At 62.1% G+C, this 55,559-nt stretch carries 48 protein-coding genes; 3 read left to right on the top strand and 45 right to left on the bottom strand.

What is annotated here, in order from left to right:
* Positions 1 to 148: 148 nt before the first annotated feature.
* From secG to yidC, 15 genes are all read right to left on the bottom strand, one after another.
* Entirely contained in the window at positions 149 to 403 is a 255-nt protein-coding gene (gene secG / locus ACMRQN_RS00620) for a preprotein translocase subunit SecG (protein WP_296058731.1), read from the bottom strand.
* Between the two features lie 166 nt (positions 404 to 569).
* Positions 570 to 2,126, bottom strand: coding sequence for a 2,3-bisphosphoglycerate-independent phosphoglycerate mutase (gene gpmI, locus ACMRQN_RS00615; RefSeq protein ID WP_418733372.1), 1,557 nt, complete (start codon positions 2,124 to 2,126; stop codon positions 570 to 572).
* Positions 2,126 to 2,899, bottom strand: a complete 774-nt coding sequence (gene tpiA, locus ACMRQN_RS00610) for a triose-phosphate isomerase (protein ID WP_418733371.1) — start codon at positions 2,897 to 2,899, stop codon at positions 2,126 to 2,128. Before tpiA ends, gpmI begins: the two co-directional genes overlap by 1 nt.
* 86 nt (positions 2,900 to 2,985) lie before the next feature.
* Positions 2,986 to 4,170, bottom strand: a complete 1,185-nt coding sequence (locus ACMRQN_RS00605; protein WP_418733370.1) for a phosphoglycerate kinase — start codon at positions 4,168 to 4,170, stop codon at positions 2,986 to 2,988.
* A 63-nt stretch (positions 4,171 to 4,233) separates the two neighbouring features.
* Entirely contained in the window at positions 4,234 to 5,235 is a 1,002-nt protein-coding gene (gene gap / locus ACMRQN_RS00600) for a type I glyceraldehyde-3-phosphate dehydrogenase (RefSeq protein ID WP_158049275.1), read from the bottom strand.
* 102 nt (positions 5,236 to 5,337) lie between these two features.
* Positions 5,338 to 6,279 carry a DNA-binding protein WhiA gene (whiA, locus tag ACMRQN_RS00595; RefSeq protein ID WP_418733369.1) on the bottom strand — a complete coding sequence of 314 codons (942 nt, stop codon included), beginning with the start codon at positions 6,277 to 6,279 and terminating at the stop codon, positions 5,338 to 5,340.
* Complete coding sequence (locus ACMRQN_RS00590; protein ID WP_418733368.1) at positions 6,258 to 7,352, bottom strand: gluconeogenesis factor YvcK family protein; 1,095 nt, start codon at positions 7,350 to 7,352, stop codon at positions 6,258 to 6,260. Before ACMRQN_RS00590 ends, whiA begins: the two co-directional genes overlap by 22 nt.
* Positions 7,353 to 7,357: 5 nt before the next feature.
* The gene (gene rapZ, locus ACMRQN_RS00585) at positions 7,358 to 8,245 is read right to left on the bottom strand and encodes an RNase adapter RapZ (RefSeq protein WP_170264546.1); all 888 of its coding nucleotides are present in this window, start codon (positions 8,243 to 8,245) and stop codon (positions 7,358 to 7,360) included.
* Between the two features lie 112 nt (positions 8,246 to 8,357).
* Positions 8,358 to 10,301 (bottom strand): excinuclease ABC subunit UvrC, encoded by a 1,944-nt coding sequence (uvrC, locus tag ACMRQN_RS00580; RefSeq protein ID WP_418733367.1) that lies wholly within the window; start codon positions 10,299 to 10,301, stop codon positions 8,358 to 8,360.
* 86 nt (positions 10,302 to 10,387) lie between these two features.
* Complete coding sequence (locus ACMRQN_RS00575; protein ID WP_418733366.1) at positions 10,388 to 12,658, bottom strand: ATP-dependent helicase; 2,271 nt, start codon at positions 12,656 to 12,658, stop codon at positions 10,388 to 10,390.
* 146 nt (positions 12,659 to 12,804) lie between these two features.
* Positions 12,805 to 14,322 (bottom strand): DUF2130 domain-containing protein, encoded by a 1,518-nt coding sequence (locus ACMRQN_RS00570; RefSeq protein WP_418733365.1) that lies wholly within the window; start codon positions 14,320 to 14,322, stop codon positions 12,805 to 12,807.
* Between the two features lie 57 nt (positions 14,323 to 14,379).
* The gene (locus tag ACMRQN_RS00565) at positions 14,380 to 14,565 is read right to left on the bottom strand and encodes an HpaII family restriction endonuclease (RefSeq protein ID WP_418733364.1); all 186 of its coding nucleotides are present in this window, start codon (positions 14,563 to 14,565) and stop codon (positions 14,380 to 14,382) included.
* On the bottom strand, positions 14,549 to 14,932 hold the full coding sequence (locus ACMRQN_RS00560) for an HpaII family restriction endonuclease (protein ID WP_418733363.1): 384 nt from the start codon (positions 14,930 to 14,932) through the stop codon (positions 14,549 to 14,551). The genes ACMRQN_RS00565 and ACMRQN_RS00560 overlap by 17 nt, the downstream gene beginning before the upstream one ends.
* A 263-nt stretch (positions 14,933 to 15,195) precedes the next feature.
* Entirely contained in the window at positions 15,196 to 17,319 is a 2,124-nt protein-coding gene (locus tag ACMRQN_RS00555; RefSeq protein ID WP_418733362.1) for a hypothetical protein, read from the bottom strand.
* Positions 17,309 to 19,366: a membrane protein insertase YidC gene (gene yidC / locus ACMRQN_RS00550; RefSeq protein ID WP_418733361.1), complete on the bottom strand. Its 2,058-nt coding sequence runs from the start codon at positions 19,364 to 19,366 to the stop codon at positions 17,309 to 17,311. Before yidC ends, ACMRQN_RS00555 begins: the two co-directional genes overlap by 11 nt.
* A 376-nt stretch (positions 19,367 to 19,742) precedes the next feature.
* On the opposite strand from yidC, the gene gdhA reads away from it, so the two are divergent.
* Together gdhA and ACMRQN_RS00540 are read left to right on the top strand one after the other, a co-directional pair.
* On the top strand, positions 19,743 to 21,098 hold the full coding sequence (gdhA, locus tag ACMRQN_RS00545) for an NADP-specific glutamate dehydrogenase (protein ID WP_418733360.1): 1,356 nt from the start codon (positions 19,743 to 19,745) through the stop codon (positions 21,096 to 21,098).
* 261 nt (positions 21,099 to 21,359) lie between these two features.
* A complete protein-coding gene (locus ACMRQN_RS00540; RefSeq protein ID WP_418733359.1) occupies positions 21,360 to 21,929 on the top strand; it encodes a hypothetical protein in 570 nt (189 codons plus the stop codon).
* A 177-nt stretch (positions 21,930 to 22,106) separates the two neighbouring features.
* On the opposite strand, the gene ACMRQN_RS00535 is transcribed toward ACMRQN_RS00540, so the two are convergent.
* From ACMRQN_RS00535 to uvrA, 8 genes are all read right to left on the bottom strand, one after another.
* The gene (locus ACMRQN_RS00535) at positions 22,107 to 23,174 is read right to left on the bottom strand and encodes a hypothetical protein (protein ID WP_418733358.1); all 1,068 of its coding nucleotides are present in this window, start codon (positions 23,172 to 23,174) and stop codon (positions 22,107 to 22,109) included.
* 164 nt (positions 23,175 to 23,338) lie between these two features.
* A complete protein-coding gene (locus tag ACMRQN_RS00530; RefSeq protein WP_418733357.1) occupies positions 23,339 to 23,944 on the bottom strand; it encodes an ABC transporter ATP-binding protein in 606 nt (201 codons plus the stop codon).
* Positions 23,938 to 24,945 carry an ATP-binding cassette domain-containing protein gene (locus ACMRQN_RS00525; protein WP_418733356.1) on the bottom strand — a complete coding sequence of 336 codons (1,008 nt, stop codon included), beginning with the start codon at positions 24,943 to 24,945 and terminating at the stop codon, positions 23,938 to 23,940. Before ACMRQN_RS00525 ends, ACMRQN_RS00530 begins: the two co-directional genes overlap by 7 nt.
* A 9-nt stretch (positions 24,946 to 24,954) precedes the next feature.
* Complete coding sequence (locus ACMRQN_RS00520) at positions 24,955 to 25,806, bottom strand: ABC transporter permease (protein ID WP_418733355.1); 852 nt, start codon at positions 25,804 to 25,806, stop codon at positions 24,955 to 24,957.
* A complete protein-coding gene (locus tag ACMRQN_RS00515; RefSeq protein WP_418733354.1) occupies positions 25,806 to 26,789 on the bottom strand; it encodes an ABC transporter permease in 984 nt (327 codons plus the stop codon). The genes ACMRQN_RS00520 and ACMRQN_RS00515 overlap by 1 nt, the downstream gene beginning before the upstream one ends.
* A 12-nt stretch (positions 26,790 to 26,801) precedes the next feature.
* On the bottom strand, positions 26,802 to 28,448 hold the full coding sequence (locus ACMRQN_RS00510) for an ABC transporter substrate-binding protein (protein ID WP_418733353.1): 1,647 nt from the start codon (positions 28,446 to 28,448) through the stop codon (positions 26,802 to 26,804).
* A 220-nt stretch (positions 28,449 to 28,668) separates the two neighbouring features.
* The gene (locus ACMRQN_RS00505; protein WP_418733352.1) at positions 28,669 to 29,724 is read right to left on the bottom strand and encodes a DMT family transporter; all 1,056 of its coding nucleotides are present in this window, start codon (positions 29,722 to 29,724) and stop codon (positions 28,669 to 28,671) included.
* Complete coding sequence (gene uvrA, locus ACMRQN_RS00500; RefSeq protein ID WP_418733351.1) at positions 29,714 to 32,611, bottom strand: excinuclease ABC subunit UvrA; 2,898 nt, start codon at positions 32,609 to 32,611, stop codon at positions 29,714 to 29,716. Before uvrA ends, ACMRQN_RS00505 begins: the two co-directional genes overlap by 11 nt.
* 285 nt (positions 32,612 to 32,896) lie before the next feature.
* On the opposite strand from uvrA, the gene ACMRQN_RS00495 reads away from it, so the two are divergent.
* Complete coding sequence (locus tag ACMRQN_RS00495; protein WP_418733350.1) at positions 32,897 to 33,241, top strand: nitrous oxide-stimulated promoter family protein; 345 nt, start codon at positions 32,897 to 32,899, stop codon at positions 33,239 to 33,241.
* A gap of 4 nt (positions 33,242 to 33,245) precedes the next feature.
* Here the strand turns inward: ACMRQN_RS00495 and ACMRQN_RS00490 are convergent, their stop codons facing one another.
* The 22 genes from ACMRQN_RS00490 to ACMRQN_RS00385 form a co-directional block, all read right to left on the bottom strand.
* The gene (locus tag ACMRQN_RS00490; protein WP_418733349.1) at positions 33,246 to 34,232 is read right to left on the bottom strand and encodes a tyrosine recombinase; all 987 of its coding nucleotides are present in this window, start codon (positions 34,230 to 34,232) and stop codon (positions 33,246 to 33,248) included.
* 3 nt (positions 34,233 to 34,235) lie between these two features.
* Positions 34,236 to 35,624 carry a methylenetetrahydrofolate--tRNA-(uracil(54)-C(5))-methyltransferase (FADH(2)-oxidizing) TrmFO gene (gene trmFO / locus ACMRQN_RS00485; protein ID WP_418733348.1) on the bottom strand — a complete coding sequence of 463 codons (1,389 nt, stop codon included), beginning with the start codon at positions 35,622 to 35,624 and terminating at the stop codon, positions 34,236 to 34,238.
* Between the two features lie 86 nt (positions 35,625 to 35,710).
* Entirely contained in the window at positions 35,711 to 36,667 is a 957-nt protein-coding gene (dprA, locus tag ACMRQN_RS00480; RefSeq protein ID WP_418733347.1) for a DNA-processing protein DprA, read from the bottom strand.
* Positions 36,664 to 38,196 carry a YifB family Mg chelatase-like AAA ATPase gene (locus tag ACMRQN_RS00475; protein WP_418733375.1) on the bottom strand — a complete coding sequence of 511 codons (1,533 nt, stop codon included), beginning with the start codon at positions 38,194 to 38,196 and terminating at the stop codon, positions 36,664 to 36,666. Before ACMRQN_RS00475 ends, dprA begins: the two co-directional genes overlap by 4 nt.
* Positions 38,196 to 38,651: a YraN family protein gene (locus ACMRQN_RS00470; protein ID WP_418733346.1), complete on the bottom strand. Its 456-nt coding sequence runs from the start codon at positions 38,649 to 38,651 to the stop codon at positions 38,196 to 38,198. The genes ACMRQN_RS00475 and ACMRQN_RS00470 overlap by 1 nt, the downstream gene beginning before the upstream one ends.
* 288 nt (positions 38,652 to 38,939) lie before the next feature.
* Positions 38,940 to 39,728 (bottom strand): ribonuclease HII, encoded by a 789-nt coding sequence (locus tag ACMRQN_RS00465; protein WP_418733345.1) that lies wholly within the window; start codon positions 39,726 to 39,728, stop codon positions 38,940 to 38,942.
* 108 nt (positions 39,729 to 39,836) lie between these two features.
* Complete coding sequence (gene rplS, locus ACMRQN_RS00460; protein ID WP_158049251.1) at positions 39,837 to 40,184, bottom strand: 50S ribosomal protein L19; 348 nt, start codon at positions 40,182 to 40,184, stop codon at positions 39,837 to 39,839.
* A 205-nt stretch (positions 40,185 to 40,389) separates the two neighbouring features.
* Positions 40,390 to 40,713 carry an AzlD domain-containing protein gene (locus ACMRQN_RS00455; protein WP_417055812.1) on the bottom strand — a complete coding sequence of 108 codons (324 nt, stop codon included), beginning with the start codon at positions 40,711 to 40,713 and terminating at the stop codon, positions 40,390 to 40,392.
* Positions 40,710 to 41,486 (bottom strand): AzlC family ABC transporter permease, encoded by a 777-nt coding sequence (locus tag ACMRQN_RS00450; protein WP_158049249.1) that lies wholly within the window; start codon positions 41,484 to 41,486, stop codon positions 40,710 to 40,712. The genes ACMRQN_RS00455 and ACMRQN_RS00450 overlap by 4 nt, the downstream gene beginning before the upstream one ends.
* 6 nt (positions 41,487 to 41,492) lie before the next feature.
* Complete coding sequence (locus ACMRQN_RS00445) at positions 41,493 to 42,536, bottom strand: deoxyguanosinetriphosphate triphosphohydrolase (RefSeq protein ID WP_417053081.1); 1,044 nt, start codon at positions 42,534 to 42,536, stop codon at positions 41,493 to 41,495.
* Positions 42,537 to 42,589: 53 nt separating this feature from the next.
* Positions 42,590 to 43,687 carry an S-methyl-5-thioribose-1-phosphate isomerase gene (mtnA, locus tag ACMRQN_RS00440; RefSeq protein ID WP_418733344.1) on the bottom strand — a complete coding sequence of 366 codons (1,098 nt, stop codon included), beginning with the start codon at positions 43,685 to 43,687 and terminating at the stop codon, positions 42,590 to 42,592.
* Between the two features lie 17 nt (positions 43,688 to 43,704).
* Positions 43,705 to 45,144, bottom strand: coding sequence for an asparagine--tRNA ligase (gene asnS, locus ACMRQN_RS00435; RefSeq protein ID WP_418733343.1), 1,440 nt, complete (start codon positions 45,142 to 45,144; stop codon positions 43,705 to 43,707).
* A 79-nt stretch (positions 45,145 to 45,223) separates the two neighbouring features.
* Positions 45,224 to 47,941, bottom strand: coding sequence for a pyruvate, phosphate dikinase (gene ppdK / locus ACMRQN_RS00430; RefSeq protein WP_418733342.1), 2,718 nt, complete (start codon positions 47,939 to 47,941; stop codon positions 45,224 to 45,226).
* 101 nt (positions 47,942 to 48,042) lie between these two features.
* Positions 48,043 to 48,924, bottom strand: a complete 882-nt coding sequence (locus tag ACMRQN_RS00425; RefSeq protein WP_418733341.1) for a pyruvate, water dikinase regulatory protein — start codon at positions 48,922 to 48,924, stop codon at positions 48,043 to 48,045.
* Between the two features lie 30 nt (positions 48,925 to 48,954).
* The gene (glyS, locus tag ACMRQN_RS00420) at positions 48,955 to 51,057 is read right to left on the bottom strand and encodes a glycine--tRNA ligase subunit beta (protein ID WP_418733340.1); all 2,103 of its coding nucleotides are present in this window, start codon (positions 51,055 to 51,057) and stop codon (positions 48,955 to 48,957) included.
* Positions 51,058 to 51,990 (bottom strand): glycine--tRNA ligase subunit alpha, encoded by a 933-nt coding sequence (locus tag ACMRQN_RS00415; RefSeq protein ID WP_158049242.1) that lies wholly within the window; start codon positions 51,988 to 51,990, stop codon positions 51,058 to 51,060.
* A gap of 54 nt (positions 51,991 to 52,044) precedes the next feature.
* Positions 52,045 to 52,614 carry a signal peptidase I gene (gene lepB / locus ACMRQN_RS00410; protein WP_418733339.1) on the bottom strand — a complete coding sequence of 190 codons (570 nt, stop codon included), beginning with the start codon at positions 52,612 to 52,614 and terminating at the stop codon, positions 52,045 to 52,047.
* 85 nt (positions 52,615 to 52,699) lie between these two features.
* On the bottom strand, positions 52,700 to 53,590 hold the full coding sequence (trmD, locus tag ACMRQN_RS00405; RefSeq protein WP_418733338.1) for a tRNA (guanosine(37)-N1)-methyltransferase TrmD: 891 nt from the start codon (positions 53,588 to 53,590) through the stop codon (positions 52,700 to 52,702).
* A 73-nt stretch (positions 53,591 to 53,663) separates the two neighbouring features.
* The gene (locus tag ACMRQN_RS00400; protein WP_418733337.1) at positions 53,664 to 54,194 is read right to left on the bottom strand and encodes a ribosome maturation factor RimM; all 531 of its coding nucleotides are present in this window, start codon (positions 54,192 to 54,194) and stop codon (positions 53,664 to 53,666) included.
* Positions 54,194 to 54,448 carry a KH domain-containing protein gene (locus ACMRQN_RS00395; RefSeq protein WP_158049237.1) on the bottom strand — a complete coding sequence of 85 codons (255 nt, stop codon included), beginning with the start codon at positions 54,446 to 54,448 and terminating at the stop codon, positions 54,194 to 54,196. Before ACMRQN_RS00395 ends, ACMRQN_RS00400 begins: the two co-directional genes overlap by 1 nt.
* Positions 54,449 to 54,453: 5 nt before the next feature.
* Positions 54,454 to 54,699, bottom strand: a complete 246-nt coding sequence (rpsP, locus tag ACMRQN_RS00390) for a 30S ribosomal protein S16 (RefSeq protein WP_158049236.1) — start codon at positions 54,697 to 54,699, stop codon at positions 54,454 to 54,456.
* A 144-nt stretch (positions 54,700 to 54,843) separates the two neighbouring features.
* On the bottom strand, positions 54,844 to 55,386 hold the full coding sequence (locus ACMRQN_RS00385; protein ID WP_418733336.1) for a flavodoxin family protein: 543 nt from the start codon (positions 55,384 to 55,386) through the stop codon (positions 54,844 to 54,846).
* Positions 55,387 to 55,559: the final 173 nt, after the last annotated feature.

Genomic DNA, 55,559 nt, shown 5'->3' with positions numbered 1-55,559 from the left:
CTCAACCGAACGCCCCGATTTGCCGCAGACCGGGCCATATCGACCTGGGAAAACACAGGACGGGCGCTCACGCGCCCGTCCTGCTAACTGCGAAAACTCTATTTATGCCGCAAGTGTCCGGCTAGAGATGAAAATCAACCGACACTCCTTATCGAGCAATCGATCCCTGAGGATAAACGACCATCAGAACGAGAAGAGACACGATGAAAATGATCGCGAAGATGATTGTGATGCGATCAAGGTTCTTCTCAACGATGCTCGTGCCCGTCTGCGTGGAGTACACCGAGCTGGCGATCATGTCGGAGATGCCGGTGCCCTTGCCAGAATGCAGCAAGATGAAGATGATCAAGCCAATGCCGGAGATGACCAGCAGAATCAGCATGAGGATGAGCAATGGATTCAAAACGTTACTCTTTTCGTTACTCGGTTACTACCTGTTGCGCATCGCACGCAACCATACGCAAGTTATAGATTATACGGGAAACGACATAACGAGACAAGGGCTTCCTCCGTCAAATCCTGACCGAGGGAGCCCCCTACACGAATCGTCCGCAAAATCCGTCAACAAATCAGGCAAGCAGGCTCTTTCCCGTCATCTCAGGGGGAACGTCTACACCCATTGCCGCTAGCATCGTCGGGGCGATATCGCAAAGCGCACCCTCCTCGCCCGAAAGGCGAAGCCCGCGCCCCGAGAAGTCAGCCAACGCGAAGGGAACCGGCGCGGTGGTGTGCGCAGTATGGGGAGAACCGTCCTCGGCGAGCATCTTGTCAGCATTGCCGTGGTCGGCGGTGACGAACGCCACACCTCCCGCGCGCTTCACCGCGGAGAGCACCTGCTCAACGCCAGCGTCGACCGCCTCGACGGCAGCAACCGCCGCAGGAATGACGCCCGTGTGCCCCACCATGTCGCAGTTCGCGAAGTTCACGATGTACACATCAGCCTCGCCCTCATCGATCGCCTGCGCCAAGTCGCGCGCGACCTCAGGCTCGCTCATCTCAGGCTGCAGGTCGTAGGTAGCCACCTTCGGGCTCACCACAAGCTGGCGCTCCTCCCCCGACTTGGGTTCCTCGCGGCCGCCGTTCAAAAAGAACGTGACATGCGCGTACTTCTCGGTCTCCGCGATATGGTATTGGCGAAGGCCCCGCGCCGCGAGCACGTCGGCTAAGACGTTGTCAGGGAACTCCTTCGGGAACGCCACTGGAGCAGGGATATCGGGGTCGTATTCGGTCAGGCAAACGAAGTTCACCTGCGGGAACACAGGCCGCTCGAACCCATCGAACGCGGGGTCGACGAACGCTCGCGTCAGCTCTCGCGCACGATCGGGCCTGAAATTGAAGAAGATGACGCCGTCTCCGTCGCGGACTTCACGTGAATCGAGCGCGCGCGGAACCACGAACTCGTCGGTGACGCCTTCCGCATACGAATCCGCCACCACGTCGCACGCCCCGCAGTCGACAGAAGGCGTCGCACGCACGATTGCCTCCCACGCTTTCTGCACGCGGTCCCAGCGCTTGTCGCGGTCCATCGCGTAATAACGCCCGGAAACCGACGCGATACGAACCTTGCTCTCCCAGCCCTTCGAGACGATGAGCTGCTCGAGCTCGGCAACATAGCCCTCGCCGCTCGAAGGCGGCACGTCGCGCCCGTCGAGGAAGCAGTGGACGCGGATATCCTCAAGCCCGTGCGAGACCGCATGTTCGAGAATCGCGAAGAGATGCTCGTTGCTCGAATGCACGCCGCCATCGGAGAGCAGCCCCATGACGTGCAGCGCACGGCCCGGCGCCCGAGACGCATCGAGGCATGCGTTGATGACCTCGTTCTCGTCGATGGATCCCGTTCGGCACGCACGGTTGATGCGCGTAAGCTCCTGATGGACGACGCGGCCGGCGCCGATGTTCAAGTGCCCGACCTCGGAGTTTCCCATCTGGCCTTCGGGCAGGCCGACCGCCTCGCCCGACGCCTGAAGGCGCGTGCACTCGCCCGCAAACAGCTTATCGAGAAACGGCGTATGCGCAAGCGAGATGGCGTTGCCGGGACCTGCGGGCGCAAGCCCGAAGCCGTCCATGATAACGAGGCATACGGGAAGCGCGAGGCCTTCGCGCGCAGACGAATCGAGAACGCTCATTACTGCATGACCGCCTTCACGAGCTGGATGAAGGAGTCGCACTTGAGGCTCGCGCCGCCGATAAGCCCGCCGTCGATGTCGGGCTCGGCAACAAGCGCATCGACGTTGCCGGGGTTCATCGAGCCGCCGTAGAGGATGCGCATAGCCTGTGCCGTTTCCTCGCCAAAGAGAACGGCGAGCTGCGCACGGATTGCCGCACACACCTCTTCTGCCTGCTCGGGAGTCGCGGTACGGCCGGTGCCGATGGCCCAAATGGGCTCGTAGGCGACGACGCACTTCGCGGCGTCTTCGGCATCAACGCCCGCAAACGCAGCCTTCACCTGAGCACAGACGTACTCGTTCGTCGTGCCCTCGTCGCGCACGGCGAGCGACTCGCCCACGCATATGATCGGCTTCAATCGCCCGCCCAAAAGCGCGCGCACCTTCTTGCTCACGTCCTCGTTCGTCTCGCCGAAAAGCCCGCGGCGCTCAGAATGACCGACGATGCAATAGTCGCAGCCGCACTCGCGAATCATGGGAACGGAAACCTCGCCGGTAAACGCGCCGGCTTCCTCCCAGTACACGTTCTGCGCGCCGACGAAGATCTTCGTCTTATCGAACTCGAGCACCGTCTTCACCGGCTTCAAGTCGACAAACGGCGGGCAGATGACGACGTCGACCTTGTCCTCCCAGTCCTTCCACCAGTTGTTGGAAATCTCCTGGGTGAGCACGACCGCCTCACCGATAGCATTGTTCATCTTCCAGTTGCCGGCCATCATGGGTTTTCTTGCCATGGCTTGTCCTTTCCGCGAAAAAGAACGGGGAGACGAAAGCGCGCCGCGCACGCCTTGCCGCCCCCCCCTCTTTGCATACCGCCAGTTTAACGCAGCGCCTCGACACCGGGAAGCGCTTCTCCCTGCACGAGTTCCATACTTGCGCCGCCGCCGGTCGAGATGAAGGTCATCTGGTCGGCGAGGTCGAACTTGTTGACCGCAGCGACCGAGTCGCCGCCACCAATGACCGTGTCGGCCTCCTTGTTCGCGGCCACCGCGAGCGCCACTGCCTTCGTGCCAGCCGCGAACGCGTCCATCTCGAACACGCCCATGGGGCCGTTCCAGAACACCGTCTGCGCGTCAGCGATGGCATCAGCATAGAGCTTGGCTGTCTCGGGTCCGACGTCGAGGCCCATCATATCGGCGGGGATGGCATCGACCGAGCAGGTGAGCGTGTTCGCATCTTCGGCGAACTTGTCGGCGCACACGACGTCGACGGGAAGGAGCAGCTTGCAGCCGCGAGCGGCCGCCTTCTCCATCATCTCGCCGGCGCGGACAACCCACTCGTCTTCCTTAAGAGAGGTGCCGACCTGCTTGCCTTCCGCCAAAAGGAACGTGAAGCACATGCCGCCGCCGATGACGAGCGTCTCACACTTGTCGATGAGCGCGTCGATGACCTTGATCTTATCGGAGACCTTCGAGCCGCCGAGGATGGCGACGAAGGGGCGCTTCGGGTTCTCGAGCATGCCCGTGAGCGTGGACACCTCGCGCTGCATGAGGTAGCCCGCATACGCCGGAAGCAACGCCGCGACGCCGGCTGTGGAAGCATGCGCGCGATGGGCGGTGCCGAACGCGTCGTTGACGTAGGCGTCGCCGAGCTTGGCGAGCTCCTCGCAAAACGCCGGGTCATTCTTCTTCTCGCGCTTGTCGAAGCGCAGGTTCTCGAGCAGGAGCACATCCCCCTCGCGAAGCGCCGCCGCCTTCGTTTGCGCGTCCTCGCCCACCGTGTCGCTCGCGAACGCGACCGGCTTGCCGAGAAGCTCTGCCAGGCGCAGGGCAGCTGGGCGCAGCGAGAACTTCTCCTCGAAGCCCTCGCCCGACGGACGGCCGAGGTGGCTCATGAGGATGACGCGCGCATCGTCGCCGACAAGCTTCTCGATGGTCGGCAGCGCCGCCTTGATGCGCGTGTCGTCGGTCACGACGCCGTCGGACACGGGAACGTTAAAATCGACGCGCACGAGCACGCGCTTGCCGCGCGCATCGAGATCGTCGATTGTCTTGATTGATGCCATTGAATCTCCTATTTCAAGAAAGAAACGGGCGGCAAGAAGCCGCCCGATCATGCGTGATTTCGATTACAGAAGAATCTTCACCAGGTCCTTCACGCGGTTCGAGTAGCCCCACTCGTTGTCGTACCAAGACACGACCTTCACGAGGTTGGACTTGCCGCCCATGACCATGGTAAGCCCGCTGTCGAAGATGGAGGAATGGTCGTTGCCCACGATGTCGATGGAAACGATCGGGTCCTCGGTGTATTCAAGGATGCCGGCAAGCTCGCCCTCGGCGGCCTTCTTCATCGCAGCGTTGATTTCCTCTGCCGTGACCTCGCGATCGAGCTCAACGGTCAGGTCGACCATCGACCCGTCGGGGGTCGGGACGCGCGTGGCGAAGCCGTCGAGCTTGCCCTTGAGCTCGGGAAGCACGAGGGCGACTGCGCGGGCGGCGCCCGTGGTGGTCGGGATCATCGACATGGCTGCGGCGCGAGCGCGGCGCAGGTCCTTGTGCGGAAGGTCGAGGATCTTCTGGTCGTTGGTGTAGGAATGGATGGTGTTCATGTAGCCGCGCTTGATGCCGAAGTTCTCCATGAGAACCTTCGCGACCGGTGCCAGGCAGTTGGTCGTGCAGGAAGCGTTGGAGATGATGTTGTGCTTCTCGGCGTCGTACTCGCCGTCGTTCACGCCCATGACGATGGTGGCGTCCTCGCCCTTCGCCGGGCACGTGATGACGACTTTCTTCGCGCCGGCCTTGATGTGAGCGCTTGCGAGCTCGCCGGTCTTGAAGATACCCGTGGATTCCACGACGACCTCCACGCCCAGCTCGCCCCAGGGAAGGTTGTTGGGGTCGCGCTCGGAAAGGACCTTCACGGCATAGCCGTCGGCAACAAAGCCGTCTTCGGTGACCTCAACCGTGTCGAAGGCACGTCCATGAACGGAATCGTACTTGAGCAGATGCGCCATCGTGGGGATATCGCCCAAGTCGTTCACGGCGACAACCTCGATCGCGGGATCTTTCACCATCGCGCGGAACGCCAGGCGTCCGATGCGACCGAAACCGTTGATGCCTACCTTGATTGCCATGCAAATCTCCTTTCGAAGGATTTCTTTCCTTGACGCACAGAGTCAGTCTAGCCGACCTTGCGCGAATGGATGCCGTCTTTGGGCGAATTGCCTGCGGAGCCGCTACCCTTTTCGGTTTGCGGCTTCGCGCGCAAGCTGCTCGATGCGCCGAATGCGATGATAGACCGCCGATTTGGAAAGTGGCGGGTTCGCGCGCTCGCCGAGCTCCTTGATGCTCGCGTCGGGGAAGCTCACGCGCAGGCGGATGAACTCCTGCAGCGCGGGCGGCAGGTTCTCCATGCCGTGCGCTTCGAGCACCGTGCGGATGGCGAAGAGCTGGTCGACGGCTGCGGAGGACGACTTCGCCTGGTTCGCTATCTCGGCGTTCGTCATGCGGTTCACGTCGTTGCGCACGCTTTTCACGACGCGCTCCTGTTCGAGGCGCAGCGCGCACTGATGGGCGCCGACGAACGCGAGGAACTCGAGGATCGCGTTTCCCGACTTCAGATACACCATATACGAGCTGCGGCGCTGCATGATGCGCGCCTTGATCCCCTTCTCGGCGAGCAGGGCCACAAGCCCCTCGGCGAGGGATTCGGACTCCACTGTGATCTCGAAGTGGAAGTCACCGCGCGGGTTCGCGATGAAGCCGCTGCCAAGAAACGCGCCGCGCACGTAGGCGGCGGCACAGCACTGCTTGGCCACGATGTCAGGGCGAATGCCCACTTCCAAACCGCCCTCCTCGGTGATGACGCCCAAATCGAGCAGCGATTTCGGCAGATGGGGCTGCGCGGGCACCTCAATCAGGTAATTCGGCGTCTTGTGAAGCACGCTGCGGCGCACGGTGAGCTCGGTGCGCAGCTGGTAGATGCCGTGCAAAAGCTTGATCACAAGGCGCGCGACACTCGGCACATCCGTGGCGATTTCAACGCGATAGCGCCCGGGGCCGGAGACGAACAGCGTGCCCTCAATGCGCACGAGCGCGGCGAGCGTTGCCTTCCCGCAATGCGAGCACTCGGGCAGAACGCGCGCGAGCTCGTCTTTTACTTCCGCCGTGAACGACATAGTTTGAGCACCCCCCAAAGCGCTTCTCGGAAAGCCTCCGGATCATGCCAGGTCGGACGCTTGTGGTCGACCAGATCGCGAACGATAACGCGCGGGCCTTGGGCCTGGATGGCCATGACGTCGTCGTAGGTGACCGCGACCGAGTGGATACCCGCGGACTCCTGGGGATCGGCCGCCGAGGGGGCGAAAGCGTTCTGGTCAGGCGAAAGCGGCTGAGACGAATGCACGAGCACGTAATCGAGAAGGCCGCGCATGCCGTGATCGAGCAGCGCCTCGACGTGCTCGCGGGCGCATAGGTTGAGCGTCTCGCCCTGCACGTCGGCCAGACCGCAAACGAACACCGTGGTGCCCTTCGATTCGCGGATGGCCTCGACGACGCCCGGCACGAGCAGGTTCGGGATGATGGACGTGAACAGCGAGCCGGGGCCGAGCACGATCAGATTGGCTTCGCGGATGGCGTCGAGCGCTGGGGCGTAGGGTTCGATCGCGCCTTGGCCTCGAAGAATGACGCGCGAGAGCGCGATATCGGAATGGCACGCGACCGCCTGGCCCTCGAGCAGCTCCCCGCCGCGCGTCTTCGCAGCGAGCGTGACGTGGGTCAGCGTTGAAGGGTACACATGTCCCCGCGCGTCGAGCATGCGCTCGCACACGGAAATGGCCTCGGGGAACGACCCGCACGCGTCCTCGAGCGCGACCAGCATCAAGTTCCCGAGGGAATGGTTGTTCGCAATGGGGAAACGGTACTTGAACGCGCGGGTGAGCGGGTCTTTCGGGTCGGCCGCCATCGCGAGGATGCATTTGCGCACGTCGCCCGGGGGCGTCACGTCCGCCTCCTCTCGCAAAAGGCCGGTCGAGCCGCCGTCATCGGCCATAGCCACCACGGCGCTCGTTTTCACGCCGAGCGAAAGCAGGGTTCGGATGGACACCGGCGCACCCGTACCGCCGCCGATGACGACGGCGCTGAGTTTGTCGCCTCGGGGGGCGTGGGCAGCGCGGGGCAAAGGCAAGTCGCGCAGCGCCGCGAAAGCCGCGGTCGCCGAGGGGTCTTGGATGAAGGGACGCTTCTTCTTCATACAACCTACTCCTGGGCGGCGCGGGGCGCGAGCTTCAGGTCGCGGTGGGCAACTGATACACGGTAGCCGTTCGATTTGAGGTAATCACCCGTCGATTCGGCGATGGCAACGCTTCGATGCTGCCCGCCCGTGCAGCCGATAGCGATGGCGAGCTGCTGCTTGCCTTCGGCGACGTATCCAGGCATGACGCAGTCGAGCAGCGCGCGCCAGCGCTTCACGAACTCGACCGTTTCCTCGCGATACATCACGAAATCGCGAACAGGAGCATCGAGACCTGTGAGGAAGCGCAGGTCGGGATCATAATAAGGGTTCGGAAGGAAGCGCACGTCCATGACGAGGTCGGCGTCGGTGGGGGCGCCGTGCTTGAAGCCGAACGAGTACACTGTGACCGCCAAGCCGCGGCGCTCGTTTCCGCGGGCGAAAATCGAGCGGATGGTCTCGCGCAACTGCTGCGGGAGCATGTCGGTGGTGTCGACGACGTGATGTGCCATCTCGCGCAAGTCGTAGAGCATCTGGCGTTCGCGCTCGATGCCCTGCGCGATGGTGGTGCCGTCCGTGCACAGCGGGTGGCGGCGGCGCGAGGACTTGTAGCGGGCGACGAGCTTGTCGTCCGCAGCGTCGAGGAACAGCACGCACACGTCGATTCCCTCGCGCTCGAGTTTTTCGACCTCGCCCTTCAGATTGGGGAAGAAATCGCGGTTGCGCGCGTCGCACACCACGGCAAGGCGCCGGCTCGCATCGGGCTGGCCGGGCATGCCCTTGAGCGCGAGCAAATTCCCGATGAGGCTCGCCGGCAGGTTGTCGACGCAGAAGAAGCCCAGGTCCTCGAAGACATGCATCGCCTCGGTGCGCCCGGCGCCGCTCATGCCCGTGACGATAACGATCTCGGGCATGTCCTCAAGCGCGATCGTATCCTTTTCGGAAGCCCTCTCGGCGCCGTCCTCGTACTCGTCCTCGGGAATCTCCTCGCGGTTCTCATGCTGTGCATCCATGGTGTGCAACCCCCTACTCGCCGCCGACGACCAGTTCATCTTTTCGCTCGCTATTATACTGCTCGATCACCTTGTGAAGCTCCTCGGCGACCTCGTCGGGCACCACATGGGCCTCCTTGATCTCCGCCAAGCTCGCCGCCTTGAGGTTCTTGAAGGATTTGAAATGCTTGAGCAGGGCCTTCTTGCGAACAGGACCCAAGCCCGCGACCTCGTCTAAAATGCTTGCCGTCATGCCCTTGCCGCGGAGCTCGCGGTGGAAGGTGATGGCAAACCGGTGGGCCTCGTCGCGCACCTGCTTCACGAGGTAGAGCGACGCCGACCCCGAGGGCAAAACGACCGGACCCGTGTCCTGCCAGGGGACGAAGAGCTCCTCGTCGCGCTTCGCTAAGCCGCACAGCGCGATGTCGTCGATCCCCATCTGGTCGAACATCTCCATGACGGCCGACAGCTGCGGCTTGCCGCCGTCGAGGATGATGAGGTCGGGCTTGCTGCCGAAGCGCTCGTCTGCCATGCGCTCGGCGCAGTAGCGGCGGCTCATCACCTCCTGCATCGAAAGGAAGTCGTTCGCCTCGTCGAGCGGCGTCTTGATCTTGAAGCGGCGGTACTGGTTCTTGTCGGGCTTGCCACCCGTGAACACAACCATCGACGCAACCGTATACGACCCGTGGATCGTCGAGATATCGAAGCACTCGATGCGCATAGGCGGCGCGTCGAGCGCGAGCGCGCTCTCGAGCTGCAGCAGCGCATCGTTCACGCGCTTGTCCTCGTAGTTCGTGCGCACCTTGTAGCGCATGAGCGTGTGCTTCGCGTTCGTCTCCGCCATGTCGACAAGCGCCGCCTTCTCCCCCTTCTGCGGAGCCGTGAAGCGCACTTTCGCCCCGTGCGCGCTCGCGAGCTTCTCGGTGAGCCACGCCTCCATCGACTCTTCGTCCTCGGGCAGCTCCCGTACGATGACCTCGTGGGGAATGGAAGTGGTCGTGTCGTAGTAGCGCAGGAGGAAGTTGTGGAGAAGGTCCTGGTCGGGAACGTCGCGCCCGCGGTTCAAGACGAACTCGTTGGAGTTGATGATGCGCCCCTCACGGATGACGAGCACGTGCGCGCCCGCGACCGTCTCCTCGCGGAAAAGGCCCACAACGTCGGCGTTCAGGTTATGGGCGGACACCGCATGCTGCTTGTCGGTGAGCGAGTTGATAGTGGCGATGCGCGCCTTGATCCGGGCGGCGCGCTCGAAGTCGAGCTCGGCTGCCGCGTCGGCCATCTCGGCAGAGAGCTCGTCGAGAAACTCCCGGTGCTGCCCTGCGAGGAAACGCTCGATGCGGCGCACGTTCGCGGCGTACTCCTCGGGAGTGATGCGCCCGCAGCATGCGCCGGGGCCTAAGCCCACATGGCAATCGAAGCAGGGGCGCACGTCGGATTTCATCATCGCAAGCGGGTCGTTCTCAAGGCGGCGCGAGAGATTCCGCCAATCGGCGCACGACGTCGCACACAGGGGCACGACACGCCGCGCAATGTCGACCATGCGGCGGGCCGCGCGTGAATCAGTGTAGGGTCCGAAGTAGCGCGTGTCGGACTTGTGCTTCTCGCGCGTGTACTTGATGGCGGGGAACACATCGCCTTTCGTGAGCGCGATGAACGGGTAGGACTTGTCGTCCTTGAAGTCGGCGTTGAAGAACGGGGCGTATTGGTTGATCAGGTTCTTCTCAAGGACGAGCGACTCATGCTCGTTGCCGACGACGATGTACTCGAACGAGTCGATCTGGTCGACGAGCAGCGGTATCTTCGCGCGGTCATCCTGGAAGTTCACGTACTGGCGCATGCGGGCGCGCAGCTGCTTCGCCTTGCCCACGTAGATGACCTGGCCGTCCTTGTCCTTCCAGAGGTACACGCCGGGCAGGGTCGGCACAGCATCGAGACCGCGCTTTATGCGCGCGATCTTCTCCGCTTGGGTTTCTTTCACGTTGTTCTCTTCCATACCACGAAGTGTAGCAAATGCGCCAGGCGGCATGCGCCCGCCTGGCTTTTCGCTACACACTCAGCGTTTCCCTAGGCGTCACCTGCATCGAGCTTCGCCCGAAACGAGATGGCGCGCGGCGTGTCGAGCGAGTCGAAATGCACAATGTAGGCGCGCTTCTCCTCGTCGAGGCGATCAATGACGCCCCGCCCGAACGCCTTGTGGAGCACGCAGTCGCCCGGCGAGAAGCGCGCGTCGGCCGCCATGCCGGCCATCCATTTGTCGCTTGCGGCGTACGCCGCCCGCGCGCAGGATAGCTCCTCGTCGCTTGGCTTGTTCGAGAACTGCAGAGCGCCCTGGTCGATGTCGAGCAAGAAGCGCGACGGGTGGCGCGGCGAGCCTTCATGCGAGAAGCCTGCCGCCTCGGAAAGGTAGAGCCCGTCCCGTGCTCGGGTCACCGCGACGAACGCAAGCCTGCGCTCCTCTTCCATTCCCTCGATCGTTTTCGTCTTGCGCGACGGGAGCACCCCCTCGGAAAGCGAGCACAGAAAGACGTGCGGGAACTCCAAGCCCTTAGCGGCATGGATGGTCATAAGGCGCACCTTGTCCTGAGCTTCGTCGAGCGCATCGACATTGGTGAGCAGCGCCACATGGGAAAGGTAGTGCTCAAGCGTCACCTCCTCCCCGCAGTTGCTCTCGAACTCGTAGATCGACTGTTTGAGCTCTGCCACGTTGTCGAGCCGCTCCTGGCTCCCCTCCGTGCGAAGCGCCTCTTCGTAGCCGCTTTCGTTGATGAGCGCCGCAAGCACCTCCGACACCGGCCTGCCCTCGAACAATGCGCGGAACTTGCGGACGAGCGCCACGAGCTGCTTCGCCTTCGTGCGCTTGAATATCTCGTCGTCGATCGTCTGCTCGAGCGCCTGGAAAAGCGAGCACGCGTGAGCTGCGGCGTAGTCCTTGAGAAACGCCATGCGGCGCTGCCCGAGATTGCGCTTGGGAACGTTTGCCACGCGCACGAAGGAAAGATCGTCCCGGTACGCGACAAGCCGCAGGTAAGCGAGGGAGTCCTTGATTTCCTTGCGGCCGTAGAACGGCACGCCCGAATACACCGCGTGCGGGATCTCGACCTTTAGGAACGCCTCTTCCACCGATCGCGATGCGTAGTGCGCACGGTAGAGCACCGCCATATCGCGATAGCGTATGCCCCCATCATGGAGCGCACGCACCCCTTCGGCAATCCATTTCGCCTCTTCGTCAGAGGTTTTCGCGTGATGCCACACCGTAGGCCCGTGCTGGGTGCGGCATGCGCGCAAGTCCTTCGGGATGCGTTGGCGGTTCTTCTCGATAAGAGAGTTCGCCACCGCGATGACCTCGGGGGTCGAGCGGTAGTTCTCGAGCATCATGATGGTGCGCGTGCCTGGGAACACTTTGTCGAAATCAAGAAGGAAGCGCACGTCAGCACCGCGCCAGGTGTAGATGGTCTGGTCGGGGTCGCCCACCACGAATAGGTTTTTATGGAAGCCGGCAAGCACGCTCATAAGCTCGTACTGCAACGCGTCGATGTCCTGGAACTCGTCGACCATGACGTATTCCAGGCGCTTCTGCCATTTCAGCCGAATATCAGGATGCTGATTAAAGATGAAGAGCACGACGACAATAAGGTCGTTGTAGTCGAAGGCGAAGCACTTCTTCTCCTGGTGTAGATATCCGTAGAAGATGATGTCGCGCACGTCGGTTGCCTGCTCGTACTTTTCGCGCAGGGAGGCGAGCGGCATGGCAAGCAGGTCGCGGTAGTAATCGGGCCGATCCTTGAGCTTCATAATTTCGATCATGTCGCGCGCGCGACCGAACGTCATATCGCGCAGCGTGAGCCCCCGCTCATCGTAGATGGTTTGAAGCATCTGATCGATGTCGGCATTGTCGAGCACGAGAAAGCTCTTCGGGTATTGAACAGCGTGCGAATCCTCTTGCAGAATCGAGACGCAGAAACCGTGGAAGGTGTTGATGAAGCCCGTGTCGTTGTCGCCGGTGAGCGCGCGGATGCGGTGGCGCATCTCGTTAGCGGCCTTGTTGGTGAATGTGACGCACAGGATATTTCCCGGCATGATGCCGAGGTCGTTTACCAAGTATGCGAAGCGCTCCGTAAGGGCGCGCGTCTTGCCCGTTCCCGCGCCGGCGATGACGCGCACGTAGCCCTCCGTCGTAGTGACAGCCTCAAGCTGGGCCGCATTGAGGGTGGGGGCAGCGTCGCCGGGAAGCGCTGCCCGTGCGCGCGCATCGCTGACGTCGTCCGCCTCCGCGCCGAGGCCCGAGCCGCAGCCCACCAGTTCCCCACCAAGCCGCGAGGAGAGCATATATGCCATATCCTTGTGATCCATGCGGACAGTCTAACAGATACGAACATATGTTCCAAGTACTACGCAGTAAATTGTACGAACTACGGCGATGCAAGCCCTAAAGCCGCTCAACCTTCCCCATTGATAAAGTCTCAGAAGCTGAGGAATAAGCGCTACTTGGCCGCCGACTCGCCTTCTATGCCTTCGCCCAAATCACCCGCCGCCTTCGCTTCCTTCGCCTCGGCAAGTTCCGCGAACATCGTCTTCATTGTTGGATTGTTCCTGGTCAGACGCTTAATAGTAAGGTCTTGCGCCTTGTTGTTCGCCAGGCGCAGATTGTTCTCCGATGACACCAGCGCATCCTTGGTTTTCTGCAGATGCGTGATGGTCTTGTCGATCTCCTCGATGGCGGTATTGAACTTGCGGCTCGCGAGGTCGTAGTTGCGCCCGAACTTCGTCTTGAAGTCCTCCATCTGCTCCTCGAAGTGCGTGATGTCGATATTCTGGTTGCGCACCTCGGCGAGCTCGGCCTTGTAGGAAAGCGCCGAAAGCGAGGCGTTGCGCAGGATGCTGATAATCGGGATGAAGAACTGCGGGCGGATGACGTACATCTTCTCGTAGCGGTAGCTCATGTCGACGATACCCTCGTTGTAGAGCTCGTTTTCAGGCTCGAGCATCGTCACGAGCACCGCGTACTCGCAGTTTTTCTTCTTGCGATCGGAGTCGAGCTTTTTCAGGAAGTCCTCGTTTTTGTGCTTGTGCGTGCTATCGTCGCTCTCGTTTTTCATCTCGAACATGATGGAGACGACCTCGTTGCCCTCGTCGTCGGCCTCTCGAAACACGAAGTCACCCTTCGTGCCGTCCACCACGTCGTTGTCCTTCTCGAAGTATGCCTTCGGGAAGGCGGCGGCGCGCATCTTGTTGAACTCGATCTCGCAGTGCTGCTCGAGCGACTCGCCCACCATCTTGGTGGAAAGGCGGGCCTTCATCTCCTTGTAGCGGGCAATTTCCTCTTCCTTGTAGGCGATGAGCTCGTCTTTTGCGCGGAGCTTCGTCGCCATCTCCTCGCGCAGCGCGCTCACTTTCTGCTCTCCTTCGGCTGCCCTGAGCTTCACCTGCGCGGCAAGGTCGTCGCGCTCGCGCTCGACCTGGGTCCGCGCCTGCGTAACAGCAAGCTCCTTCTCGGTCGCGAAGGACGTCTTTTGGGCCTCGAGCTTCTGCGTGAGCTCGGCGATCTTCGCATCGCGGGAGGCGGTCGCGTCAGCCAAGGCCCGCTTGTGGTCGGCCTCGGTCACGCGCGCGTCGGATGCGCGCTCGTCGGCGAGGCGCGCGAGCTTCGACTTGAGCTCGGCGATTTCGGCGTCTTTGCTCGCGGTAATTTTGGAGAGTGCCGCAATCTGCTCGGCCTGCGCCGCACGAGAAGCCGCGTCGTTTTCCCGTTTGATCGCGGCGAGGTTCTGGGTCAGCTTTGCGATTTCCGCATCGCGGGAAGCAATCTCATCGCGCGCCTCCCCGCGCACCTTCTCACCCGCAAGCGCCACCGCCTGTTCGCGCTGCTCAGCGAAGAGTTTCTCGCGGCGCTCGATTTCCCGATTGAACTCCGCGTCGCGCACCTGCTTCACGATGTCCGCAAAGCCCGACTCGTCCACCTGAAACACCGTCCCACAATGCGGACACTTAATCTCATTCATAGGAACCTCCCTATATTGTCTTTCGCACAATATATTACTCTCGATACTACGACAAGCTTACGGAAACCCAATTTGTAGGCTTAGGTTAATAAAGTACTCGCCATCATGTTCGTAAACTAGCCCATGGTCATACTCTGAAATCGACGCTGCCTCGAATCGCGTATTATCGAGCAAATAACTTCCGAGCGCATCTCTGTTGTAAGCATGAAATATTAACGACTCGCCATCATCGCAGCAACGCATTCGCAAGCACCTGCGGAAATCGACTATCAACTAGCCGCAGATTGCGATCGAATGTCGAGCACGCGACGCGATAGAAACCGAAATCACATTCGCCATTAAGCGTATTCACGCATTTTTCGAGCCCGGCCGACACGTTCGCCGCATTGACTCGCTCCATAACTTCGCGAGTACAACAATCGAGTTTGAACACGAAGTTCGTCGCCATTCCAGCGTCAAGAAGAGTCGGCGCCTTAGATTCACACAAGCCAACCTCGACCATATGCTCGTCAATAAAAGAAACAGTGCGAGCAGTCTTAATTCGACCCGGCAATTCCAAATGAACATCGACGGGAACCACATCGAATTGCATGCGCTCAGCCTCGCACATGACACTTTCCCCTATCAATAGCACATGATAAGACTCGTTCGGGCAAAAACGGCGCTCCCCCGAACAGGGTTCGGACACTCGCGCCTCTCCGCCACAATAACGCAGTCGTCAGCATAAAACACCAACACTATCCGAGCATCGATTCCGAAGATAGACCAAGGACCTTGCGCAGGCCATTCCATTATAAGCATCCAAATGCGAACGGGGGCCTTGCTTTGAAGGCCCCCGCTGTCGGCGTCTTTCGCTTGCTTCGCTTGTGCTCGCTATTGCTGTGCGTCCCAGATTGCTCCCGTCTTGTGCCAGTTGTTGAAGTCGGTGGCCCAGCCGGTGATGTCGTATTCCACGATGGAGACGTCGTTTTTGCCGTCGCTTGTCGTCGTGTAGAACTTGCGCACGCGGTTGTCGAACGGCACCTGCGCGAGCGTCTCGCCGTACTTGGACGAGTCGCCGCCAACAGCCTGAATGATGGTCGGCTGCACGTTCACATGCGCAACCGGCGTCGACACCGTCTTGATCGGCTGTGCGTCCGCCTCGGCCGATTGTGCCGGCTTGTAGAACATAATCGCGTTCGACGAGGAATCCCAATCCTCGTAGATGCCCCAATCGCCGTGGTCGCTCGTCACGAGAATCGCGGTGTTGTCGTAGAGCCCCATGTCCTTCAGCTGGCGGATGTACTCGGAAAGCATCTTCAAGCTGCCGCGGATCTGACGGATCGCATCGGAGTTGTCCGTGCCGATGTCGTTGCCGTTCTCGTCAAGGTTGAACGGATAGTGCCCGCCGAGCAAATGGATGAAGCGGAAAGCACCCGTCTCGCCGTCGTCGGTCGCGGAAAGCCTCGTCGTCTTGAGCTTATCGTAATAGGCTCCGTCGTTCATCGTGTACAGGGTGCTCTGCTGCACCTCCCCGTCGTCGCTTTCCACCTGCAGCGTCATGCCGTTGTTGACCTCGTCGGTGTAGAACCAGAAATACGGCTTAAACGCCCACGGCAAATCGCGATACATCGCGCACTTCCACAACGTGAAGAGGGTGCCCTGCTCATCGAGCAGCGAGGGGGAATCCTCCTGGTTCATGGGGTGGTAGTTCATAGTGAGGCCAGCCACATGGCGCTGCACGTCCTCGCTCGAATATTCGGTTCCGAACGTATCGGTGTAGATGCCCATGCTGTAGCCGGCGTTGTGAATGTCGTCGAGGTACGTGCTGCGCTCATAGCGCGTAGCAAGGTACTGCGAGAAGAGCTCGCCCTGCTGCGGCAGCTGGCCGGTCAAGAGAAACGGCACGCCGTAGCGCGTGGGAACCATGGAGCCCGCAACATTGTTGTACCAGGTGAAACCCGTCCAGTCGTTGAATTCCTCCGGATGCTCCTGCATAATCTGGGACATCTGCTTCGTGTCGGTGAAGTCGAGCACGAAGACGATGACGTTGCTTTTCTCGGAAACGGTGAACAGGCCGTCCTCAGTCATGCGCAAGTCAGCGACGTTGACCTGATCAGGCTCTTTCGTAGCCGCCTCGAATGCGCCCGACGCGAAGAGGCTGCCCACGCCGACACCCTGCACGATGATGAGCGCAAGGGAAAGCGCAACCGCGCCGCCGCGCGCGAGGCTCGTCTTCAAATGTCCCACAACAAGGGGGATTGCCACGATGACGATCCACACCACGGTGCTCACCAGCATAGTTGACGTGTAATCGCCCCAGTTCACCGACTTGCCGTCCGCGGTGGGCAGCTCCGAGTTCAACAGGAGTACCTGAACATAGGCGGCAACCCCGAACGCGAACAGGAAGAGCAGCACGATATCGAACGCCCTGTCGCGCAGAAGCGACACGGCAAGCGCGAGAACGACCGCAACCACAACGCCTGCAATCGCGAAGATCGGCCAGATGTCGGAGAGGCCGAACACGAGATCGGCTCCAGCGCCGGCAACAATCTCATACGGCGGCACGACGAGCAGGGTAAACGAGAAGAACATGCACACGATGAGCGCGCAAACCACGCGCACGCCCCATTTTGCGCGAGGATAATCGTCAGATGCGCGCCCCTTTCGGGAAGCTTTCTTCGAGGACGCCGACTCCGCATCGGCGGCGATCTCGCCGGGTGCGAGGATGGGGTTGCCGCTCTTGTCGAGCCTGTGGACAGGCGCTTCTACCACCTTGCCCGCGTTCTCGTCGATTTTAAGCAGCTTGAAGAGCATCTTGCGCGTACGGCGAAGCGCCACGCCGAGCACGGCCGAAAGCGCGACCGCGACGCCGGCGAGCGCCTGGATCGTGTAGGTCATGACCGAAGGGTCGACATACGCGTAGGCGGGCGTTATCCATGCAAGCGAAAGCACGCCTGCGACCAGCGCAAACGAGAGAACGTCGTACGCGCCCGCGATAAGACGGTTACGCTTCATAGCGGCCCGCCTTCCTCGCATGCATCCCGCGTGCTTCGCTGCCGTCATGCTTTCCCATGTGCTCCCCCTCATCGCGCGACGCCGCCACGGCATCGGCCGCAGCGCGCTCACCTGCGGCGAGAGAGTCGTCGGGCACACCGCCGTCGCGCTTAGATTCCTGAATGTCAATCATGCGGTCGAGCAGGTAGCGCCCAGCCACTTCCCCACCATGCCCGACGTTGAAGATGAAGCTGTCGAGCACCTTGTTGATGCGATCGCTCCATGCGTAGCGCTTCGCGAGCATCTCCTCGGCCACATCGCCGAAGGTGGACGCATCCTCGGGGCGGATCGACACGCCGACCTCGCTGCGCAGCGCGATGTCAGTCGGCTCGATGCCGAGCTCCTGCCAATCGGGATTGCCGACCTTCATCGGCGTGTCGATGAAGATGGCGGGCTTACGCGTCGAGAAGCAGAACTCGCAGAAGATCGACGACCAGTCGGTCACGAGGATGTCGGAAGTGAAGACGGTCTTGTTCGAGCTGAAGTCGTGCTCGAAGTACAGATCGGACTCAGGGACATCGGCCCAGCGAGCCAAAAGGGCGTTCCATCTGGCGGAATAGCGCTTCGTGTATTCGGGGTGCGGGCGCACGATGACGCGCATGCCGCGCCCGAGCACGCTTTTCAGCATGTCGTCGATGCAGGTGTCGAGGATGTTGCCCTCCTGCCACGACGGAGCGATGAGTACCACGTCGCGCCGGGACGGGTCACGCTCGACCGCGGAGGCGGCGAGCTCGTATTCGGCAATCTCGCGATCGAGCAGGTCGTAGCCGCATTCCACAAGGTTTTTGCGCTTGGTGCCGTAGAGCTCCTCGGCGCGGCGCAGCTCGCGCACCTGATGAGGGCCCGCGCACAGCACCGTGTCGTAGTGGTCGTAGGCGCCCTTCTGGGGCGTGAGGTGAGTCGAGGTCATGTGGTGGAACATGAACACGTACTCGATATCCTTGCGGATATAGGAGCGCTTGATGTAGTAGTTCTCCAAATCCTCGAGCGTGGACACAACCAGATCGGCGTCCATCTTCATCATAAGCGTGATGATCTTGCGCTGCCCGATGTAGTAGGGCTTCAAGCGCGGCTCGGCCTCGGCCAGCTTGAACACCTGGTCATTGGGGTCGTTCGTCACGTAGTGGATGTCGGCGTCGGAATGCGCGAGCAGCCACTCGATCGCGCCCTGGAAGTACTTGTAGAAGCCGCTTCCCTCGGAATAGAAAACGATGTGCTTGCCGACGATCTTGAAGAAGCGCTTGTAGTCTGCCTTCTCGCGCTTGGCAAGCGGGTCGCGCTCGTACCATTTCTTCTTGGGGCCCGAGAAGTTCTCGAGCTCCTCAAGCTCGGCGCGGCTCGCCTCGAGGTCCTCGTAGTCGATGTATTTCGCTGGCTTCACCAGGACGTTCGCGAGCGCCTGGATGGCGATGGAGGTCAGGTTCGAGCACACCCAGTAGAAGCCCATGCCCGTGGCGACGAACACACCCAAGATGAACGAAAGGCCGATGGACAGGCCGTTCGTCATGTTCTTCTCCGCACGCGACTGCTCGCGCTGCAGCGGGTTGATGCGGTTCTGCGCGAAGCCCATGATAATGGCGGAAAGCCCCGCGAAAAGAGGCATGATCCACGCCGCGCCGCCGTCCTCGAAGGGGATCTGACCCAAGAACTCAGTGCCCGGCGCGCCGCCGTCGGTAATCGTATGGATGACGTCGACCAGGCCGAACAGGATGATGATCTGCACAGCAAGCGGAATCAAGGAGAGCATCGGGTGGTAATGCTGCTCCTTGTAGAGCTTGTTCTGCTCCTCGCCGATCGTCTCGCGGTCGCCGTAGTACTTCACCTTCAGGCGATTCAAGGCAGGCATGAGCTGCACCATGACAATCGAATTCTTCTGACACCAAAGCGACATCGGGATGAGGATGATCTTCACGATGATGGTGAACAGCAAGATGGCTATCCACCAATTGCCGCTTATCGCGTAACAGGGCTGCAAGATGAGCGAGAGCAGCCATGCAAGTGCTTCCATGCGAGCAAGTCCTTTCGCATCGCGCGCTGCGAGCGCGATGAAGTGAAATCGAGGCAAAACTGAGGTAAAAACGCAGAGTTAGAATGGTACTACAAATCGTGCCGCATGAGCGCCCAATCACGCACTGGGGCGTACTAATTCCGTGGACGTTCCAATTGGCTCGATGCGACGTCCCTTCCTTCGGAGAGGAGACGGCTCCCTTTCCTTCAAAGGTGCGGCGATTTCCCTTCCTCGGAGGCTCCACCCCTGCCGTTTATGGAGGAGAAACGCGATTGGCTGCGACCATTGTTTCTATCATGTTAATTAGAGGTAACAGAGCCGTTGCGCAAACTTATAATGACCGCGGTTGGGAACAAGTAAACCCCGAGGAGGTTACATGAGTTACGTCCAGCGAATCATCGACCAAGTTAAGGCGAAGGACCCCGATCAGCCCGAGTTCATCCAGGCCGTCACCGAGGTCATGAGCACGCTCGAGCCAGTCATCGAGGCGCATCCGGAATACGAGGAAGCGAAGATCCTCGAGCGCATCGTCGAGCCCGAGCGAATCATCCAGTTCCGCGTTCCGTGGGTTGACGACAAGGGCGAAGTCCAGGTCAACCGCGGCTTCCGCGTCGAGTACAACTCCGCAATCGGCCCCTACAAGGGCGGCCTGCGCTTCAACCCCACGGTTTATCTGGGCATGCTGAAGTTTTTGGGCTTCGAGCAGATCTTCAAGAACGCGCTGACCACGCTGCCGATGGGCGGCGGCAAGGGCGGCTCCGACTTCGACCCGAAGGGCAAGTCCAACAACGAGATCATGCGCTTCTGCCAGTCGTTCATGACCGAGCTCTACCGCCACGTCGGCCCGAACACCGACGTTCCCGCAGGTGACCTGGGCGTCGGCGGGCGCGAAGTCGCTTACATGTTCGGCCAGTACAAGCGCATCTGCAACGAGTGGACCGGCGTGCTCACCGGCAAGGGCCTCTCCTTCGGCGGCTCGCTCGCCCGCACCGAGGCAACCGGCTACGGCCTTGTCTACTTCGTCGACGAGTACCTCAAGAGCAAGGGCGACTCCTTCGAGGGCAAAAACGTCGTCGTACATGGCTCCGGCAACGTTGCCATCTACGCGATTCAGAAGGTCTCGCAGCTCGGCGGCAAGGTGATCGCCTGCTCCGACACCCACGGCTGGGTCGAGGACCAGGAAGGCATCGACTACCAGGTGCTCGAGCACGTCTACAACAAGAAGCGCTCCGGCCACGACAAGGGCGTCACGCTCGCGATGTACGTCGAAGAGCGTCCGAACGCGACGTGGCACGCGGAGGACGGCCGCGGCGTATGGCAGCTCCCCTGCGACATCGCGCTTCCCTGCGCCCGTGAGAACACCCTCGGCATCGAGGACGCGAAGGCCCTCGTCGCGAACGGCTGCAAGGCAGTCGGCGAAGGTGCCAACATGCCGACCACGATCGAGGCGACCGAGTACTTCCAGAACAACGGCGTCGCGTTCTTCCCCGGCAAGGCGGCCAACGCGGGCGGCGTGCTCGTGTCCGGCCTCGAGATGAGCCAGAACGCCGAGCATCTTTCCTGGACCTTCGAGGAGGTCGACGGCAAGCTCGAAACGCTCATGCGTGGCATGTTCCACAACGTCGACGACACGGCGAAGGAATACGGCCATGAGGGCAACTTCGTGATGGGCGCCAACATCGCCGGCTTCAAGAAGGTTGCCGACGCCATGATGGCTCAGGGCATCGTGTAAGCGCCAACTTTAGGCAATCGTTTTAGGAAGGCGGGTTCCTCACGCGAGGGCCCGCCTTTTTCATTGCCCGAAGTCCCGAAAACGGGTCAGGCAATCCCTTCCCCCCTTGTATCTTGGCCGTGCGGTGCACATGTGCGCATCGTTTGGGCCGCTGGTCACTTCGTAAACGTGACCCCGCAAGGCACAATACCGATAGAAGCTGACTTCGTCGGGAAGGGCGGAGTGCGAAGCGGCTTGCACGATGCAATGGGAAAGGGAGTGATGAATATGTTGAAGCCCATGATGAGGAAGGTCGCGCTCGGTGTGCCCGCCGTTGCGTTGACGGCAGCCCTTGCGTTCACGATGGCCGGCTGCGGCGGTGGCGCCGAGGAGCAGAAGAAGGCGAGCGACGACACGGCAACGACGCAGCCTGCGGAAGAGCCGAAGGCTGAAGAGACCCCAGAGCCCGCCGTTGAGGCCAAAACCGGCGTCGACTACCCTTCGTACAGCTTAGAGCCAACTGATGGCTGGAAACCAGGCACCAGATCGATGAGCGAGAAGTACGAAGAGTGCGAGTTCACGCTCGGCGATGACACCTTCGCCTTCATCGACATTCGCACGCACAAGACCGAGCCGATGACCGAAGCGGAAGCCAGAATGGGCTCCAAGAAAGACGGCACCATCGACGAAGTCGACGTCAACGGCATCACCTGGGTGCGTCACACCGCGTCCAATGGCACCGTCAACCTGTTCACCAAGGCGCCTTCCGGAATGACGGTCGGCGTGGTCATAGGCTCCAAAGTCGATTGGAACGACGCACTGCCCATGATCGAGAACATCGTCTTGAAGTAGCGACGGCCCCCCAAAGAGGAGCGTCGATTGGCCAGATGCAGAAACCCCGAATTACCTGACCCTTTTCGGGAAGGCGATTCACGAAGCGACCCCGCCGAATGCGCTACGCACGCGGCGGGGTCGCTTGCTGTTTCGGTCGCCGCTCATTGTCGCGCGGCAGAGATAACCCCGGAGGATTTACAGCTCGGAGATAGTCTTCGCGGAGACAACATTGCTCGGCGAGATGAGGATCGCCCCGACCGAGCCGATTTTCGGCGTGCTCACATAGAAGGCGCCGTTCCTCGATTCGCCCATCGACGAGATCGTCGAGTCTGCCGTGGTGATGACGATGTCGATGTTCTCGGCGTTCTTCAGAAGCGATGCCTCGGGGCACAGGGCGATGACGTAGTCCACCTTCTGCTCGGTGAAGTACTTCACCTTCTCGTCGATAAGGATCCTCGAATACTCGTGAGTGACCGAGAAAATGCCGAAGCGCTTGCCGCCACGCTTTAAGATCGTTCCCTCTTCATAGGCGGAAAGGTCGTTCGTGTGAAGCGAGATGACGTTCGCTCCCTTGCCCCGGTAGAGCGCGTCAACATCGGAGAGGGCAATAGGCTCCTTCTCCTTCTTATGTCCCGCAAGAGGGGCAGCGGAATTTGCCTGGGATTCTGGGGCACCACCAGGGGAAACAGCTGCAGAAACGCCTTGCCCTACGGTGCCTTCGGACGCGGAGCCTTCCGCAGCGACAGGTTCCGATGCAGTAGAGACTCCCTGATCGACAGAGCCGTTGCCCTGCGCGCCTACGCTCGTTGGGGAAGCTGTATTTACACTCGAGCCACCCTGAGAAGAAGCGGTCTGCTTGTCGGAAGACGAAGCGGCAGAAGATGCCTGGCTGTTTTCCGAAGAGGAAGCAGGGGCTTGATTGCCGTCGGAAGAGGACGAAGAGGAAGCGGAGGCTTGCCCGTCTCCCGCCTTCGAGTCCCCGGGAAGCGATTCGGCATCCCCCGCATTCTTTGAGTTAGCGGAGCCGTTGGCAGCTGATGTCGCAGATGCAGACGATTGCGCGGCGCTTTCTTCCTCTTCAATGGTTCCCTCGTAGACGATGGCGGTATAGCCTTCCATGTTGCCGAACGCATCGTCGATGTTCGAGGCGGTGACGTTCCATGAATGGCCAGCAAACACGTAGCCAAACAGGATGCACCCCATCCCAATAGCAAGGATGAGGAACACGATGAGCGCGATTTTCTCTCGGGATGTCTTTTCCATAGCAGCGTTCATTATAGGCAAACGAGCATGGACTGCCAGCCCCCATCTCCCGAAGACAGACAATCTCGACGCCCTGCCGCGCCAGCGGCGATGGACAAGTACACCCCATAAGGCACAATTCGCAAACAAGGCATTAGGAAGCATGGACATGCGAGCTTCTCGAATCAGCTTTCGCTCCTCGAGAGCTTCACTTTCCGCGTCGCCACGCGCTCCGTAAGCGCAGGGGTATGGGAAACGAGCAGCATGCCGGCGCCTTCCCGCTCGACGTAGCCCAGCAGCACGCGCCAGATATGCGCCTGCGTGACCGCATCCAACATGGTGGACACCTCGTCGCAGATGAGGTAGCGCGGGTGCGTGGCGAGCGCTCGGGCGATGCAGAAGCGCTGCAGCTCGCCGCCGGAGAGCTCATGGGGGTAGCGCTGCATCCACTCATCGCGAATCCCCAGGTTGTCGAGTAGTTCTTGCGGCACGTCACCCGCCTCCGCCAGCGTTTTGCGCATGCGCAGGCGCGGATCGACCGCCTGCTCGGGATGCTGCTGGATCAGCTGCACCGGGCATACTCCGCGACGCGGAAGCGGCTGACCATCGAGCAGTACCTCACCGGCCTGCGGACACTCGAACCCAGCGAGCACACGGCACAGCGTGGTCTTGCCAAACCCCGAGGGAGCCTGAAGCGCTACGCGCTCGCCGGGCTCGACTTGCAGGTTGAATCCGCTGTACAGGGGTTTTGCGCCAGGGTAACCGAACGTGATGTCTCGAGCCTCTAGCACGAGCGACCTCCCTTGCCAACCGATGCGTTGCCGCGGTCTTGCTCGTCCGTGCTCGCCGTAGCCGCGAAATCGTGCTCGGGAAGGGCATGCCACAGCGCGCGGGTGAACGGGTCGCGCAGAAGCGCGGGGTCGGCGAAGTTCGCGACCGCCGTCTCTTCCACCACGGTGCCATCCTTGAACACGGCGACGCGATCGGCCACGCGCAGCGCCAGTTCGATATCGTGCGTGATCAGCAGCACGCCGTTGCCTTCGTTGGCGAAGGCGCGGAAGTCGTCCAACGCTCGGACCGCGAGGTCGAGGTCGAGCCCGGGCGTGGGCTCATCGGCCACGATTACCCGCGGGTCGTCCATGAGCGCGCAGCATAAAAGCACGCGGCGCGCCATGCCGCCCGAGAGCTCATGGGGGTAGAGGCGCGCAACTTCAGGGCCGAGCCCGTAGCGCTCGAACAGCTGCTCGCGGCGCGATTTTCGTTCGGCCTTCGACAGCGCGTTCGCGAAGCCTTCGACCTGTTTACCCACGCGCATCATGGGGTCCAAATGGCTCACGCTTTGCGGCACGAGCGACAACCCGTGCCCGCGCAGCGCGCGCAAGCCTTCCGCATCCATGCGCTCGCCGTCGAACCAGATGCGCCCCCGCACCGTAGCGTTCGGCTCGAACAACCCCAACACCGCATCGGCGAGAAGCGTCTTGCCCGAACCCGATGCGCCTACCACAGCCACGATCTCGCCCGCGTGGACGGCGATGCTCAACCCGTGGAGCACCTGGACATCGCGCTGCTTCGCCTGGAAGTACGGCGCGTCCTCGTCGTACATGCGAAAGCTCACGTTCAAATCCTCGACCTGCAAAAGATGGTGCCCGCCGTCATGGTGCGACGTTGCCGCGTGTGTGTGATGATGGTGCAGCTGCGCATCCTCGTGCGTGGTTTGCTCGTGCACAAGCGCGGCAGCCTTGTTCGCCGAAGCCGCTTGCGCAGCCGCGTCGTCGTTTGTATTCTCCAGCATCCTCCCCACCTATTTCTGCGCCGTATGCGGGTCAACGAGCTTTCGCAGGCTCTGACCAGCCACATCGAAGAGCAGCACCGTCGCCATGAGCGCCAAACCCGGGAACACAGCCAACCACCAGGCACCCGTCGATAGGTAGCTCATCGACTCGCTCAAGATCACGCCGATTGCCGGCTGCTCGGGCGGCAAGCCGAAGCCGAGGAACGTGATGGCAGCCTCGTGGAGGATGGCGTGCGGGAACAGCAGGATGAGCCCCACCACGAACTGCGGCAACACGTAGGGCACCATATGGCGCAACGCGATGCGCGCCGGGCTTTGCCCCAACTTGCGCGCAACTTCGACGAACTTCGACTCGCGGCATTGCAGCACCTCGGCACGCACGACGCGCGCGAGGCTCGGCCAATGCGTCACGGCAACGCCGATCGTCACGCCCCAGAAACCCTTCCCGATTGCATAGGAGATGAGCACCAGAAGCACGATGTGGGGAACGCCCATCATGAGGTCGATCAGCCAGCTAATCACGGCATCGACGCGTTTTCCGCCAAGCGCGGCAGCACACCCGAGCACGAGTGCGATAACCGACGAGACGGTGGCCGCCAGCAAGCCCACCAGCACGCTCGTGGACAGGCCCGAAAGTGTGCGCGAAAGCATGTCGCGACCCATCCAGTCGGTGCCGAAGGGGTGGGCAAGCGAGGGCGCCAAATTCTTCGCGGCGAAGTCCGTGACCGTCGCCTGACTGTAAAGCGCAAGACCCGACGCCACCACAATGGCGAGCGCGCAGGCGGCAGCGATGCACGCGACGAGCGTGGTTGCCCGATTGCCGCGCGAACGCTGCACGGGAGTATGGAGAACCTCTTCCATCAAGCCCTCCCCTCGCCGACGCGCATGCGCGGGTCGAGCACGCCGTAGAGAATATTAGCCAGCAGGTTGCCGCCGAACACGAGCGCGGCACTCACGAGCGCGATGCCCGCGAGAAGCGCCACATCGCCGCCCAATCCTGCGGTCACGGCCGCTTGTCCCAGGCCAGGATAAGAAAACACCTGCTCGACCAGCACCGATCCGCCGAAGATCTCAGAGATGAACGCGCACTGCAGCGTGACGGCCGGCAGCGCGACATTGCGCAAGCCGTGGTGTACGATCACGCTCAGCTCCGACTCGCCGCGTGCGCGCGCGAAACGCACGTAGTCGCTTTCCAGCACGTCCACCACCTTCTCGCGCGTATGGAGCGCGATGTTGGCCACGCCCGTCACTGAGAGCGTGAGCGCAGGAAGCACCAGATGATGCGCCGCGTCGGCCAACGTCACATCCGCCGCCGACACGCCGATAGGTACGGAGAACCCGATGGGGAACCAGCCGAGCTGCACGGCGAACACCATCAAGATGAGCAAGCCGAGCCAGAACGTGGGGGTCGAAGCCAAAAGAAAGCAATAGCTGCGAACCACCCGGTCGAGCGCACCGCCGCGGCGAGCGCCCGCCGCAACACCGAGCGCGAACCCCAACACGCCGCTGAGCAGCCACGCGATGCCCATGAGCGCCAACGAGTTGGCGGCTCGATGCGCAATGACCTCGGACACCGGCGCATTGAACCTGAGCGATGTTCCCATGTCGCCCTGCATAAGGGCACCTGCCCAGTTGGCAAAGCGCTCCCAAAACGGCACGTCGCCGCCCCAGTAGCTCGCCAGCTGAGCTCGTTTGGCCTCCGACATATTCACATACGCAGCCTGCCCCACGTTCGCCTGCACGGGGTCAATCGGCGACATGCTCACCAGCGCGAACACCACCAACCCCACGGCAAGCATCAGCAGCGCGAACCGCACGATATGTCGAGCAAGATATTTCGTCATGCGAAGCTGCGCCTACCAGCTCCACTTGTCGACGTTGTTCACGATCGACCAGCCATGTCCATGCGGATGCGGCTTCTGATCGGCAACCTTCAAGCCATCGGCAACGAAATACAGATGGTCGACGTTGGCGAACCACACCCACGTGGCAGCGCCTTGCGGAGCCACGCCGTTCTCGCCGTCCCACATGGCAAGCTTCCACTCGTTGTACGAATCGGCGATCACAGGGTTGGCCAGCGCGGCGTTCAGATGCGCGTCCACCGCCGCGTTCTCGTAGCACGCGTAGTTGCCATTGCCCGTCGAGTAGTTCAGGTTGTAGATCTCGATCGGGCTGTTCGAGCCCCAGCCCCATACGACGGGGTCGCTGAACTGGTGTCGGTAGATGTCGTCCCAGCTTGCACCCTTCGGCGACACCTTGATACCAAGCTCGCCCATCTGGTTGGCAAACTCCATGGCGATGGCCTGGCGCACCGAGTCGGAAGCCGAGTAGTACAAATCGAACGCTGCCGGCACGCCGTCCTTCATGCGAACGCCGTCGGACCCGAGCGTCCAGCCCGCCTCGTCGAGCAACGCCTTGGCGCGGGAGATATCCCGCTCGCATCGCATATCGTCAGATGACCAGGGCATATTGTCGCTCACACTATACGCGACCTCGCCATAACCGTTCAATACGTTGTCGATAAGCGTCTGACGGTTCACGCCATAGTTGATGGCGCGGCGCACCGCGAGATCCTGCGTGACATCGTTGCCTGCGGGATACTCCTCGCCCGTCTGCTTCTTCGTAGCGCCCGCCGCGATGGTGGGAAGGGAGATTCCGCGCGAGTCTACCGATGTGCAGTTCAGCAGGTCGTAGCCCGTCGGCTGCTGATCGGCGTAGGTGGCCACCGTGTAGGCGACGTCCACCTGGCCGGAGCGAGCCGCCGCAAGGCTTGCGTCCTCTTCCATGAACACCACCACGACGCGATCGATCTTCGGGGCATCGCCGTAGTAGTCGGGATTGGCCTTCAGGATAACCTGCTGTCCGTGGTCCCATTGCTCCAGCATGTAGCGGCCGCTGCCGATCGGGTTGGTGCCGTAATCACTGCCGTGTCCGCCATCGGGAACGATGCCGATAACGGCCAACGTGTATAGGAAAGCATTGAAGGGCTTGTTCAGATGGATTTCGCACGTTTCGTCGTTTACGGCGACCGCCTTGTCCACCATAGTCAGATCGCACTCGCTGGCCTCGCTGTTCGCAACGCCGTTGATCGTGTAGGCCACATCATGCGCCGTGAGCGCCTTGCCATTGGTGAACTTCGCGTCCGCGCGAATGGTGAACGTCCACGTGAGGCCGTCGTCGCTGCAGGAATACGCCGTCGCGAGGTCGTTTTCGAAGCCCATATCGGCCGTCGTGGTCAGAAGCGTGGACTGGATAAGCGGCTCATGCACATGCTCGCCGCAGCCCCAGGAGACGAACGGGTCGAAGCCAGCGGCGGGCTCGCTGCTCACGGGCATGGAGACCGTTACCTGCGATGCGTGTCCCTCGCTCTTCGAAGTGGCGCCCTTATCCGAGCTGCCCGAGCCCGAATCGCTTGCACACGCGCTCAACACGCCGCCGAAGCCCACCGCAGCCGCGCTCACGCCTGCCGCCTGCAAAAACGTTCGCCTTGAAAAGTTTTTCATCGAGATGTCCTTTCATCGGCCAAGCAGAGCGCGCAGCTGATGCGTTTTCGGCGCACCTGCTTAGTGTTACGGGATACAAATCTGTAACACACTATAACAGACAGAACAGCATTCAGTGTTACGAAGAGAGAAATCGTAACTCCATTATGTGAACGGTCTCGATATTGAGGCGCACGGCAAGAAAGCCCGCAGGCGGAATGGAAGATGCGCTTTCCTCGGGTTATTTGAAGATCGGTTTTGCAGCCTTCCCCGAAAGCTCAACCTTGGGTGTTTGCGCGGACTTATCGGAGGGCTCCGAATCAGCCGCTTGCGCACCTTCAACCGAGAGCTTGACCTCAACCGCTTGCGCGTCCCCACTCGAAAGATCCACCTCGCGAGGCGCCTCCTCCTCGCGCTGCGTCACGAGCAGCACCATGATCACGATGAGCGCGCAGCCGGCGATGTCGAAGGGAGTGATGGGCGTTCCGAGCCAGAGCGTGGAGAACGCCATCGCCGCAACCGGCTCGATACTGCCGACAAGCCCCGCGCGCATGGGGCCCGCAAGTTTCACACCCTGCAAGAACAGCAGGTAGGCGAAGAACGTGCCGATGATTACCAGCGCCGCCATGGCGGCGACGATGCCGGGGGTCACTTCGACGTGCATGTTCCACGGCTGCACTACGGCGTTCGCGATGATCGCCGCCATCGTCATGGAGACCGTCGTGGTGACAACGCTCCCCCATCGCTCAAGCAAGCGTACCGGCATCATCGTATAGAAGACGAGCGCACACGCAGATGCCGCGCCCCACATGAGCGCCTCGGCGGGAATGGCGAGCATGCCGAGGTTTCCCTTCGTCGCGATGCAGATTGTGCCGACGATGGCCAAAACGACGCCTAAAAGCTCGCGGCGCATCGGGGTGCGGCGAGCTTTCACGCAGGTGATGAGCATGATGAGGATGAGGCCGCATCGCTCGAACACGGTCGCCGTGCCCGCATTGCTGACAGAGATACACCCCTGGTAGCACACCTGGACAAGCAGCACGCCGAAAATGGAGAACGCGAGAAGGCGTCCCAGCTCGCGGGGCTGTTTAAGCAGGCAAAGGAGCTGCTCGCGATGCGTTGCCGCGCAAAAGACCAGGTAGAGCAACGAGGCGAACACAAGGCGCACGCATACGTTCCACGCTAAGGAAACGCCGTAGATATCCATGAGCAGTTGCGCACACGTGCCGGAAAAGCCCCAGCATATGGCGCCGCCCGCCGTGAGCAGAACGCCCTTCGCGACCGAACTACCCCGCATGATCGCCCAGCATCTTCTTGAGGAACTTTCCGGTAAAGCTACCTTCCACCTGCGCTACCTCTTCAGGCGTACCAGTGGCGATGATCGTTCCGCCCCGCTCGCCTCCCTCAGGGCCCAAGTCGACGATATGGTCGGCGGACTTGATGACGTCGAGATTGTGCTCGATGACGAGCACCGTGTTGCCGGCGTCAACCAGGCGCTGCAGCACGACGAGCAGCTGGCGCACGTCTTCGAAGTGCAAGCCCGTCGTCGGCTCGTCGAGAATATAGAACGTCTTTCCCGTGGAGCGCTTCTGAAGCTCGCTTGCAAGCTTGACGCGCTGGGCTTCGCCGCCCGAAAGGGTCGTTGCCGCCTGACCGAGGCGAATGTAGCCAAGTCCCACGTCGAACAGCGTCTGGAGCTTACGCTTAATGCCGGGGATGTGCTCGAAGAACGCAAGCGCGTCCTCGACCGTCATGTCGAGGACCTCGGCGATGTTCTTCCCCCGATAGGTGACCTGGAGCGTCTCGCGGTTGTAGCGCTTCCCCCCGCAAACCTCGCAGGGAACGTACACGTCGGGAAGGAAGTGCATCTCGATTTTAATCTGGCCGTCGCCTTTGCAGGCCTCGCAGCGGCCGCCGCTCACGTTGAAGCTGAAGCGACCTGGGGCATATCCGCGCGCCTTCGCCTCCTGCGTCGAGGAGAACAGGGCGCGAATGTCGTCCCACAGCCCAATATAGGTGGCAGGGTTGCTGCGAGGGGTTCGACCGATAGGGCTTTGGTCGATGTTGATGACCTTGTCGATTGACTCGAGCCCAGTGATCTTGCGGTACGCGCCCGTGCGCCGGTGCGCATGGTTCACGCGGTTGGCCAGGGCAGGCGCGAGCGTATCGGTGATAAGCGAGCTTTTGCCCGAGCCAGATACGCCGGTGATCACGGTGAACGTGCCAATGGGCACCTCAAGCGTGACGTTTTTCAGGTTGTTCTCCGAAGCACCCGTCATCTTGATGGATCCGCGCTTGGGATGGCGGCGGGTCTGGGGCACCTCGATCTTACGACGGCCCGACAGATAATCCGCCGTGAGCGAGCGCTTCGCCTTCATAATCTGAGCGGGAGTTCCCGCCGCGACCACTTCCCCGCCGCGCTCGCCCGCGCCCGGCCCCATGTCGACCACGAAGTCGGCGCTGCGGATGGTGTCCTCGTCGTGCTCGACCACGACGACGGTGTTGCCGAGATCGCGCAGGTGCTCCAACGTGGCGATAAGCCGCTCGTTGTCACGCTGATGCAAGCCAATCGAAGGTTCGTCCAAGATATAAAGCACGCCCATAAGTCCCGCGCCGATCTGCGTGGCGAGGCGGATGCGCTGTGCCTCGCCGCCCGACAGCGTGGCGGTGGCGCGCTCGAGCGTCAGGTAGTCGAGTCCCACGTCCACGAGGAACTTCAGTCGCGCCTTGATCTCCTTCACGATGGGCCCCGCAATGCGCTCGGCCTGACCCGAGAACGAAAGGCCGCTGAAGAACGCGTAGGAATCGGCGGCTGACATCTCCGTCACATCGTGGATGGACTTGCCGCCCACGGTGACAGCGAGGATTTCGGGCTTCAAGCGCTTACCGTGGCAGGTCTGGCAGGGCACCGTCGCGAAATACTGCTCGAGGCGCTCGCGCTGCGTGTCGGTCTGCGCCTCCTGGTAGCGGCGCATAACAGCAGCGAGCACACCTTCCCACTCGATGTACCAGTACGTCTCGCGGCCGTCGACCGTGACGTAGTCGACGCGCACCTTCTCCTTGCCGAGGCCCGACATGATGGCCTTCTGCGCGCGGCGCGGCATGTCCTCCCACGGCGTGGACGAGTCGACGCCCATGTGCGCCGCTACCGCCTTGATGACCTGCGGATAGTAGTTCCCCGTGCGAAACGGCGCGATGACGCCCTCATCAAGGGAAAGGGACGGGTCGGGCACCACGAGCGAGGGGTCGACCTCGTCGCGGCTGCCGATGCCGAGGCAGTCGGGGCAGGCGCCGTACGGTGCGTTGAAGGAGAAGTCGCGCGGCTGAAGCTCGTCCATGGAATGACCATGTTCGGGACAGGCGAGCGCGAGCGAGAAGAGGTGTTCCCCTTCGCCGAGCCCACCCGTAGCGCCGCTTGACGTACCACCCGCCTCGCCCTGGGGCTTGCCGTCGGGGCCGAGCACCTGGACAAGCACGCGCCCTTCGGCGAGCTTCGTCGCGTTCTCCACCGACTCGGCGATGCGGGTCGTGGCGGATTTCTTCAGCACGACGCGGTCGACGACAACGTCGATGAAGTGCTTGATCTTCTTGTTCAAGGTGATAGGCTCGCCCGTGAGCTTCACGATTTCGCCATCGATGCGCACGCGGGAAAAGCCCTCCTTCGCAAGGTCGGCGAAGAGCTTCGTGAACTCGCCCTTGCGGCCCGTGACTACAGGCGCCATGATAATCGCGCGAGTGCTTTCATCGGCGGCGAGCGCGAGGATATCGTCGGTCACCTGGTCGGTCGTCTGCTTCTTGATGACGCGCCCGCACTCCGGGCAGTGAGGGATGCCCACGCGCGCGAACAGAAGGCGCAGGTAATCGTAGATTTCAGTAGTGGTGCCCACGGTGGAGCGCGGGTTTCTCGAGGTGGTCTTCTGGTCGATGGAGACCGCCGGGGACAAGCCGTCGATGCTGTCGAGGTCGGGCTTGCTCATCTGGCCCAGGAACATGCGTGCATAACTCGACAGGCTTTCCACATAGCGTCGCTGACCCTCGGCGTACATGGTGTCGAAGGCAAGGCTTGACTTGCCCGAGCCCGAAAGACCGGTTATGACGACCAGCTTGTCGCGCGGGATTTCCAGATCGACGTTTTTGAGGTTATGCTCGCGAGCGCCCTTGATGACGATCGAGTTTTGTCCCATGTTCCCTCATCTTCCAAAGATATCTGTTTAGCCGAACGATTGTATCGCAGCGCGCGCGAGGCCATCAATGAGAAAACATCTGTTCGCTAAAACGGCACAGGATGTTCGACGGGTGGAACATAGTTGCACCACTCTCGACGAGATGTAGCTGCACAACCCTAGACGGGACGCGACTGCACCGCCCTCGGCAAGCCGCCCAAGCCTTGCAGGCACGTGAGGGGCCCAAAGCCCGCTTCCCCGATGGAGTTCCCTTGATGCCGCATTCCATTTGCTACACTGTTAGCCATGGAAGACACACCGAAAACCCGAAAACGGCGAGAGCGCGAGAAGCGGACGGTTTCCCAGATGATCGCGCTGTATTGCGCCGCGAACCACAAAGATGAGCCGCATGAGGCCCGTGCAGTATGCGGGAAGCCCCTGTGCGCCGCATGCGCCGAGCTCGATGCGTACTGCGCGAAGCGCACGGAGCGCTGCTTGAAGATGCACGAGAAGAAGGATTGCAACTCGTGCCCCATCCACTGCTACGCGCCCGCGAAGCGCGAGGCGATTCGCGCCGTCATGCGCTTCTCAGGCCCGCGCATGCTCTTCACCCACCCCGTCGCCGCCCTTCGCCACCTTCTGGGAAAATGACGTACTAACGAGGAAGCGCCTGGTCATGCACCTTCTTAAGCCGTTCCACCGACAGATGCGTGTACACCTGCGTGGTGGAAAGCTGGGCATGCCCGAGCATTTCCTGGACGCTGCGCAAATCGGCGCCGCCGTTGAGAAGGTCGGTCGCGAAGGTATGGCGCATATCGTGCGGCGACAGGGAGTCGTCGAGCCCCGCCTCGCGCACCGTCGCCTTGAACATCTTGCGCATCGCGTCGGTCTTCATCTGGTTGCCGCGCGTCGACACGAAAAAGTACGGGCACTCCTTGCCGTCGAGCAGCTTCGGGCGCGCCACGAGCGCGTATCGTCTGAGGGAGTCCACGGCCAAATCGTGCAAAGGAACGATGCGTTCCTTCGAGCCCTTGCCGAACAGGCGCGCCTGGCCCTCGTCGAAGTCGATATTGGCAGCGAGTAGCCCCGACGTCTCCGAGATGCGCGCACCGCACGCGTAGAGGAATTCGAGTATCGCCTGGTCGCGCATGTCGGTGAGCGACTGCTCGCGGGGGCGCCCCTTCAAATCGCGCGAAGCATGGACCGACAGCAGGCGTGCCATATCGCGCGGGCGAAGAACCTGCGGGAGGTGTTTTCCGCTCTTCGGCCCGATGAGCGCGCTCGCCGGGTTGGCGTCCACACGGCCGGTCACATTTAGCCAGCGGAAAAACGTGCGCAGCGCCGAAAGACGGCGGTTGACCGTCCTGCGCGAATAGCGCGCCGCATCGAGCTGGGCCAGATAGCGCCGCAGATCTCGATGACTTGCATGAAGCGCATCGAGCTTCTCGCGATAAGCCCACCGGCCATAGTCCCCTAAGTCGGTCCGATAGGCGCGAACGGTGTTGCCCGAAGCGTTTCGCTCTGCAACGAGCGCAGAGCAGAAGTCATCGATAGCGCATGAGACCACGGCGTCAATCTGCTGCTCCTCAGCGACAGCCTCATCACCCGCCACCGAGGAAGATCGCTTGTTTTCCGCAGCCATAAGCTAACGCTTGCCCCCTTCTTCCGAAGGCAGGAGCCCGCGCTGGCGCAGCTGGCCGCAATAGTCTGCAAGCGCCTCGGACCCGCGGCGTGCGTAGGCCGCATAGCGCTCGCGCTTGTTGCGGATTCGCTCGTCAAGCGGGCGCATAATGCCGAAATTGACGTGCATCGGCTGATACCCCGTCGTCTGAGGGTCGGTCGCGTAGCCCATGAGCGCGCCGAACGCCGTATCCTCGGAAAGAGGAAGCGGCTTCTCGCCCGAAAGCTCGGCCACGACGGCGAGCGACGAATGGAGCCCCGAGCGAATGGCCTCGCAATAGCCTTCCGTGCCGGCGAGCTGCCCCGCCACATGGACGGGAACGCCCCACCGCGCCTCAATCTCTGGGCGGAACCTCAGGTTGGAGTCGAGAAGCGAAGGCGCGTTGATGAAGGTGTTGCGGTGCATGACCCCATAGCGCGCGAACTCGGCGCTCTCGAGCCCCGGAATCATGCGGAACACACGCCGCTGCTCGGGAAACGTGAGGTTGGTCTGGAAGCCGACAAGGTTGTAGCTTTCGCCATGGGCGTCCTCGGCGCGCAGCTGGAGCGCTGCCCAAGGCCTGCGACCCGTACGCGGGTCGGTAAGCCCCACGGGTTTCAAGGCCCCAAAACGGGGCGCGTCGATTCCCGTGCGGGCGATCTCCTCGATCGGCTGGCACGCCTGAAAGAGGTCCTTCGACTCGAACTCCCGTTTGATCACGCGCTCAGCCCCCACCAATTCCTGAGCGAAAGCCTCGTATTCCTCCTTGCTGAACGGGGCGTTCAGGTAATCGCCCGCGCCCTCCTCGTAGCGACTTTGGGAGAAGAGCTTCTCGCGGTCGAGGGACTCCGCCATGACGACGGGCGCCGCAGCGTCGAAGAAGGCTAGGTTGTCAGAACCTGTTGCTTCGCACAGCGACTGGGCCAGATCGCCCTCGGTCAAAGGACCGGTGGCGACGATGAGCGCGTCGACGCCCACCGCCTCCTCATCAAGACTCCTTGCGAGACGACGGGAGATCTCAATGCAAGGATGGGCGCAAAGGCGCGCCGTGACCTCGCCCGAGAACGCATCGCGGTCAACGGCGAGCGCGCCGCCCGCGGCCACCCGGTTGCGCATCGCAATCTCGATAAGGTGCGACCCGAGCGCAGAGAGCTCCGCCTTGAGCATTCCCGCAGCACTGTCGGGGTTGATGCTCTTAAGCGAGTTCGAGCACACGAGCTCCGCGGCGTTACCGGTTTTATGCACGGCGGTGCCCACCTCGGGGCGCATCTCGACAAGCTCCACACGAATGCCGCGATCGGCGAGCTGGAGCGCCGCCTCGCTGCCCGCGAGCCCTGCGCCCAAAATGCGCACCACACGTTGACTGTCGCCCATCGATTCCTCCTCGAAAGCAAAAGGCAGCGGGCGAAAGACCCGGCCTCTCAGTGCAAAAGAGCGGGCACGGCGCCCGCGTCGTGAGATTATACCAGAGGGCGCACCACCGGCCCGAAGCGCCCGTCGGGATACCGCTGCACCTCCCCTTCCTGCTCGAGCTTCGCCAAGCGCAGCATGAGCCAGACCCACGGGTCCTCGCCAGTAGGCGCACACTCTCGCGCGATATCGCGGAGCTTTTCCATCCCTAAAGGCTCGGCCCGAAGCGCCGCGAGGAGGGAATCGGCGGCCTGACGGCCCGCCAAAGCGCCATCCCCTGAGCCCTCACCCGAGAAGATCTCCTGCCTCAAGCATCCGTATATGCTGAAAAGGGCATCGAGAAACGTATCGTCGTCGATGATAGGCACCGCCCCTTGCGAAATCAGGCGATTTGCCCCGCGGGAGGACGCCGATGTTATCGACCCAGGTACGGCAAGAACCTCGCTTCCTGCCGCGAGCGCCTCATCTGCGGTGGAGAAGGTGCCCGAAGGCAGCCCCGCCTCGACGATGAGCGTTGCCGCGGAGAGGCTTGCTATGAGGCGGTTCCTCGCGCGGAAGGCATACGGCACCGGCGGGAACGTCCAGTCGCGCTCGGAGACGACAGCGCCCCCGCCATCGATGATCGACTGGAAGAGCGCAGCATTTTCCGCCGGGTAGATACGGTCGCAGCCGCCGCCGAGAAACGCCACCGTCGGCGCGCCTTCGGCAATCGCCGCGCGATGGGCCTCGGAATCGCACCCGCGCGCGCCGCCCGATACGATAACAAGGCCCCGTGCAGCGGCGAGCGTCGAGAAGCGCCGCGCGCATCCGCGCCCGTAGGGTGTCGCCTTACGGGCGCCCACGACAGAGAGCGAGGGCATCCGCAAGACCGTGACATCGCCGATCACGTACAGGCGATCGGGAGGAGAACCGCACCGCAAAAAGCACTCGGGGTAGTCTTCACTCCCCCGCTCGACGACCGATTTAGGCCCAGAGAGCACCGCGGTCTGCGCAGCCGTCGCGCTCATACGCCCACCCCTTCCCTCACCCGGAAACTGAGCGCCTCGCACAGATGCGTCATCAGCACTTCGTGGGACTCTTCCATATCGGCAATGGTGCGCGCAACGGAGAGGGTGCGCATGATGGCGCGGCCGCTCATGTTGTGGGCTTTCGCGGACTGCTCGAAGAACTCGCGGCTCGACTCGGAAAGGTGGCAATCGCGCACCAAGTCGGCCGGCCGTCTTGGTCCCGACGCGGCCTTATCGGGAGAAACGGATGCCGACACGCGAGCCCCCGCGTCGTGCAGCGACCTCCACCGCGCGAACTCCCTCGCTTTCAACACCCCTTCCCGTAGCGTCTCCGACGACGTTCCCGACCCCGTCGCGATTACGTCGCTCGGGGGAATCCTCTGAACATCGAGATGCAAATCGATTCGATCCATAAGCGGACCCCCTATGCGTCCTTGGTAGTTCTTCACCTGGGTGAGCGTGCACGTGCATGCGGTCTCCTCGTCCCCCAAATGACCGCACGGGCAAGGGTTCGAAGCCGCGACCAGCATGAACCTCGCGGGGAACGTGACCGTGCCGTCGGCGCGGGTAAGTCTGACCTCCCCGGTTTCCATCGGCTGGCGTATGCCCTGCAGAACCGAGCTCTTGAATTCGGATAGCTCGTCGAGGAAGAGCGCGCCGTTGTGCGCAAGTGTTATCTCGCCCGGGCGAATCGGGGACCCTCCCCCGACCAGCCCCGCAAGCGATGCCGAATGGTGGGGCTTGCGAAACGGCCGCACCCCCGACAGGATCGCTGCGATCGATTCCCCCGCCACCGAATGGATAAGAGCAGTTTCAAGCGCCTCTTCCTGCGAGAGGGGTGGCAAAAGCGAGGGCAGCCGCGAGGCAAGCATGGTCTTGCCCGACCCAGGAGGCCCCATCATGAGCACCCCATGCCTTCCCGCAGCCGCTATCTGCAGGGCGCGCTTGGCGACCTCATGCCCTGCGACATCGCGAAAATCGAGATCGCACACAGCGCTTTCAGGAACAAGGGGCGAGAGCAAGGGCAAGTCGGCTGCCGCGCGCATCCCGCCGAGAAATCGCAGGCCGTACTGGGCGAGCCCATCGACGCTCACCGTTTCGCCGTCCTCGGCGCACACAAGCGAGCAACCCCTCTTTTTAGCGCACAACGCGAAGGCGAGCGAGCCTGCCACGCCGCGCACGAAGCCCTCGAGCGAAAGCTCCCCGACGAACAGGCGGTTCTCGATGCAGGCACGATCGATTTGCCCCGTTGCGGCCAGAAGCGCAACGGCAATGGGCAGATCGAGGCCCGAGCCGGTCTTTCTCAGGGAGCTCGGCGCAAGGTTAACAACGATTTTGTCGCTCGGCATCTGGAACCCGCTCGACCGAAGGGCGGCCCGCACGCGCTCACGCGCCTCTTGGACCGAAGCGTCGCCCATGCCCACGATAGAGAAGCCTGGAAGCCCGTTTGACACCGCAACCTCGACGTCGACGGGTATCGCCTCGACCCCGCGCAGCGTCGCGCCGAGCACCGTGCATCGGCCATACATCACCAACCAACCCCGAACGCGTCGATATGATGACGAATGAATGCGCGATCGGGTCCGATAAGGGTGAGCGCGACAACGTCGAAGCGGACCGGCACGTCGGTTACCTCGGAATGCTCGAGATACAAGCAGGCAATCTTCTCGTAACGCGCGCGCTTCTCCTTGGTGACGGCCTCCCCGGGAAGGCCGTTTGCGGCGCTCGTCCTGGTTTTCACCTCCACGAACACGATGGTGTCCCCATCGAAGGCGATGATGTCCGCTTCCCCGGCGATGCAGGTCCAGTTGCGCTCGACGATATCGTAGCCGCGCCTCGCGAGGTAGCGCGCGGCCGCCTCCTCGCCCTTGCGGCCAAGGTCCTTGTTGTGCATGTTCTTCTTGCTCGATGAGCCCTTTTTGGGCTTGCGCTGCTTCGGGGCGGGATCCTCTCCGGACGCGCAAGCGACAGGTTGGTTCGTCATGATGGTGCTCCTTTCTCGGGGACGGAGCAACATCATAGAGACGCATCCTGCCAGAACATGCACAGGGTCCTTGCCGATTCCTTACGCCTAAGGTGGCAATCCGCGGCAGCGAATGCCAAGGAAAGGAGCCGGATACACGTTGCAAAGTCGTCGCGAAGGAGAAAATACCTGACACAATATCGCCAGCAAATCGCAAAAACCTGGCAGGAACCTGGCAAGAATCAAGCAGCGATTCGCCTCACCAGCGTCGAAGGTCGCAGTCGTTAGCCAAAAGCGGCGAAAACCTTGCTAGAACAGCGTTTGCTGCGTGAACGCCGTGCAGAAGCTCTTGCGGTGAATGGGGCTTAAGCCCACGCGCTCGATGGCGTCGATGTGGGCTTGACTTGCATACCCCTTGTTCTCGGCAAAGTGATACTCGGGATAGCTCTCCGCATAGCGGCACATGAGCGCATCCCTCTCGACTTTCGCCACAATGGAAGCCGCCGCTATCGATGCGCATTTTCCGTCGCCCTTCACGACATTGACCTCGCGCGGATCGAGATGCAGCGGATTACCGTCGAGGAGTATGACATCGGGATGCACGCCCGTTTGCTCGATTGCCTTAACAGCGCTTGAGAACGCGAGCCTAAGCGACGCCGTCATGCCGCGGTCGTCGATGTAGGAGGGCTCGACGTAGTGCACGTCCCAGGCAAGCGCGACACGCTTCACCTCTGCCGCGATGCGCTCGCGATCGGCAGGCTTCACCTGCTTGGAGTCGTTCAAGCCCGCAATCTTCAAGTCCGCAGGCAAGACGACGGCGCCGACCGCCAAGGGCCCCGCAAGCGGGCCGCGGCCCACCTCGTCGAGCCCGACCACAACAGCATGGGGGTTCTCTCCGCACAGCGAGCGCTCGAAAGAGTACATTGAGGCCAAGCGTGCCTCCTCGTTGGCCTCAGCCTGAAGGCGCCTCTTCGCCACGGCGAGCGCGCTTCGAACGCCCTTGCGCTCGTCTGCTACGAGCGCGCGCTCGAGCACAGCAAACTCCTCCGCATCGGCCTCGGAAAGCCTCTTCTTTATCTCGGCGACCGTCACGCCCATGAGCGTCTCCTTCGAACTTCCACGCCTCTGCGCGCACGCGCGCCGTGGCCACGATACAAGAAAAGGCCCCGAGGGGCCTTTTCAATGGATGCAAACGAAGTGTTCGCCTTAGCGGAACGACTTCTCCTTGATTTTCGCAGCCTTGCCAACCTTCTTGCGGAGGTAGTACAGCTTGGCGCGACGCACGTCGCCACGGCGGGTAATCTCGATCTTGTCGATCTTGGGGGAGTGAACCGGGAAGGTACGCTCGACGCCCACGGAGAAGCTGATCTTGCGAACGGTGAAGGTCTCGCGGCAGGAAGCACCATGACGGCGGATGACGTCGCCCTGGAACACCTGGATACGCTCGCGGTTGCCTTCGACGATGCGGTAGTGGACTTTCACGTTGTCGCCCACTTTGAAATCAGGGATGTCCTGCTTGATTTGCTGCTGCTCGATAGCGCGAATGATGTCCATCTTCGTTTCCTTCTATGCTCTCTTTTGAAACCGTTTTTGTACATATCGGTGTAAAGACACAGTTGGACATTATACTGCGCACGTTAACCAAGCGCAATAGCATTGCACTTGAAATCCGACGAGTTTCCGAGAGAGGTCCTGGACTGCTCTTCTTGACGAAGCGTCGTATACATCCCGGTCTTTACGTTGATACTTTTCACTCTCGCTAAATGAGCGTGAGCAAAGCGTAGGATACCACACCTGCCACCGCGCAGCCAAGAAGTGATTTCGTCCTCCACGCCACCACCACGACTACGGCACTCGCAACCAGGGGCATAGCCGCGGGCCATATACCGGCAGCGAACATTCCAGGCGAGAGCAGATCGTTCGCGACGAGCGCGGCAAAGGCCGCCGAGGGAATGAAGCCGAGCGCACGCTCCACGGCGTCGGGCAGCGAGCGCCCCTTCAGAAGAAAGAGCGGCAGCACGCGGCAGGCGAGCATCGTCACCATGCACGACCCCAAGACGATGAAGTACTCCTCCCACGTCATTCGCGCTCACCTCCCTTCTTGCTAGCGCCTTCCCCGCCGACGCACGCCTCCTCGATGCGAGCCTCGTACGCCGCACTCTCGCGCGAGCGCGCAAGACGCACCTGGGACACGCACAAGGCGGCGACAACGCCCGCTACCGCGCCGAGAAGGATCGCGGGGCCGGTGAGCCCCACCAGCTTGAACACGTAGACGCCGAGCATCGCGACCGCGGCGGCAACCACGTTTTCCACATTCGCTTTCTGCGTGCACAGAAGGCAGATGAAGATCGAGGTCATGGCGAAGGAGGCGATCGCGAGCGGGATGCCGATAGCGTTGCCCACCAGCACGCCGACCGTGCACGAGAGCGTCCAGGAGGTGCACGAGAACAGGTTCACGAACAGGGCCCGACGCACCGACCAGCCCCCCTCCTCGAATTTGAGGGTGTTCACGCCGTAGCTCTCGTCGGTCACCGTGGCGGCGAAGAGGAACGCAAGGCGCTTGCGCACGCCGATGCAGTGGGGGGCGAACGCGGCCGAGTAGAGCATCTGGCGCGTGTTCACGAACGACACGCTCGCGATAATGGACGCGATAGGCGCGCCAGCGAGCCACATATTGGGAATCATGAACTGGCCCGCGCCCGAGTAGAACAGCACGGACATGGCGAATACCTGCAGCGCATTGAGCCCGATGGAGTCGCACAGGATGCCGCACGGCACGCCGATGGCGACGTAGCCGAGCACGATGGGGAGCGCCGCGGTGAAGCTGGCTTGCAAATCGGTTTTTAGGTTGGTCATAGCTCTTTACACGTGAAGGGAATGGGGTTCGAACAGGTTCTGGAAGCGGGATTTCGCATAGCGGTCGGTCATGCCGGCGATGTAGTCGGTCGCAGCGCGCACGTCGTCGCCTTCCGAGATGGCGCGGTACTCGACGGGAATCTCGCCTGGGTTCTCGATGTAATAGGAGAAGAGCACATCGATGAGGCGCATCGCCTTCGCCACTTCCTCCATAACGGTATCGCAGGTGTAGACGTTGTCGAAGAGAAACTCGCGCAGCTCGGCCATGGCGTCCCACACGCGCGGCGACAGGCGGATATCGTCTTCGGCAGCCGATGTGCGGACCGCGTCGACCACGAGCGTCTCGATGCGCGAGGAGTGGTCGCACCCGAGCACCTCGTGCGTCGAGGGGGGAAGGTCTCCCTCGCAAAGGACGCCCGCGCGGATGGCGTCATCGATGTCGTGGTTCACATACGCGATGCGATCGGCCACGGCGACGATGCGCCCCTCGAGGGTTTCGGCGCGAACGGGCCCCGTATGGCAGAGTATCCCGTCGCGCACCTCGGGCATGAGGTTCAGACCTCGCCCACCGTTCTCGATCGTCTCGACCACGCGAAGGCTTTGCTCGTTGTGGCGGTACAGGGCGGCAGCCTCGGGACTTTCGGGGTCCACGCCGCGAACGCGGGCGATTGCACGGCACAGCGCGTCCTCGCCCGTGTGGCCGAAAGGCGTGTGCCCCAGGTCATGGCCGAGCGAGATGGCCTCGGCAAGATCCTCGTTGAGGCCGAGCGCCCGCGCGATGGTGCGCGCTATCTGAGAAACCTCCAGAGTATGCGTGAGGCGCGTGCGGAAATGGTCGCCCTCCGCCGCAAGGAAGACCTGCGTTTTATGTGAAAGCCTCCGAAACGATTTCGTATGGAGGATCTTGTCGCGATCGCGCTGGAAGTCGTTTCGCAGGAAATCGGGATCGCTCGAGCGGTCGCGACCGTCGGACTCGTCGGAGAACGCCGCGTCCGGTGAAAGGAGCTCATGCTCGCGGAACTGCTGATCCCCCCTAGTGACGATGCGCATCATTGCTCCTGACCTCGATTTCCCAATTACCCGAAGTGTAGCAGAAGTCGGCGCTATCCGACGCGCGCGGCAACCTCGCGTGCGGCATCTTGGGGCGGAAACACGCCGAACTCGGTGATGATGCCGGAAATAAGCTCGGCGGGCGTCACGTCGAAGGCGGGGTTGTACACATCGACCCTGTCAATCGGCTGCGGCAGGACCTCGCTTGGATCGCGCTCCTCGATGGGGATAGCCGAACCGTCGGGCAGGGAGACGTCAAACGTGCTCGCAGGCGCGGCAACGTAGAAGGGGATGCTGTGGTGGTGCGCGAGAACAGCTACCCCATAGGTACCTATCTTGTTGGCGACGTCTCCGTTCGCGGTGATTCGATCAGCTCCGACGACGACGAAATCGACCATTCCCTTACCCATAAGGCTTGCCGCCATGTTGTCGCAAATTACCGTCACAGGCACGCCCGCACGGGAAAGCTCCCAGCTCGTGAGTCGCGCACCCTGGCCCACCGGACGCGTCTCGTCGGCGAAGACGCGCTCGACCTTGCCCTGCTCGGCGGCGGCATACACCACGCCGAGCGCTGTGCCGAAAAACACGGTGGCAAGGCTTCCCGCGTTGCAGTGCGTAAGGATGCGAGCGTGCTCAGGGACGAGAGCTGCCCCCGCGGCGCCGATTGCTCGGTTCACCGTCTCATCCTCTCGTTCGATGCGAAGCACCTCGTCGAAGAGGGAGTCGGCCACCTCGCCAGGTGCCGCCCCCTCCGCAACGAGACGCTTCGCGAGGGACTCCATGCGCGCAGTGGCCCACATGAGGTTCACCGCCGTCGGGCGCGCCGCAGAAATCTCAGCGGCAACGGGCCCAAGCGCCCCCAGGAAGCTCTCCCCCGCCTCGGAGCATCCGTGCAACACGGCACCACGAGCACCCTCGTTCACCGCCCAAAGTGCCACGGCGGCAGCCCCCGCAGCACCGATGGCAGGGGCTCCGCGCACCGCGAGCGTCTTTATGGCATCTACGACGCAACGCCAGCTGCCCGTCGAGCAAAAACATTCCTCACCAGGTAAAAGACGCTCGTCGAGATAGGTGAGCTCCGCTCGTCCGTTCGCATCGCGCCCAAGGCGCACGCTGCGAGGAAGGCGGGTGAGGTCGATGGAAGGTTGCACGAGAAGCCCCCGTCTCCTTAGAACTCGGCATTGCCGACGGTGCGCGGATGCGGGATGACATCACGGATGTTCTGGACGCCGGTAAGGTACATGACGAGGCGCTCGAAGCCCAGACCGAAGCCCGCATGGCGGCAGGAACCGTAACGGCGCAGGTCGCAGTAGTACTTGTACTGTGCCGGATCCATCCCGAGCTCGCCGATGCGGCGCTCGAGCACATCGAGGCGCTCCTCGCGCTGACTGCCGCCGATGATCTCACCGATGCCTGGCACGAGGCAGTCAGCCGCAGCAACGGTCTTGCCGTCGTCGTTCAGCCTCATGTAGAACGCCTTGATTTCGACAGGATAATCCGTCACGAAGGTCGGGCGCTTGAAGTGCTCTTCAGTGAGGAAGCGCTCATGCTCGGTTTGCAGGTCGATTCCCCAGCTCACGGGGTATTCGAATGTGTGACCCTTCGCAACCGCATCCTCGAGGATGGATACAGCCTCAGTGTAGGTCACCCGCGCGAAATCGCTCGTCGCCACGTGCGTCAGACGCTCGATAAGTCCCTTGTCGACAAACTTGTTCAACATCGCAAGCTCGTCGGGGCAGCGATCCATCACCTCGTTGATGACGTGCTTCAGCATGTCTTCCGCGAGGTTCATATCGTCTTCAAGGTCGGCGAAGGCGATCTCGGGCTCGACCATCCAGAACTCGGCCGCATGGCGCTTCGTGTTGGAGTTCTCCGCGCGAAACGTCGGCCCGAAGGTGTACACGTCGCCAAAGGCCATGGCGAAGTTCTCGGCATTGAGCTGGCCGGACACGGTAAGACTTGCCGGCTTGCCGAAGAAGTCGCGGCTCCAGTCAACCTCCCCCGCGTGAAGTTCCCCACCCGACTCGGCAGCAGTTTTCTCGCTCACGCGCGGCACGTCTTCCATATCGAGCGCGGTCACGCGGAACATCTCGCCTGCCCCCTCGCAGTCGGACGCCGTGATGATCGGGGTGTTCACATAGACGAATCCGCGGTCCTGGAAAAAGCTGTGGATAGATGCGGCCGCAACGCTGCGGATGCGGAAAACGGCGCGAAACAAGTTCGTGCGCGGACGGAGATGCTGCTGGGTGCGCAGAAACTCGACGGTGGCGCGCTTCTTCTGCAGCGGGTAGTCCGGCGCGGAGATGCCTTCGACGGAAATACTCTCAGCGGTAAGCTCGAATGGCTGCTGCGCCTCGGGTGTGAGCTTCAGCGTACCCTTGCAGATAAGGGCGGCGCTCACGTTCTGAGCTGCGATCTCGTCGTAGTTTTCCAGCGTTTCGCGGCTCATCACCACCTGGAGGTCGCGAAAGCAGCTTCCGTCGTTCAAGGTGACGAAGCCGAAGTTCTTCATATCGCGCACCGAGCGGACCCAACCCGCCACGGTGATTTCCTTGCCCCCGAACGCGTCGACGTCGGCGAACAGCTGGGCGATTTTCGTGCGTTGCATCATTCCCCTTCCCATGATATGCGCAAAAGGGGCCGAGCGCGAAACGCCCGACCCCTGCAAAGATGAACCTGTGGTCGTGCTACTCTTCTTCGAGCGCAGCCTGGGCCGCAGCGAGGCGGGCGACAGGCACGCGGTACGGCGAGCAGCTGACGTAATCGAGGCCGATCTTGTTGAACGTGTGGATGGAATCCGGGTCGCCACCGTGTTCGCCGCAGACGCCGCAGACCAGGTCGGGATTGCCCTCATGGCCGAGCTTGACGCCCATCTCCACGAGCTTGGCCACGCCCGGGTCGATCGTGGCGAACGGGTTGTACGGAAGCAGGTGCTCCTGCAGGTACTGCGGCACGAACTCGGCCTCGACGTCATCGCGGCTGAAGCCGAACGTCGTCTGGGTGAGGTCGTTGGTGCCGAAGGAGAAGAAGTCTGCCTGCGTAGCGATCTCGTCGGCGGTGACGGCGGCACGCGGCAGCTCGATCATGGTGCCGACCTCGATATCGAGCTCGACGCCCTCTTCGGCGGCCACTTCCGCGATGATCTTCTCGGCGACGGCGCGCAGCTTCTCAAGCTCGGCGACGGTCGACACGAGCGGGATCATGATCTCGGGCTTCGGATCGAGGCCTTCCTTCTTGAGCTTCGCGGTCGCAGTCGCGATGGCGCGAACCTGCATCTCGGGGAGGATCGGGTACACGATGCCGAGGCGGCAACCGCGCAGGCCCAGCATCGGGTTCTGCTCGGCGAAGCCGTCGATGCGCTCCATGAGCATGCGCTTCTCGGCGATGAGGGTCTTGTCCCCGCCCGTCGCCTCGAGGCGCGCGATTTCGACATCGAGCGCGCGCGGGCTCTCGAGGAACTCGTGCAGCGGCGGATCGAGCAGACGCACGATGACCGGCAGCCCGTCCATTTCCTTGAACATGCCGTAGAAGTCGCCGGTCTGGGCCTCGAAGAGCTCGCCGACTGCCTTCTCGCGCACAGCATCGTCGTCGTTCAAGATGAAGGTCTGGATGATCTGTTTGCGCTCGCCCAAGAACATGTGCTCGGTGCGGCACAGTCCGATGCCCGATGCGCCGAAGTCGCGGGAAAGCTTCGCGTCCTCGGGGTTGTCCGCATTCGCGCGGACGCCGAGCTTGCGGAACTCGTCGGCCCACTCGAGGATGGTGTCAAGATCGCCGGTGAGCTCGGGCATTACCAGGTCGACTGCGCCCAGGACAACAATGCCGGAGGTGCCGTCGAGCGAGATCATGTCGCCCTCTTTGATGACAACGTCGGTGCCGGCAACCGTCGCCTGCTTCTTCTCGGCGTCGATCTTCAGGGCCTCCACGCCGCACACGCACGGGGCGCCCATACCGCGGGCGATGACGGCGGCATGCGAGGTCTTTCCGCCATGGGAGGTGAGGATGCCCTCGGCGGCGATCATGCCGGCGAGGTCGTCGGGGTTGGTCTCCCAGCGGACGAGCACGCACTTGCGGCCGGCTTCAGCGGCGGCGACGGCATCGGCGGAGGAGAACACGGCTTCACCCACTGCTGCGCCGGGGCTCGCGTTCAGGCCGCGAGCGAGCACGTCGTAGTCGGCGTTCTTGTCAAACTGCGGGTGGAGCAGCTGGTCGAGCTGGTCGGGAGCGACGCGGCGGACGGCCTCCTTCTTGTCGATGAGGCCCTCCTTCTCCATGTCGATGGCGATATGGAGCGCGGCGGCGGCGGTGCGCTTGCCCACGCGGGTCTGCAGCATGAAGAGCTTGCCCTGCTCGATGGTGAACTCGATGTCCATCATGTCGTGGAAGTGGTTCTCCAGAAGCACGAAGATTTCCTCGAGCTCACGACCCGCTTCCTCGAGGCCTTCCACATGCTTGAGCTCGGCGATGGGGCTCGTGTTGCGGATGCCCGCGACGACGTCTTCGCCCTGGGCGTTCACCAGGTAGTCACCGTAGAATTCCTTCGCGCCGTTGGCCGGGTTGCGCGTGAACGCGACGCCCGTGGCCGACGTGTTGCCCTTGTTGCCGAAGACCATGCACTGCACGTTGACGGCGGTGCCCAGGTCGTCGGAGATCTTGTTCTTCTTGCGGTAGAGGACCGCACGGGGGTTGTTCCAGCTGCCGAACACCGCCTCGATGGCGAGCTTGAGCTGCACCATCGGATCCTGCGGGAACTGCACGGAGCCCTCGACGACGAGCGCCGGGTATTCCTCGCCCGAGACGTTCTCGGTGAAGATGCCCTTGAACTCAGCGACGAGCTCTTGCAAGTCTTCCGCGGTAAGGTCGGTGTCGGACTTCACGCCGCGCACCGCCTTCATGGCGTTGATGGCGTTCTCGAACAAATCGCCGTCAAGCCCCATGACGACGTTCGAGAACATCTGGATGAAGCGGCGGTAGGAGTCCCACGCGAAGCGGGGGTTCTCGGTCTGCTTGATGAGGCCGTTGATGGAATCGTCGTTCAGGCCGAGGTTCAAAACCGTATCCATCATGCCGGGCATCGACATGGGAGCACCGGAACGGACGGAGACGAGCAACGGATCTTCCGCATCGCCGATCTTCTTTCCGATACGGTTCTCAAGATCGAGACGATACTCGTGGATCGTGTCGAGAACGCCTTCCGGCCATACGTTGCCGGCGTTGGCGTACTCCATGCACGTCTGACAGGAAATCGTGAATCCCGGAGGAACGGGAAGGCCGATGTTGGCCATCTCGGCGAGGTTCGCGCCCTTGCCGCCGAGCGTCGCCTTCATGGTGGTGTTGCCCTCGGTTACGTTGTTTCCCTGAGCGTCTTTGCCAAACGCATAGACGCGCTTCACTGGTTCGGTCACCTTGTTCTCCTTACAAGCTCCGGTTACCTTTTTACCCATGACGTCGGAAAACGTGACTTGCGAAGACACATTTCGCGCACATTTCCCTAACGTTTCGAGCACTAGTCAACTATACCAGTAGGTGCGGGGTGCAGGCGCTCGTAGTAGCGCAATATCTCTTGAGCGGTCTCCTCGACGGCACGGTTTTCAGTGTGAACGACGATAGCACCGAGCCTGCGCATGAGCGCACGCGCCGACTCGAGGTCCTCATAGACATAGGTGGGGTCGGCATAGCTGCTCGCGACGCCCACGGCATTGCCGAGCCTGCGAGCGCGGATGCCAACGAGCACCTCGGGTGTCGTCATGAGGCCGAACAGGTGCGTCGGGTCGACGTCGTAGATCTCGCGAGGAGGCTCGGTGTGGGGGTCGAGCGGAACGTTCGCCACCTTGTAGCCCTGCTGAGACAGATAAATCGACGTCGGCGTCTTCGACGAGCGCGACACGCCGAGCAAAACGATGTCGGCCTGCGTGAGGTCTTGGGGGTTTCTGCCATCGTCGTGGGCGATGGTGAACTCGATTGCCTCGATGCGGCGGAAGTAATGCTGGTCGGCCACATGAAGACCGCCGGGCTTCGAGGACGGCTCGAGGCCCGAAAGGTCTGAAATGGCGTCGATGACTTGGGTCATCAGGTCGATTGCGATGATGTCGGGCTCGGAGGCTGCGAACTCGGCCAAGCGAGTGCGCAGTTCCTTGTCGACAATCGTGTAGCAGACGAGGATCTTAGGCGAGCCCTTGAGCTCGCGATGAAGCTGCATATGGTCTTCGAGGAAACGCTTCACCTCGTCGAACTTGCGCACCTTCGGCAATACCTCGATGCAGGGGTTTGTCACCCCGAACTGTGCGGCGGCGGCGCGGGCCAAAGACTGCGCCGTCAATCCCACAGAGTCGCTGACGACGTGAATCGTCGGCAGGGGCGTCCTGTTCGTGTGCACAACGAAATCCATCTCTCGCCTGGCTTTTCCTGTTTAAGTGGGCTACTTTTGGGCCTTCTTCGCCATCAACCCGAAATCGGCGACGTCGGTGAACACGCCGACGAAACGGTTGAGCAGGCGCAGTCGGTTCTCGCGCAGCGACGCGTTCTCGTCCATGACCATGACGTCCTCGAAGAAGGCGTCGATCGGCTCCTTGAGGGCCGCAAGGGCGTTGCATGCGGCGTCGAAGTCCTTGCACGCAAGCGCGGATGCGACCTTGTCCTCCCCTTCCCCGCATGCGTGAAGAAGCGCAAGCTCGGAGTCGCCGAGGATCGAGGTGTCGACCTCGCAGCCCAGCGCGGCGTCCGCAAGATTATGGGCGCGCGTGAAGGCGCCCGCGAGAGCCTCGTAGGTCTCGGGCTGCTCGGCACGGGCCGCATCGAGCGCGCAGGCGCGGGCGAAGAACTCGGCGGGGTCGATAACGCCCACAGCCGAGACGGCCTCGATGGAGTCGAGGAGGATTCCCTCGTCCTTCGCAATGGACTTCAGGCGCCCTGCAAAGAACTGCTCGACCTTTTCGGCCACGGCGGAGCGATCAAATTCAAGCCCTTGCTCGGCGTACGCGTCAAGCGACGCGGCGATGAGGTCTTTCAAGCTGACCATGGGCATCGTGCGCAGCATGGCGATGATGCCGATGGCGGCGCGGCGCACGGCGTAGGGGTCGGAAGAGCCCGTCGGGGGCTCATCGATGGCGAAGATGCCGCAGCAGGTGTCGAGCTTGTCGGCGATGGCGACGCACTTGCCGCAGATGTCAGAGGGGAGCTCGTCGCCTGCAAAGCGCGGACGGTAGTGCTCGCGAATGGCGGCACAGACCTCGGGGGCCTCACCTGCGGCCTCGGCGTAGTAGCCGCCCATGACGCCCTGCTGGTTGGTGAACTCGACGACGGCCTGCGAGACGAGGTCGGCCTTGGCCAGGTGCGCGGCGCGCACGGCGTTCGCGACGCCCGCCTCATCCTCGCCGGCGGCGGCAGCGGCCGCGCCCGCGAGCTTCTCCATGCGCTGGACCTTCTGCAGGGTGGTGCCGAGCTTCTCCTGGAACGTGACGATGCCGAGACGCTCGACGAATTCCTCCATCGGGCGCTTCAAGTCCTCGTCAAAGAAGAACTTCGCGTCGTCGAGACGCGGGCGCACAACACGCTCGTTGCCGGAGACGACGGTGTCGGAGACCTTCGGATCGGCGTTCGAGACGATCACGAACTCGCGGGTGAGCTTGCCCGCAGCGTCGAAAATTGGGAAATAGCGCTGGTTGGAGAGCATGGACTCGCAGATAATCTCCTGCGGGACGCGGAGGAACTCCTCGTCGAAGGTGCCGACGAGCACGGTCGGCCACTCGCAGAGGTTCACGACCTCGTCGAAGATGCGGGCGGGCGTGTCCACGTGGCTGCCGGGACGCTCTGCCTCAATAGCGGCGATGCCCTCGCGGATGGCGGCCTCGCGGGCCTCGGCGCCAAGCACGTAGGAATCCTCGAGCACCTGCTCGTAGGCGGCAGGCTCAGCAACGACGTGCTCGCCGGGCGCCAAAACGCGATGGCCGCGGGTGGTGTTGCCGCTCGTCACGTCGGCGTAGGTAACGGGCACGACCTCGGAGCCGAGGAGCGCGCAGATCCAGCGGATCGGGCGCACGAAGGTCTCGTGTTCGGAGCCCCAGCGCTGGGAGCGGTAGTTCGGCCACTCGATGGCGGCGATGACGTCGTGGCCGAGCGCCGACAGGATCGGCATCGCGGGCTCAGAGGGGACGTTCCTCTCGGCGAAGATGTACTCGTTGCCGTCCTCGTCAATCTTGCGGGTGAGCTCGGAGGCATCGATACCGCACTTGCGGGCGAAGCCGGCAGCAGCCTTGGTGGGGTTGCCGTCGGCGTCGAAGGCGATTTGGGCCTTGGGGCCGCGCTTGACCTCATGGACAGCCTCGGTGGCGCATGCCACGTCCGACACAATCGCGGCAAGGCGGCGCGGCGAGGAAACGACGCGCACATCGCCATGGGCAAGCCCGGCCTCGTCGAGCATCTTCACGACGAGCTTCGGAAGCTGCTTGGAAGCGTTGATCAGCGGCGCCGAGGGCATCTCCTCGGTACCGATCTCGAGCAGGAAATCCAGAGTATCTGCCATTTAGGCCACCTCGCCCTTCGTGGAATACGTGTCTTTCTTGCCAGCGACCTCGGCGAGATAGCTCTCGCAGCAGGCCTTGGCGACGGCGCGGACGCGCAGGATGTAGTTAGCGCGCTCGGTCGCCGAGATGGCGCCGCGTGCGTCGAGGATGTTGAACGCGTGGCTGCACTTCATGACGCAGTCGTAGGCCGGCAGCGGCAGCTTGCGCTCAAGGCAGGAGTGGCACTCGGCCTCGTACTCGTCGAACTTGCGGCGCATCAGCTCGACGTCGGCGACCTCGAAGTTGTAGGTCGAGAACTCGTACTCATTTTCATGGAAGACATCGCCATAGGTCATAGGCGTGCCGTCGGGCAGGTAGGACCACACGAGATCGTAGACGGAGTCGACGCCCTGCACGTACATGGCAATGCGCTCAAGGCCGTAAGTGATCTCGACGGGAACAGGATCAACCTCGATGCCGCCGACCTGCTGGAAGTACGTGTACTGCGTGACCTCCATGCCGTCCATCCACACTTCCCAGCCAAGACCCCACGCGCCGAGCGTCGGACTTTCCCAGTCGTCCTCGACGAAGCGCACGTCGTGCTCGGCGGGGTCGAGGCCGATGGCTTTAAGCGAGCCCAGGTAGAGCTCTTGGGAATCGACCGGGCAAGGCTTCAAGATGACCTGGAACTGGTAGTAGTGCTGCATGCGGTTGGGGTTCTCGCCGTAGCGGCCGTCGGCCGGGCGGCGGCACGGCTGCGGATAGCAGGTGCGCCAAGCGTTGGGCCCGAGGCTGCGCAGCGTGGTAGCGGTGTGGAACGTGCCCGCGCCCACCTCGCTGTCGTAGGGCTGCATGACGACGCAGCCCTGCTTCGCCCAGTAGTGCTGCAGGTTCATGATGATGTCCTGGAACGTCAGCTTGTCGGCCGCAGGGCCGGCGGATGTCTCTGCCATGACTCTCCTTCTCGTATCGATGCGCGGGACGCCGAGCGCCCGGTTCTCCACCCTTTAAGACAGCACCCCGATATGCGGGATCGGCCAGTAGGTGAACACCGCGTGGCCGGTCACGCTCGAGGCGTCGATTGCGCCGAAATAGCGCGAATCCTGCGAATTGGTTCGATTGTCCCCCATGACCCAAAGGCAGCCCTCGGGCACGGTATAGGGATAGCTGATGGAAACGGCCGTCTTCTCGAACGGCTCGGAGACCTTGTTCTCGGTGTAAGGCTCGTCGAGCACGACCCCATCGACGACGACCTTGCCGTTTTGCAGGTCGACCGTCTGGCCACCGGTCGCGATGACGCGCTTGATCAGCGTGCGGTTGGAGACAAGCGGGTCCGCGAAGGTGACGATGTCCCCTTTCTGGGGCTCGTTCGCGTAATAGGACAGCTTCTCGGAGAAGACGAGGTCGCCCACTTCGATGGTGTCCTCCATCGAGCCCGACGGAATCTCGTAGGCGCCGAACACGAAGGTGTTCAACAGGCGCGAGAGGCCGAACACGACGAGTACCATGATGACGATGCTCAACAGGCTGCGGGCCATCTTCGAGCCCTGGCGTTCGGCATGCTGACCGGAAAACATGAAGCGCGATATCCTTTCGATACGGGAGGCGGTGCCACCCGTGATTCAAGTCGTGAATTCGAATGATAGCGCTTCGCGCAAGTCGTTAGCCCTCTTCGCCCAATCTTTGCAGAAAATCCCTGTCAGCGGGTGAAAGTTCCACGTCGGCAAGCAGGTCGGGGCGAAGGCGTGCCGTGCGCAGCAGGCTCTGCTCACGGCGCCATTTCGCCACCTTCCCGTGGTCTCCCGAGAGAAGTACGTCGGGCACCCGCATTCCACGGAACTCAGCGGGGCGCGTGTACTGGGGATATTCCAAAAGGCCGTCGGAGAAGCTCTCGGTGATTGCGCCGTCCTCGGCACCGAGCACGCCGGGAAGCTTGCGGACCACGGCGTCGATCACGACCATCGAGGCGAGCTCGCCGCTCGTGAGCACGTAGTCCCCAAGCGATATGACGCGATCTGCCAGCGTATAGGCGCGCTCGTCGATGCCCTCGTAATGCCCGCAAATGAACAGGAGGCGCTCCTCTTTGGCAAGATCGAGCGCGATTTCGTCGCAGAAGCGCTCGCCTTGCGGCGCGAGGAAAATGGTGCACAGTTTGGGGCAGTCCGACTGCGGCGCAGCGGGCTGATCGGGCAGCGCCCAGTCGCTCGGCAGTCCTGCTCGCACGGAAGTGCCAGAGGGCACTTCCGGCTCGTGCGGAACTCGCTTTGTGGACGCCGCCCGATCCGCCTGTTCCAAGCAGGAAGCAGGTTCGCATCCCGCTCCCCTCGCGCAGATATCGCCATACGCCTCGAAGAGCGGCTCGCACTTCATGACGAGCCCGGCACCTCCGCCATAGGGGTCATCGTCGGTCGTACGATGGCGATCGTGCGTCCAATCGCGCAGATCGTACGCACGAAAATCGAGAATCCCCTTCTCTTGGGCGATGCGCATCATCGACGAGTTCATCACCGAGTCGTACATGCCCGGAAACGTTGACAGGGTCTCGATGATCATCCGATGTCCTCCTTGAAATGAAAGATGGGCGCCCAGGACAGACCCTGAACGCCCATCTCGCGGGATTGCGTTGCTACAAGCTCAAAAGGCCCGCCGGCACATCGACATCGATGCGCTCGCGATCCTCGTCGATGCCGACCAAAAACTCATCCACGAGCGGAATGAGCAGGGGCGATTGCCCGTCTGCGCGATCGACGACGAGAAGGCTCTGCCCAGGGTTGTCCTCCACACGCAGAAGCGTCCCCAGAAGGCCCGCCCGCGCATCATGGACTTCCCATCCAGATACGCCCTCGGAATGCGCCGCCGCGATGGCCTGCGCAAGTTCCGGAAGTTCCTCGCGACGAACGAGCACGTGGCATCCGCAAAGCGCCTTCGCCGTGTCGATGTCGTCCACGCCTTTGAACCACACGACAGCGGAGGCATCGTCCTGCGGACGGATTTCCTCAACATTCGCGCGACGGGGCATATCGAGCACGGGCGGCACGAACGCCACCTCCATGCCCTCCTCGAGCAAAAAAGGAAGGCCCGACGCGCTTCGCACGACGAGCCCCCCATCTAGATTCTTCGCAGTCGCCAACCAGGCAACATCAGCCCAGGTGCGCACTATTCGACAAGCTCCACATCAACGGGGATGTCGGCACGGGAAGCCGCCGCGCGCGCAAGCGTGCGGATAGCCTTGATGACGCGACCTTGACGACCGATGATCTTGCCAGCGTCCTCTTCGTTCACGCGAATCTCCACGAGAATCGAACCCTCTTCGGTTTCGCTTCCCTGGATATCGAGATCCTCCTCGTTGTCGACGAGGGGCCGAACAATCGCGTCAACCAAGCCGACGAGATCTTCCGTCTGCTCGGACATGTCTTCTACGCTTCCTTGCGAGCGGTTTCGAGAAGACGAGCGACCGTGTCGGTCGGCTGGGCGCCATTGGCGATCCACTTGTCAACCTTCTCGAGGTCGAACTTGATCATAGAGGGATCGACGCACGGATTGTAGCGGCCGACCTCTTCGATGAACTTGCCGTCACGCGGAGCGCGAGCATCGGCAACGACGATACGGTAGTACGGACGCTTCTTAGCGCCGTGACGAGCCAGGCGAATTTTGACTGCCATGAAGTTGAACTCCTTTTAACCTTACATCTTTCGATTTCCGCGAAGCTTCAACTTCGGGAAAAACAGCGATTGCTAATATTACCCAGATTTGAATGAAATGGCAAGCGAGAACGCATGATACCCACACAAACGGACGAAAGCGGCCTATGCAAGGCTTGCACCGAGCTCGCGAGCCTTCTCAAGACCGGGGTTGCCAGCGATAGCGCCCTTCTCGAACACGGCGTTCACGACGACCTCGCCGATGCTTTTCTGATGCGTGTATGCGTTCGAGCGCTTATAGGTGTCGAGCAGCGAGTCCGCCGCCGTGATGTCCTTGTCCTCCAGACAGAGCAGCAGGCCGACGCGCGGGATGTTGAACGACTTCGCGATGCCGCAGAACATGCGGTCCTGGAAGGCTTTCAGCTGCGCGGGGTATGTGAAGCAATAGAGCGGCGTGGCGTACACGAGCACGTCCGCCCAGTGAAGGTCGGGGTAGAACTGCTGCATCTCGTCTTGCTGAACGCAGGCGCCCTCATGGGAGAAGCAGTAGTTGCACCCGAGGCAGCCCACGATCTTCGCGCGCCCGGCATCGATGCGCCGCACCTCGCAGCCCGCCGACTTCGCTCCCTCGATGAACGCCTCGGCGAGCGTGTCGGAGTTGCCGCCGACGCGCGGGCTTCCCGTCACTACCAGCACCTTGCAAGACATAACCGTCCCCTCTCTCGTAATGCGCCCGGCAGCAGGCCTCTCTTCCTGCCGCCCAGGCACGAAACCCGCACTCCCCCGCTTCTCATGCGGCGAGTGCCTTCAAGTGGCTCTTACCAAGCTTGCACGCTCCCGCTCCGCGCGATGAGAGCGCCTTCGAGCAGCACCCGGCCTGT

The organism is Ellagibacter sp. (assembly GCF_048412355.1).
GTDB lineage: Bacteria > Actinomycetota > Coriobacteriia > Coriobacteriales > Eggerthellaceae > Ellagibacter.
This window is presented reverse-complemented; position numbering and strand designations above follow the sequence as displayed.

What these genes read in the sequence shown, in the direction of transcription:
- ACMRQN_RS00505 (WP_418733352.1), bottom strand. Translation starts at nt 29,724, where the DNA reads ATGCGGGGTAGTTCGGTCGCGAAGGGCGTTCTGCTCACGGCGGGCGGC.
- ACMRQN_RS00470 (WP_418733346.1), bottom strand. Translation starts at nt 38,651, where the DNA reads ATGACGAACCAACCTGTCGCTTGCGCGTCCGGAGAGGATCCCGCCCCG.
- ACMRQN_RS00475 (WP_418733375.1), bottom strand. Translation starts at nt 38,196, where the DNA reads ATGTATGGCCGATGCACGGTGCTCGGCGCGACGCTGCGCGGGGTCGAG.
- ACMRQN_RS00515 (WP_418733354.1), bottom strand. Translation starts at nt 26,789, where the DNA reads ATGACGAAATATCTTGCTCGACATATCGTGCGGTTCGCGCTGCTGATG.
- glyS (WP_418733340.1), bottom strand. Translation starts at nt 51,057, where the DNA reads ATGGCAGATACTCTGGATTTCCTGCTCGAGATCGGTACCGAGGAGATG.
- rplS (WP_158049251.1), bottom strand. Translation starts at nt 40,184, where the DNA reads ATGGACATCATTCGCGCTATCGAGCAGCAGCAAATCAAGCAGGACATC.
- ACMRQN_RS00565 (WP_418733364.1), bottom strand. Translation starts at nt 14,565, where the DNA reads ATGCGTTGCTGCGATGATGGCGAGTCGTTAATATTTCATGCTTACAAC.
- rapZ (WP_170264546.1), bottom strand. Translation starts at nt 8,245, where the DNA reads ATGCCCGAGATCGTTATCGTCACGGGCATGAGCGGCGCCGGGCGCACC.
- gdhA (WP_418733360.1), top strand. Translation starts at nt 19,743, where the DNA reads ATGAGTTACGTCCAGCGAATCATCGACCAAGTTAAGGCGAAGGACCCC.
- ACMRQN_RS00415 (WP_158049242.1), bottom strand. Translation starts at nt 51,990, where the DNA reads ATGGCAGAGACATCCGCCGGCCCTGCGGCCGACAAGCTGACGTTCCAG.
- gpmI (WP_418733372.1), bottom strand. Translation starts at nt 2,126, where the DNA reads ATGAGCGTTCTCGATTCGTCTGCGCGCGAAGGCCTCGCGCTTCCCGTA.
- ACMRQN_RS00385 (WP_418733336.1), bottom strand. Translation starts at nt 55,386, where the DNA reads ATGTCTTGCAAGGTGCTGGTAGTGACGGGAAGCCCGCGCGTCGGCGGC.
- ACMRQN_RS00490 (WP_418733349.1), bottom strand. Translation starts at nt 34,232, where the DNA reads ATGGCTGCGGAAAACAAGCGATCTTCCTCGGTGGCGGGTGATGAGGCT.
- ACMRQN_RS00425 (WP_418733341.1), bottom strand. Translation starts at nt 48,924, where the DNA reads ATGGATTTCGTTGTGCACACGAACAGGACGCCCCTGCCGACGATTCAC.
- gap (WP_158049275.1), bottom strand. Translation starts at nt 5,235, where the DNA reads ATGGCAATCAAGGTAGGCATCAACGGTTTCGGTCGCATCGGACGCCTG.
- ACMRQN_RS00525 (WP_418733356.1), bottom strand. Translation starts at nt 24,945, where the DNA reads ATGCTGGAGAATACAAACGACGACGCGGCTGCGCAAGCGGCTTCGGCG.
- ACMRQN_RS00590 (WP_418733368.1), bottom strand. Translation starts at nt 7,352, where the DNA reads ATGAAGAAGAAGCGTCCCTTCATCCAAGACCCCTCGGCGACCGCGGCT.
- ACMRQN_RS00395 (WP_158049237.1), bottom strand. Translation starts at nt 54,448, where the DNA reads ATGTCCGAGCAGACGGAAGATCTCGTCGGCTTGGTTGACGCGATTGTT.
- asnS (WP_418733343.1), bottom strand. Translation starts at nt 45,144, where the DNA reads ATGCAACGCACGAAAATCGCCCAGCTGTTCGCCGACGTCGACGCGTTC.
- ACMRQN_RS00455 (WP_417055812.1), bottom strand. Translation starts at nt 40,713, where the DNA reads ATGACGTGGGAGGAGTACTTCATCGTCTTGGGGTCGTGCATGGTGACG.
- rpsP (WP_158049236.1), bottom strand. Translation starts at nt 54,699, where the DNA reads ATGGCAGTCAAAATTCGCCTGGCTCGTCACGGCGCTAAGAAGCGTCCG.
- trmD (WP_418733338.1), bottom strand. Translation starts at nt 53,590, where the DNA reads ATGATCATCGAGACCCTGTCAACGTTTCCGGGCATGTACGACTCGGTG.
- ACMRQN_RS00495 (WP_418733350.1), top strand. Translation starts at nt 32,897, where the DNA reads ATGGAAGACACACCGAAAACCCGAAAACGGCGAGAGCGCGAGAAGCGG.
- tpiA (WP_418733371.1), bottom strand. Translation starts at nt 2,899, where the DNA reads ATGGCAAGAAAACCCATGATGGCCGGCAACTGGAAGATGAACAATGCT.
- dprA (WP_418733347.1), bottom strand. Translation starts at nt 36,667, where the DNA reads ATGAGCGCGACGGCTGCGCAGACCGCGGTGCTCTCTGGGCCTAAATCG.
- ACMRQN_RS00575 (WP_418733366.1), bottom strand. Translation starts at nt 12,658, where the DNA reads ATGGCATATATGCTCTCCTCGCGGCTTGGTGGGGAACTGGTGGGCTGC.
- ACMRQN_RS00450 (WP_158049249.1), bottom strand. Translation starts at nt 41,486, where the DNA reads ATGACCAACCTAAAAACCGATTTGCAAGCCAGCTTCACCGCGGCGCTC.
- ACMRQN_RS00520 (WP_418733355.1), bottom strand. Translation starts at nt 25,806, where the DNA reads ATGGAAGAGGTTCTCCATACTCCCGTGCAGCGTTCGCGCGGCAATCGG.
- yidC (WP_418733361.1), bottom strand. Translation starts at nt 19,366, where the DNA reads ATGGAAGCACTTGCATGGCTGCTCTCGCTCATCTTGCAGCCCTGTTAC.
- whiA (WP_418733369.1), bottom strand. Translation starts at nt 6,279, where the DNA reads ATGTCGTTCACGGCGGAAGTAAAAGACGAGCTCGCGCGCGTTCTGCCC.
- ACMRQN_RS00560 (WP_418733363.1), bottom strand. Translation starts at nt 14,932, where the DNA reads ATGTGCGAGGCTGAGCGCATGCAATTCGATGTGGTTCCCGTCGATGTT.
- uvrA (WP_418733351.1), bottom strand. Translation starts at nt 32,611, where the DNA reads ATGGGACAAAACTCGATCGTCATCAAGGGCGCTCGCGAGCATAACCTC.
- ACMRQN_RS00465 (WP_418733345.1), bottom strand. Translation starts at nt 39,728, where the DNA reads ATGGGCGTGACGGTCGCCGAGATAAAGAAGAGGCTTTCCGAGGCCGAT.
- ACMRQN_RS00555 (WP_418733362.1), bottom strand. Translation starts at nt 17,319, where the DNA reads ATGAAGCGTAACCGTCTTATCGCGGGCGCGTACGACGTTCTCTCGTTT.
- ACMRQN_RS00535 (WP_418733358.1), bottom strand. Translation starts at nt 23,174, where the DNA reads ATGGAAAAGACATCCCGAGAGAAAATCGCGCTCATCGTGTTCCTCATC.
- trmFO (WP_418733348.1), bottom strand. Translation starts at nt 35,624, where the DNA reads ATGGGCGACAGTCAACGTGTGGTGCGCATTTTGGGCGCAGGGCTCGCG.
- ACMRQN_RS00510 (WP_418733353.1), bottom strand. Translation starts at nt 28,448, where the DNA reads ATGAAAAACTTTTCAAGGCGAACGTTTTTGCAGGCGGCAGGCGTGAGC.
- lepB (WP_418733339.1), bottom strand. Translation starts at nt 52,614, where the DNA reads ATGTTTTCCGGTCAGCATGCCGAACGCCAGGGCTCGAAGATGGCCCGC.
- ACMRQN_RS00605 (WP_418733370.1), bottom strand. Translation starts at nt 4,170, where the DNA reads ATGGCATCAATCAAGACAATCGACGATCTCGATGCGCGCGGCAAGCGC.
- ACMRQN_RS00570 (WP_418733365.1), bottom strand. Translation starts at nt 14,322, where the DNA reads ATGAATGAGATTAAGTGTCCGCATTGTGGGACGGTGTTTCAGGTGGAC.
- ACMRQN_RS00540 (WP_418733359.1), top strand. Translation starts at nt 21,360, where the DNA reads ATGAATATGTTGAAGCCCATGATGAGGAAGGTCGCGCTCGGTGTGCCC.
- ACMRQN_RS00445 (WP_417053081.1), bottom strand. Translation starts at nt 42,536, where the DNA reads ATGCGCATCGTCACTAGGGGGGATCAGCAGTTCCGCGAGCATGAGCTC.